Here is a 54090-nt window from a genome sequence, read left to right as displayed (position 1 = left end):
CTGGACGGCCGGCGCCCTGCTCGTCCTCAACGGCGTCCAGGTGGTGCTCACCCAGAGCGCCGTCGCCCGCCGGCTCGAACGCTTCCGCCCCACCCGGGTCGTCGCCGCCGGCGCCCTGCTCAACGCACTCGCCTTCGCCCTGTTCGCCCTCGTCGCCGCCGCCCCCGGCTGGGCCGTCCTCGGCGGCCTGTTCACCGCCATGGCCGTCTACAACCTCGCCGAGACCGTCGCCACCCCCTTCCGCGAGGACCTCAGCGTCTCCCTCGCCGACCCGCACCGGCGCGGCCGCTACCTCGCCCTCTACCAACTCTCCTGGAACGTCGGCCAGGCTGTCGCCCCCGGACTGCTCACCCTGCTGCTCACCCGGGCCGCCGTCCTGCCCTGGCTGTTCCTGCTGCTCCTGAGCATCGCCGCGGTGCCAGCCCTGGTACGGCTGGAACGCACCGCCTGACGGGCCGTTGTCCGCGGGCGAAGGCTCACGCCCGGGCGAGCTCCGGGACGGCGATCCCGCCGAGGACGGTGAGCGCGGCCGTCAGCCGCAGCCGTCCGAGGCGCTCGCGGAACACCACGGTGGCGATCAGCGCGGCGATCACGATGCTGGTCTCGCGAAGCGCCGCCACCGCCGCCAGGTTGCCCCGGGACTGCGCCCAGACCACCAGGCCGTACGCCGTCAGCGACAGCACCCCGCCGAGGATCCCGACCGGCAGCACCTTGCGCACCCCGGTGAGCAGGGTGCGGCCGCGCCGGGCCCAGACGACCGCGACGAGCGTCGGCCCCTGGAGCAGGAACAGCCAGGCCACGTAACCGCCGACGGTGCCGGCGTGCCGGACGCCGCTGCCGTCCAGCACCGTGTAGCCGGCGATCATCGTCCCGGTACCGGCGGCGGCCGCGAGAGCGGGCAGCTGCGCCCGCCCGGGTATGCCCTGGGCGAAGGCCAGCCCGATCAGCCCGCAGGAGATCACCACCACACCCACCAGCTCACCCGCCCCCAGGTGCTGGCCGAGCACGGTCACCGACAGCAGCGCGACCAGCAGCGGCGCCGAGCCGCGGGCGATCGGGTACATCTGCCCGAAGTCGCCCAGCTGGTACGCCCGCAGCAGCAGGACCGTCGAGATCGTCTGGACCACCGTGGAGGCCAGCAGGTACGGCCAAGCCGCGGCGGCCGGCAGCGGGTTGACCGCGACCAGCACCAGGGCGCAGGCGGTGTAGGTCAGGTTGATCAGCGCGAAGCCGACCATCTTGTCCGGGATCCGGTGCGCCAGCCCGTTCCACACGGCGTGCAGCACGGCGGCCGTGAGCACGACCAGCGGCACGGCCGGCCCGATTTCTGACATGGCGAAGCTCCCCTCCCGTCAGCCTGCCGGATTCCGGCGGGCCTGGAATCGAATTCCACGCTACCCTAGATCCATGGAAGAACGTTCCGAATTTTTCACGCCCCTGGAATCCCAGCTGGCCGCGCAGATCCGGGCCCGGCTCGGCGAGCTGCGCGGCACGGAGGCGAGGGTCGCCCAGGTGGTGCTGGACCGGGGCACCGCCCTGGTGCACCTGAGCGTCAGCGACGTCGCGGCGCTGGCCGGGACGGCCCCCTCCTCGGTGGTCCGGGCCTGCCAGCGGCTCGGCTTCCGCGGCTTCCAGGAGCTCAAGATCGCCGCCGCCCTGCACGCCCCCGCCGCCCCCGCCCCGGGGCCGGCCGCGGACCCCGACGACCCGGCCGCCCGGGCGCTCGCCGACACCCTGCGCGCCGCCCGGGAGGCCCTGGAGGGCATCACCGCCACGCTCGGCCCGGACGACCTGCGCGCAGCCGCCGAACTGCTGAACGGCGCCCCCCGGGTGCTCCTGGTCGGCGCCGGGCTGTCCGGCGCGGTGGTGCTCGACCTCGCCTACCGACTGCGCGCGCTCAGCCTGCTGGTGGACGCCCCGGCCGACTCGATGACCGCCCAGCTGGTGGCCGCCGGACTCCCACCGGGCGCCGTCTGCCTGGCCGTCAGCCACACCGGTGCCACCCACAGCGTGGTGGCCGCCGCCCGCAGCGCCCGGGCGGCCGGGGCCGAGGTGCTGGCGCTCACCAGCTACGCCCGCTCGCCGCTCACCGAGACGGCGACCTGCACCCTGATCGCGGGCGGCCAGGACCTGGTCTTCGGTCTGGAGACCACGGCCAGCCGGCTCGCCCACCTGGCCGCCGTGGACGCGCTCGCCCAGACCCTGCTGGCGCTGCGCGGACCGAGCGCGGAGCAGGCCCTGCGACTCGCCGCGGACGTCTGCGCGGACTACGTGTACTAGGGCATCCCTGACAAGTGAGACGAATTTCCGCCCAACGAGGCGTTGGTGGATTGCGTTCTGACGCAAGGTCGGAACGTGTCATCGGCGAGGTCCTCATTCGGCCGAACCAGCCGAATATCACCCATGCAGGGCGCGCCGGAACGGAGGACAGGCCGGGTCCAGCCCGGATGCCGGCAACCCCTCCGTACCCCAGTCGTGTACGACAGGTGGCGACATCCGAGGCAGGTCACGCGGGTGTGGTTGGCTTCGCACGGGTGAGTTCCACCCACCGGCTCACCTCGTCGGCGTGGCTGCCTGCGGCTGTTGCCTCCGCGACAGCCGCGACGGCCTCGGGCGTCGGCCCACCGCTGCGGAAGAGCAGGGCAAGCGGCCAGGACGGAGTGCTCGGCTGCCCGCCATCGAACGCGTTCCAGCACCAGGGAGCGTCGAACCTCCACGCCCGCCCGTCGCGGTCGACGACCTCGTCGCCGGTCTCCAGGAACGCGTAAGGGCGGAAGAGCAGTTCGAGCTGGAACGGCACACCGCCGGCCGGGTCGATCTCGTAACCCTGCTCCTCGAGCCTGGCGTCATAGGACTCGCCCTGCCGCAGGACGTCGAGGTAGGTCGCAGGTCGTGGCAGCCAACCTGTCTCCAGAGGCGGATCGAAACGGTGGACCGCCAGGACGTGCACCACGGTCGGGGGGATCCCCACCAGGCACCTGTCGCCGGCCTTCAGCGTGTCCTCCGCCGGCCTCGTCCGGAAGTACTCGCTCTTCCAGTCGTCGTCCGCGGGCGTCGGAAGCGCCACCTCGCCGTTCCACTCGATCCAGTCCGCCGCAGTGTCGATCTCCCACCACGGCCAGCGCACCGAGACGTGGTACCGGGAGACCCCGGTGACCGTGACCTCGGTGAACGGGCATCCCATTCTCAACACGTCGCCCGAACGGTACCGAGTGCCGTCAACGCTGCGAGCGCCGGCTCCGGCTGATGCCGCCTGACTGTCCACGATGCCTCCCCCTGAGTTCGCGAAGCGATCATCACAGAGGTGGGAAGCGATCTCAAAGGGCTGGGACGTCGTCGGCCGGCCCCTCTCGTGAACACCCGCTGTCGCCGCCGGTGCGCCGCAGTGCGCGGGGACGGGACGGTGTTCGCGGAAGCGGGGGGGCCATAGCTTTGAGCAATTTGGCCGGCAAGTGCCGCTGACCGCCTCGCTAGACTTCGCGCACGCCATGCCGCAAGCATGGCCGTGACGCCGGGGAGGGCCCGTGACGCAAAGCGCCGTCCGACAGATATCGAAGCGCGGACGACGGAATCGCCTGACCGCCGTGGCTGCTGTAGCCGTTCTCGGTGGCGGCTTCGCGATCAACGCATGGATGAACCGGGGCCCGGAAACCAAGGTCCACGAAGGCCCCGTGGCCGGCTACCCGCTGCTGGTCAGCTCGGACGGCCAGACCCTGACACTCAGCATCGGCTGGGCTGCGAGAAGCAACCCGAGCTCGTGGCCCGCGAGTCCGCCAACGCGGTGAAGATCTCCCTACGGCACACAGTCCCCCCGGGGTTCTGCGACGATGGCGGCTACGGACAGATCACCACCCATCTGAACAAACCGCTCGGAACCAAGACGCTGAACGACGCCACCGGCAAGCCCGCCGTCCACTTCGAGGAGCGCAACCTCCTCCGGCCCGCGTTCCTGCCGGAGAACTACTACCCCTACCCTGCGGGCGAGATGGTCCAGTTGCCCGGCCTGGCCTCCCTTCCGACCGACACCCCCGCCTGGGCCGTCGGGTACACGCTGGGCACAGGGGCCGACGTGCAGGGGAGCCTGATCATCAGCCAGATCCTCCGGAACAGCACGCCGCCGGACGGCCGGGCCGCCACAGTCAAGGGCCACCCCGCGACCATCACGCCACCGAACCCTCAGAACGGTCCCCGTTCGCTGACATGGTCGGACGGGACCTATACCTTCGTCGTCACCACCGGCGCCCCACCGCGGCTCTCGGACGCGGAACTCATCCGCGTTGCCGAGAGCCTCGGCAGCTGACACCACACGGACGAGGTCTGGTGGGGCCGTTCACCGGACCGGCCCCACCAGCCTGCCGCGTTCGGTCCCTGGCCGACCGTCTACGGCAGGTCCCGGGGGCGGGCTGACCGGCAAGGTCCGCCTCGCCGTCGAACCTGCCATCGGCGGGCCGACGATCGCGTGGGTGGGGCGGCGGTCCGGCGCGAGGCCGGGTCGTCGAGGTCGCCGGCTGTCCTGGCGGCGATGGAAGACGATGGAATCGGCCGTGAACAGTGGCTCACCTGGCCTGTCGACGGGTTGATGCGGAAGCGGTCCGCCCATGCCCTGGGCGGACCGCTTCGGCGTCATCGCGGTGAGGTCGTCACAGGCCGACCTCCGACGAGCACCGCCGGAACGGGATCGGGGGGAACCAGCCGACGGTGTCGTTGCCGCAGACGTGGACGCTCGTGATCCGCTCGTGGTACTTGACCGCGCCCGCCTCGTTCTTCCCCAGTTGCAGCTCCCGTACCTGACCGGAGGCGGTCTTCGCGTAGGCGGTCGCTCCGTTGAAGCGGGTGCCGGTGGACATCCAGATCCAGCCGTCCGAGCAGTTGTCCACCTGGACCTGGACGTCGTAGAAGCGCAGGGCGCGGGTGCAGCCCGCGGTGGCGGCGGTGCCCGCCGAGGCCGGGGTGGCCGACACGGCGGTCAGCGCGGCCACGGCGAGGCCGAGGGTGGCGGCCGTCTTCGGTAGCTTGCCCGACAGGAAGTTCATGTGTGACTCCAAGATTGCATTCCGAGGTGTCTGCTCGCGCAGTGGTCCAAGTGTTCTCCAGGCGGCACACGTGTGGCATCAGTCATTTGACTGCTGGGTGTGTATACGTATGTCCGCTTCGAGGATCGGAGGTGACGGCTCGGAGCAACTCGGAGTGAACCCGGCACGTGAGACACCCGTACTGCGCATGACCTCGGGCTCGCCGCCGCCGGCTACTGCCCACCCCTGCCACGCCTCGTCGTCGCGCCGCCGCCCGGGGAACCCGTCGGAACTCCACTGGCCAGGGAGCCCGGTGCCTGCGGTCGGCTGATCGCGCGGCTCGGCTGGGGCCCTTCGGCATCGAGCAAGTCCCAGGGTAGGTTCACTCCCGCCGGCGGTGGCCGGCGGTAACAACGGTGCGAGGGAGTGGAATGCCGCACGAGTCGGATGTTCAGGAAGGTGATGACGTGCGGGTTACCGGGGGCCCGTTTACGGACTTCACGGGTCCCGTGTTGGCCGTCGACCATGCTCGGGGCCGCATTCAGTTGACGGTGGACATCCTCGGCGATGTGACCAGGATCGACATTCCCCTGTCGGATGTTGTGAGAGTCGTCTGAGCCTGTCGCTTCACCGCATTTCGAACGGTCGGCCTGCCGGTCACTCGTCCGGGTGTCCCGCGGCCGACCGACCGCGCGTTCGTCCGCTGCCCGCGCGCCCGTCCGCCGCCCGTCAGGCCGTCAGGCAGTCAGGCGGAGAAGGCGGCGATGAGCTTGTCGGTGAGGCGGTCGAGGTAGTCGGGGGCGGTCGGGGTGTGGGTGACGGCGAGGCGCCAGTAGAGCGGGCCGGCGAGGAGGTCGAGTGCGAGTTCGCGGTCCACGTCGGCGGGGAGTTCGCCGCGCTCGATCGCCCGTTCCAGGATCCGCGTGGCCTTGGTGCGGCGGGTGTCGCGGACGGTGGTGAAGAGCGCCTCGGCCAGTTCGGGGCTGCGTCCGCCCTCGGCGATCAGGTCGGGGATGATCCTCGCGGGAAGTCGCTGGTTCAGCGCGTCGGCGACGTCCGTGAGGAAGGCGAGGACGTCGCCGCGCAGGGTTCCGGTGTCGGTGGTCCCGGAGGCGTCGACGGCGACGGCGGAGACCAGGTCGACGGTCATGTCCAGCTTGGACGTCCAGCGGCGGTAGATGGCGGCCTTGCCCGCGCCGGCGCGCTTGGCGACGGCCTCCAGGGACAGCCGCGCGTAGCCGGCCGACGCCAGTTCCTCGAAGAAGGCGGCGGCGATCGCCTCGGTGACCGAGTCCTGGAGTACGGGTCCGCCGGGTAGCCGGCGCCCGGGGGCAGGGGCAGGGGCAGGGGCAAGGGCAGGGGCAGGCGTCGCGGAGGGCGGCTGTGGTGCGGGAGAGCTGGACATGTCCCGAATCTACACGAGACGGAACGGTTGCGTCTCGACTCGGTGCGGCCTATCGTCGATTCCGAAGCCGAGACGGAACCGTTCCGTCTCGATAAGCGGTCTGGGGTGCACCATGCGATTCCTGTACGAGGACGAGTCGTTCTCCTTCGAGGCCCTGCGTGCGGCCGGCTTCGCCAACGACGGCGGCGCCGACCTGGGCGAGGTCCTGACCACCCTGCGCAACGTCGCCGAGGGCGACGAGGAGGCCTGGCTGCGTGAGTGGACGAACACCGCGCGGCGCGTCCACGCCATCGGCACCCGCGCCCTGACGGCCGGCCACAAGGTCAGCGCCCGCGAAGCCCTGCTGCGCGCGTCGAACTACTACCGCACCGCCGAGTTCTACCGCCGCGACGACCCCGCCCACGACCCCGAGGTCAAGACCCTCTCCGCACTGTCCCGCGAGACCTTCGCGACCGCCGCGTCGCTGATGGACACTCCCGTCGAGGCCCTCCGCATCCCCTACGAGGACACCACCCTGCCCGGCTACCTCTTCCTCGTCGACGACTCCGGCGCCCCCCGCCCGACCGTCATCTTCACCAGCGGCTTCGACTCCACCCTGGAAGAGGCCTACTTCGTCATCGGCGCCGCCGCGCTGCGCCGCGGCTACAACGTGCTGGCCTACGACGGGCCCGGCCAGGGCGCGGCGCTGCGCGAGCAAGGGCTCGTCTTCCGTCCGGACTGGGAGGCCGTGGTCACCCCGGTGGTCGACCACGCGCTCACCAGGCCCGAGATCGCCCCCGACCGGCTCGCGCTGCTGGGCTACAGCCTCGGCGGCTACCTCACCGCCCGCGCCGCCGCCCACGAACACCGCCTGGCCGCCCTGGTCCTGGACGACGGGCTCTACGACTACCACGACGCCCACACCCGGCTCATGCCCCCGTTCCTGCGGGAATGGATCGAGGCCGGCCGCGACGACCTCGCCGACCCCGTCGCGAGCCTGCTCATGCAGGGCAGCACCCAGCTCCGCTGGGCCCTGCGCAACGGCGTGTGGGCGTTCGGCGCCGACTCCGTCGCGGACTACATCCGCCGCACCGCCGACTACACCCTCGACGGCGTCGCCCACCTCATCGACTGCCCGACCCTCATCCTGGACGCCGAGGACGACCAGTTCTTCCACGGCCAGCCCCAGCGCGTCCGGGCCGCACTGACCTGCCCCCACACGCTGGTCACCCTCCCCGAGGCCGAAGGCGCGGGCGAGCACTGCCACATGGGGGCGATGTCCCGCTTCCAGCAGGTCACCTTCGACTGGCTCGACACCACCCTGGCCCCGACCGTCAGGCCCGCCGCCTGACGACAGCAGGTGGGGCCAGGCGGCGCGGGTCATGGTGCGGGTCAGGCGCTGCGGGCCCGGAGGTGGGCGCGCTCGCCCTGGTGCCCGAAGAGGACGAGGAGTTCGACGCTCCGGTCGCCGTCCGGGCCGAGCCGGTGCGGTACGTGGGTGTCGAGCTCGGCGGCCTCGCCCGCCGTGAGGACCACGCTCCGGTCACCCAGCAGCAGGCGCAGGCGGCCGGAGAGCACGTAGACCCACTCGAACCCCTCATGGGTCTCCAGCCGGGAGAGGGTGCTCTCGTCGATCCCGGTCAGCTCGGCGAGTTCCGCCGGCGTCATCCTGCGCCGGCGGCGCATCTCCGCGGGTTGCGTCATGCGTGGCGACCGCCATCAGAACAGCCGCCGGACAGCCGCGGCGCGCACAATCGGTCGTCACACAGGCGGCCACCCAACCGCGAGCGGCGCCGGTGAGCCGGTACCCCACAGCGGTGGCGGCGGACGGTTCGGGGCGCGGGGACGGGGGGCCGAGCGGGCCGCTCCCTGCGGCCGGCACCCGGCCGCGGTGGGACCTCGGCCCTGGACGCGGCGGCGACGCGGCGTGCCGATACGATCCCCCTCGCCGCGCACGCAGGTGCGAGGGCGGGGGGCTGGAGGCGCGGCGCGCCCGCGCGGTGCCCTCGTCCGCGCCCGGTGCCCGCCGAGGACCGCTCGGATCCGGGCAGGCGGCCCAACCCCTCCCGCTAGGAAAGCAGTTCATGGTTTTCGTGCTCATCGCCGTGCTCGTGGTCGTCGCGGGCAAGGTCATCGTCTCGCGGGTCTCCCGGGAACGCCGCAGCCGCAGGGAGGCCGAGCTGCGGCAGGGGCTGGTCCCGCGCGAGCAGCTGGTGCTGCAGGGCGACGAGCCGTCCGCCGAGCTGGCGGCCGTGCTCGACGCGGCCCGGGCCGGTGACTGGCGCCCGGTAGCCGCGTACCTGGGCGAGGCCGAGGGCAGCGGTGACGCGTACCGGCGCTGGATGCGGATGGCGCCGCTGAGTGCGGCGGCGGCGCAGGACGACCACTGGCTGCGGCTGTGGCGCGAGGAGGAGCCGCGCAACGCGGCGGCCGCCCTGCTGCAGACCGATGCGCTGGTCCGGCTCGCCTGGGAGATCCGCACCGCCAAGTACGCCTCCGAGGTGACCCGGGAGCAGGCCGGCGGGTTCCTCCGGGTCCTGCGCGAGGCGGAGCAGGCCGCACGGGAGGCCGTCGCGCTGGCGCCGGCCGGGGACCCCAACCCCTGGGTGGCGCAGATCGCCATTGCCATGGGACTGGGCTGGTCGCACGAGGACTTCCGTGAGCTCTGGGCCGCGGTGGTGGCCCGTGATCCGCACCACCTGCGGGCGCACGAGGGCGCGTTGCAGTACTGGTGCGCCAAGTGGCACGGCAGCCACGAGCTGATGCACGCCTTCGTCGACGCCGCGCTCGCGGACGCGCCGGCCGGCGGCCTGCTGACCAACCTGAGGGTGCAGGCGCTGTTCGAACAGAACACCCGTGACAAGGCACCGGCGGCCGCCTACCGGACGCCGGAGTTCACCGCCGCCGTGGACGCCCTGCTGGCCGACCTGGCGCAGGCCGATCCGGCGCATCCGCAGCTCCAGGGCGCCCGGGGCTGGGCCGCCTGGTCACTGGTCATGAACGCCCGGGTGGCGCCGGCACTGGAGCTGTTCCGGGTGATGGGTCGCGAGGTGGCCGGCCCCTGGCTCTCCTACGACGACCCGCAGACGGCCTTCGACCGGATGCGCGAGATCGCCGTCCGGGCGATCGCCCGGGCGAAGGCCTGACACACGCCCCGGCGCGGTCCGGTGGCCGATGCACCGGCCCGGTACGTCGAGCGGGCCGCCGCGGGTGCCGGCCCGCTTTCGGAGCGCCGGTGGCAGGCCATCGACGTCCTGACCGCCCGGGGCCACGACACCACCGCGCCGCGAAGGGTGCACCGGTCACCACCGCGCTATCCGGCGACCACTGCGCTATCCGGCGACCGCTGCGCTATCCGGCGACCACCGCGCTATCCCGCGCCGCGTGGCGACAGCCGCCGGGTGATCCGGTCGAAAAGCTCCGTCAGCGGCTCCCCGACGTCCCGTCCGAACTCGGTCAGCCCGTAGGTGACCTGAGGCGGCGTCGTCGGCTCGACCTTCCGCCAGACCAGGCCGTCCTGGACCAGCGCGCGCAGGGTCTGGGCGAGCATCTTCTCGCTGATGCCCTGGATGCTCTCGCGCAGCTCGAAGAACCGAAGGTCGTTGCTCCGCAAGGAGATCAGCACCCAGACGCCCCACCTGCTGGTGACGTGGTCGACCACATCCCGCGCGAGGCAGTCGGTGTGAAACACGTCATACCGCTTCCCCGCCTCGACCTGTCCGGGCTGCACGCCTTCTGCCATGTCATGAGCTTACGTCAAGGTACGTCCTTACCAGGAGTTAGCCCGGGCTCCTAGCGTGCAGGCCACGGAAGACATCCGACAAGGAGCTGATCATGATCGTGGTGACCGGGGCTACTGGAAACATCGGCCGGCCGTTGACGCAGGCCCTGGCCGAGGCGGGCCGGCCGGTGACGGCAGTGTCACGGCGCGCGGCGGCGGTGCCCAACGGCGTCCGCCACGTGGCAGCCGACCTGGCCGAGCCGGCCGGCCTCAAGCCCGCCCTGGCCGGGGCGGAGGCGCTGTTCCTGCTGCTGTCCGGCGACCTGCACGCCGCCGGAGCCGACCCCGCCGGCATCATCGGCGCGGCTGCGGCCGGCGGCGTCCGCCGGGTCGTCCTACTCTCCACACAGGGCGTGGCGACCAGGCCCTTCGGCCCGACACGGATCGCGATGCGCGCGCTGGAGGACACGCTGCGGCAGTCCGGCCTGGAGTGGGCCGTCCTGCGGCCGGGCGGCTTCGCCTCCAACGCCCTGTGGTGGGCCGAATCCGTGCGCGCGCACCAGGTCGTCGCCGCGCCCTTCGGCGACATCGGCGTGCCGATCATCGACCCGGCGGACATCGCCGCCGTCGCGGCGGCCTGCCTGCTGGACGACCGGCACACCGGCGCCGTGTACGAGCTGACCGGCCCGGAGATGATCACCCCGCGTCGGCAGACGGAGGCCATCGCCGCCGCGCTGGGCTCGCCGGTGAGGTTCCACGAGCTCACCCGCGACGAGGCCAAGGCCGCCATGACCCGCAGCATGCCGGCGGAGCTCGCCGACGACACCCTGGACATCCTCGGCTCCCCGAACCCGGCCGAGCTGCGTGTCAGCCCGGACGTCCAGCGAGTCCTCGGCCGTGCCCCGCGCCCCTTCGCGCACTGGGCCGCCCGCAACGTGGCCGCGTTCCGCTGAGACCCCTCAGCGCCGCCGGAACCGCGTCCAGCTCAACCCGCCCTGCCCGGTGGTGAGTTCGATCACGGCCGGGTCGGCGCCGTCGCCGTCCGGGGGGCCGCGAGGTGGGCGGCGTCGCCGAACAGGGTCACCTCCGGTACCCGGTCCCACCGGTGCTCGGCCGGCAGGGCGTCGACGGTCGGCCGCCCCAGGGTGCGGACGGCGGTGGCCGAGGCCGCGCCGCTGTTCTCGGGACCCGCAGGACCGGGCGAGTGCGGCCGGACGCGGCGGACTGTCAGTCCCGGTCGGCAGGATGGGTGGTGACGCAGCAGCCCGTACCGAGGAGCACCGTGACCACCGCCACCGAACCGACCCACCGCCCCGCCTTCCAGGCACTCTGGTGCGCCACCGACCTCGGTCCGCACCGCCCGTGCGGCGGTACGTACGAGTGGTACGACCCCGAGGCGCTGCCGCCGCTGGACCCGGCCCGCTTCGACGGCGGGTTCGGGTGGCTCGGCGGCACGGGCCCGGTGGTCCCGGAGATCGCCGGGCACCTCGACGCCGTTGCCGCCGAGCTGGCGGGCGCCGGGATGGTGCTGCCCGCGGACTTCACGGCTTTCCAGACCGGCGCCGACAGCCACCGGGCCCTGGACGCGGTGTCGGCCACGGCCTGCTGGACGGACGTCTCCTCGCCGATACCGAGCCCGGTGGAGCCAGGAGCCTTCCTGGTCCGCTTCCTGCGCGACCAGCAGGACTGCGTGCACTGGTACCTCTACCTCCGCGCCAGCGGGGAGGCCTTCGTGGTGGCCTCCCCGCTGGACCTCGCGGAAGCGCCCGGCCGGGACGAACCGGGCGTGCCGGTGGACTGGTTCGGGGCCATCGCCCGGTGCGCTTCCTCGTTCGAGGAGTTCGCGTACCGGTTCTGGGTGGAGAACCGCCTGTGGTGCGCGCTGCACGGGTACGGAGAGGAGAGCATGGACGACGAACTCGCCGGGTACCTCGCGCACTACGAGCGGGCCTGACACCCCTGCCCGGGGCGGGCAGCGGGCCGCCCCACGAGGGCGACACGTGGTGCTTCGCGCGAGCCGTCGACCCTCCCGCCGCTGCCGGAGTCGCCGACCGCCGCCCTCCTGCGCCAACTCGCGGTACCACGTGTTCGACGCACGCGGGTCGCGCTGGTCCTGGCGGTCGTTCGTCCTCGCCATGGCCTCGTCGTTCGGCGCCCTGCGAGTCGACGCCGCCGAGCAGGGCGCCGCCCTGCGGCCACTCGTGCTGTGCGCCACCGGCCCGAAGGCCGGACCCGCGCGGCACCCTGCGTCCCTTATCCGAGCGTGAGCATCGCCTCGGTGACCTCGCCGACCGCCGCATCGGGGATCGCGGTGGCGGCCTCCTCGAGGACGAGTAGCCGTGCCCCGGGGATCTCGCGCGCGATCGCCTCGCCGTTGCCGACGGGGAAGAACCGGTTGCGGCGGCCGTGGACGACGAGCGTGGGGATCCCGATCCCGGGCAGGCGTTCGCGCCAGCGGGGTTCGCAGTCGAGCCTGGAGAACACCAGGCCCAGCTGGTTGGCCATCCGGACCGGGGGTGCGGTGCCGGGCGTGCGGTCCCAGATGCGCGCGGCGGTTGCGCGCGCGGTGGCGGGGTCGTCGCCGAGGATCCGTGCGCCGGCGGCGGCGAACTCCGCAACCGCCTCGCGGTCGTTCCAGTCGGGCATCGGGCGGGTGAACAGGCGGCTCATCGTCGCCTGGTCGTGGTCGGGGAGGTCGTCGTCGGGCGGGCCGGGGGCGACCGCGCGGGTGCCGACCAGGGTGAGCGCGGAGAACGCGCCCGGGTGGTCGAGCACGGCCACCTGGGCGACCATCCCGCTGACGCCGATCCCCGCGAGGTGCGCGGGCGCCCCGCCGAGCGCCCCGCCGAGCGCCGCGGCGTCGGTGGCGAGGTCGCGCAGGGTGTAGGCGGGTGCCTGCGGATCCGTCGTCGTCGACTCCCCGCTGTCGCGCAGGTCGTAGCGCACCACACGGCGGCCGCCGGCGGCGAGGCGCTCGCAGAGCGCGCCGGGCCAGGAGAGCATCGTCGGCCCGCCCGCGAGCAGGACGAGTGGCGCGTCGTCGTCACCGAACGACTCGATGCCCAAGGCGATCCCGTTGGCATGGACGGTGGTCATCGGATCACCGGGATTCGTCGTGCCCGAGGCCGCGGTCGGGCGCGCTCATGTCGCCCGTGGCGGGTGTGCCGTCGGCGAGCCCGTAGCGCATGAAGACGGTGCCCTGCGGACCGGCCACCGGCGGTTCGAGGAGCGTGACGTTCGTGGGCACCGCGCCGCCGTCGAACACCTTCTTCCCGACGCCGAGCACGACCGGGTGCACCCAGAGGTCGAGGCGGTCGAAGAGCTTGTCGCGCAGGAGGGTCTGGACGAGGTCCAGGCTCCCGACGACCTTCACGTGTTCGTGCCGGTCGCGGAGCTCGCGCACCGCGGCGGGCAGGTCCGGGCCGAGCTGCGTGGACCCGGCCCACGGGAGCTCGGGCGTGCCCCGGGAGGCCACGTACTTCGGGACGCGGTTGAAGAGCTCGGCGATCTCGCCGTCCTTCTGGTGCGGCCAGTAGGCGGCGAAGATGTCGTACGTGCGCCTGCCGAGCAGGAGGGCGTCCGTATCCTCGTACGCGGCGAGGATCTGAGCCCCGGTGACCTCGTTCAGCAGGGGCGCCTGCCAGCCGCCGAACGGGAACCCGACCGGGTCCTCGTCGGGGCCGCCGGGCGCCTGCCCGACGAGGTCGAGGGTCGCGAACAGCTCGATGTGGATGAGTCCCATGTCTGTACTCCGATGAGTCGGTCGTTCCGGGCCGTCCCGGTCAAGATGTAGACCGGTCGGCGCCCGAAAACTCATCGCCGCGCCGCCAACCGATTTCCGCCGCCGCCCGTCCGTCTCCACCTGCGGCCGCCGCTGCCGCTGCCGGTCCCCCCTCGCCGGCGGTCACACCCGCACGGAGCGTCCTGGCCGGATCGGCATCGACGCACCGGTTCGGCGGCCGCCGGACGGACAATCGGCTTGCGGCGGGCAGCGGCGTTCGGACATGATCCTCCCCATGCGTGACCTCGACAGGAAGGGCGGCCCCCGCCCGAGCAGGTGAGCCCCACCCGCCGCCGACGAACGGCGGCCGGCCCCGTGCCACCCCTCGCCGGACGCCCGCACCCGGCCCCGCCGCCACGGTCAGGCCGCCCCCTCGGTTCCGCTCCGCCACGTTCACCGCCACGGCCACCACCGCGACCGCGCGCGAGCGCACACCCGCCGTCGGCGCACCCGCCGTCGACGCACCGGTGCCGCGCTCCCCGCCGCCCGCACACCCGCGGCCCACGCCGCCCGCCGCCTTCGTTCCCCGACGACAACGACCCCCCGGAGGAAACCCTGTGACGACGACCTCGCTGGACACCGCCTGGAGCCTCATGGAGTCCGGCGACCCGGGCGCCGCCATGCGCGAACTGCGCTCGGTCGCACGTGACCTGCCGGCCGCGCAGGTGGCCCCGCTGGTCGAGCGGCTGGCCGCCGACGGCGGCTTCGACGACCTCGTCGATGCCGCCCGCGCCCTGGCCGCCAAACCCACCCACCCCGACGCGCTCTACCGGTACGGCTACGCCTGCGTCGGGCGCGGCGCCTCCTTCCTCGCCGTCCCCGCACTCACCGAGGCCCTGCGCGCCGCCGAAGCCCCGCGGCGCGGCCTGCTCGCCAAGGTCCGCAGCCGCGCCGACCAGCGACTTCCGATCATCGCCGAACTCGCCACCGCCCTCGAGGACGAGGAGCACCACGCCGAGGCCGTCACCCTGCTGCGCGACCACGACGCGCTGCTCCGCGACTGGCCCGAGCGCTACCTGCTCGCCTACAACACCCTGATGGCCGGCGACGCCGCCGCGGCCCGCACCGCCTTCGACCGCCTGCCGGCCGAGGCCGGCCGGTGGCAGCCCGCCGCCGACCGGCTGCGCCGCTCCCTCGACCGCGCCGCGGCTGTCGCTGCCGCGCAGCCCGACGGCCCCGACCCGCTCCACCACCAGGCCCTGCGCGCCTGGCACTTCACCCTCACCGGCGGCCTGCTCGCCACCCTGTCCCCGTACGGGTGGGACGCGGGCATGACCGGCCGCTACGCCCTCCTACAGGACAGCTACGCGCTGTGCCGCGAAGGCCTGGAACGGCTGCGGTTGATCCTGGAGACGACCGGGACGCGCCCGCACTCGGTCTCCCTGCTGCCGGGCCGCGCGGACCGCGCGCTCGGCCTGGCCGCCGCGGGCCTGCTCGGTCTGCCCGCCCAGCCCTACCGGCCGGGCACGGCGAACACCGTGGTGGTGGCCTACGACCTGAGCGAGGCGGACGCCGACCTGGTCTCGCGCCTGAACGAGCGCGCACCGGGCGAGGTGCTGTACGAGCACGCGACCTGCTGGACCGAGCCGCCCGGCGTCGCAGCCGACGTCTGCGGCCTGCTCGGCCAGACGATCCTCGCGCCCTGGGAGCCGCTCGGCGGCGAGCCGGACGAGCGGACCGCCGAGGAACTGGCGGTCGACATCCGCTCCGCCGACCCGACCCCTGACCCCGGCGACGGTGAGACCCCGGCCGACCCGGACGAGGCACTGGCCGTCCTCGCCCGTGCGGTCGCCCCGCACTGGCTGACCGGTCCGCGCGACCGCTGCCGCTCCGCCGGCCCGGTGCGCAGCTCCCGCTTCGCCTGAGCCACGGGACGGAACATCACGCCGCCGGGCTGACACGCCGCTTCACGACGTCGAGGCCGGACCCGCATCAGGCGGTCGGCGGAGGGCAGGTCCTCGTCCAGGGCGCCTGTCCCCCCTGGACCCCCTGCTCCTGCGTGGGAAGTCGGGCCCGCCGACTTCCCACGCGGCGCATCGCGCCTCCAACCCGGCCCGGAACGCCTCCAGCCGCTCGGCCGGCCCCTGCGGGTGGCCCAGCATCGGGAGGTGGTCGCCGGGCATCTCGTCCGGCCGGAAGCCGAGCCGCTCGTCGACGTGGCGCCGCAGGAACGCGGGCGGGAGGAACCGGCCGGGCCGGTGGCCGGCAGCTACCTGGTCGGGTACCTCCGTCCCGGCCACTCAACGGCCACGGCGTCCCGAGCGGGCTCTCGGACCGTTCCTCCTGCTCAGCGCAGCTGCTCGGCCAGTCCGACGATGGTGCCCGCCGGGCCCGCCCGGTACCCGCGCTCCCCGGCGGCCATGGCCCCTACCTGCACCGGGGTGCGTGAGCCGGCCCGGGCCCCGCGCCACCGGGAGCCCGCCGGGCAACGGCCACCGGCGGCCACCGGCGGCCACCGGCGGCCCACCGGCGGCCACGGAAGGCCCGGCGAAAATCGGGTGCGGGGCCGATGCCCGGGCGGCAGAATCGGCGGCGATGCTTCAGATCACCGCCGATCGGCTGCTGGCCGATGTCGAGTCCCTGCCCCACGCCCTGCGCCTGCGCGAGATCGCCCGCGCCGCCCACCGCCTCGCGGAAGGGGGCCGACTTGCCGCCCTTCTCGACGAGTTGGCCACCGGTGGCCCGTACGAGCAGCGGGTCGCCGCGCTCGCTGCCCTGGCCGGTAAACAACTCCCGTACCTGTCGGGAAGGTTGACCGACCCCGATCCGGTGGTGCGCCGCTACGCCCACCGGGCGGTGCGTGAACTCCCGATGCCGGACGAGGTGGTGGAGCAGGCCATCCGCACCGCCCCGACCGCGGTCCGGGACGAGCTGATCCGCGCCGTCCTGAAGGCCGGCCGGACGGCGGTGGCCGAGCACCTGGTGCCCGTCGCCCGGCAGCGGTGGGGATGCGCCGAGGCGGGGCGGCTGCTGCCGGTCTGCTCACCGGCGTTCGTGGCCCGCGAACTGTCCGATCCGGCCCACGCCGTCACCTTCACCCGGTCGCTCGGCGAGCGTCACCCGGCAGCGGTGCTGGACGAGGCGGACCGTCGGCTCACCGAACTGCCCCGCGCGGAGCGGGCGTGGTTCTGGCGGCAGAACGCCGTCGGGCTGGGCGCCGCCGCCGGCCGGCTGCCCGGGAAGGCACTGGACCTGCTGGAGCGTCACCCCGCCGCCCAGTACCGGCCGACCTTTCCCGCGCCGTTGCGCGACACGTTCGCGGCCCTGGCCGCTCACGACCCGGAGCGGACCGCCCGGATGCTGGTGGCCGCCGGTCGGCACCGGCACGATCCGGTGCTGCGTCCCGCGCTCGCCCGCCGGCTGGTGGCGGCTCCGCTGCCGCTCCTCACCGAACTGGCCCACCGCAGCGCCGCCGACCACGCGGCGCTGTCGCGCCGACTGCCGCCGGCCGCCCGGCCGGCCCTGCACGACGCGGTGGTGGCCGTGTCGAAGGTCCACCCCCGTGGGTACTCCGGAGAGGTGCTGGCCACCCTGCCCGCGCCGGAGCGGATCGCCCGGGCCCGGGCCCGGCTGGCCGAGGAGCCCGAGGCGCTGGACCTGCTCGTCCACCTCCCGGCCGCCGAGGCGCTGCCCCGGCTGCTGGCGGAGACCAGGACGGCGGAGTCCTGGGACCGGGGCTACGCCTGGGGCCAGGTGGTGGTGCACGCCGGACTGTCCGGTGCGGCGAGCGCGGTCCGGGAAGCCCTGGTCCTGCTCCAGCGCCTGCGCAACGAACAGGACCCGGTGCGGGCCGAAGCCCTGGCAGAGGTCGCCGCCGTACCGCCGAAGCTCTTCGAGGCCGACGCGGCCGCACTCCTGGCGCGCCTCACCGAGGACGCGCTGACCGCGCGCGACTGCTCGCCGTACACCCGGACCCAACTCACCCGGCTGGCCTGCTCCGTGCTGGCCGAGCACGCCGGCGGCACCGCCCGGGACCTGGTCGACTGGGCCGTCCGCACGATCGAAAGGGTCGTGCCGGTCGTGCCGGCCGCGCCGGCCGCGCCGACCGCGCCGACCGCTCCAGCGCCGGCCGCGCCGGCTGTCCCACGGGAGCGGCAGGCCGCGGTGGCGGCCGAGCTGCGGCCGGCGCTGGAGCGGTCGACCTCACTGCTGCTCGCGTTCGTCGACGGACTGCACCCTGCCTCCCGTCGGCTTCCCTCGGTAGTCGGTCTGTTGGAGCGCGTGCCGGCCGATGACCGGGAGTACGGACGGGCGGTGACCCACCTGCTCGCAGACCCCGCCACCCGCGGGCAACGGGTGGCCCGCCTGATCGAGGCCGAGCCCGCCGCCGCCGCGCTCCCGGCAGTGCGGACGGTGCTTACCAGGGACCGCACCGATCTGCTCGCACCGCTGCTCGCCCCCATGCTCGCCACCGGGAGCAGTACGCCGGGCGGGCCCGCCCCGGTGCCGCTCACGCCGGTGCCGTCCGCCCCGATGCCGCTCACCCCGGTGCCGCGCGACCTCGCCGCCGCCGACCGCTGGACGGACCGGCAGGTACGGGCCGCCGCCGCATGGGTGGCCCGGACGGTGGACGACACCACGGCGACGCCCGAGCAGCGGACCACCGCCCTGCGGGCCGCCGCGTACCTGCCCGGCCACGGCCGGGAACTGCTGCTCCGGTACGTCGACTCGACCGACGTGGTGCTCTCCGAGGCCGCCCTCGCCGCGCTGCCGTGGACGGCCCGGCCCGCCGAGGCGCTGCCCGTGCTGCTCGGGTTCGCCGGCGACGAGCGCGCCCGGGTCGCGGTGTACGCGGCCGGCCGCGCCGCCCGGTTCACCCCGGCGGACGAGCTCGGCCCGGCCCTGACCCGGATCGTGACCGACCCGACGACCAAGGTGACCAGCCGCAAGCAGGCCGTCCGGCTCGCGGCCGCCCACCTGCCACTGCCCGAGGCGACCGCGCTGCTGGAAGCGGCCTACCGGGCCCCGGAGCAGCACCAGGACGTGCGGCGGGTGGTGGTGGAGCAGGTGGCGGCCCGGCCCGCCGACCTCCCGCTCTGGGACGTGCTGACGGAGATCGCCGAGGGCACCTCCGAGCTGCGGACGGTGCTCGCCGGGGACCTCCGCCCGTACGGACTGCCGGTGGACGACCGCCGCCGCTACGCGGAACTGGTCGGCCGGCTGGCCCTCGCCGAGGACACACTGGTCTCGGCCATGGGCGCGGGGAAGCTCGCGGTGTGGGGGCGGTACGCCCCGGAGGCGGTGGCCGCGATGGTCCCCGTGGTCACGGACCTGGCCGAACGGGAGCGGTGGCGGCCGGCCGCACGGGCGGTGGGCGCGATCGCCTGGTCGGACGCGCCGCACCCGTTCGGCGGCGTCGCCCCGGGGAGCCTGCTGGAGCAGACCCTGAGCCGCCTGATCGAGGCCGTCCGCGCCGGCGGGCCGGCGGACGACGAGGGCCGGGACGAGGCGGCCCGGCAGCGGATCGAGCAGTTCAGCAGCCGGCACTTCTACCGCGTGGAAGCGACGGCCGGCGGCCGCGCGAGGGACCGCGCCGTGGCCGCCCTGCTGATGACCGAGCCGTCCCTGGTCCCGCAGGCCGCCCCCCGCCTGTGCCGCGCCATCGACCTGGACTCCGCGACCCTCGGCGACGACCTCATCGAGCTGGCAGCCGTGTTGACGGATCGCCCGCTCCTCGCCGGCACGGTGGCCGAGGAACTGCGTCCGGACGACCACCGGACACCGCCGGGGGAGCACACGGCGGCGGCCGTCCGTCGGTTGACGGAGGACGGCGGCCTGGCCGCCGGGCTGTTCGCGGCCAGACTGGTGGCCCTGTACGGCCCCGGCCGGCAGTGGTCGGCGCCGTGGCGGGCGGCCCTGCTCGCCCTGCGCCGGCATCCGCAGCCCGATGTCCGCGACCGCGCCTTGAGCACCTGGACCGCGCAGGAGTGATGGTCCGCCAGGCCCGCCACGTCCGACTGCGCCGCCAGGAAGGCCCGTGTCGAGCACCCTGATGCGATCGCCGACGGCGAGGTCATACCCGAAGACGGCGGGCCCGAAGTCGTCCTGCGCCCGGACGAGTTCGGCCCGCCCGACCTCCAGCCCCACCCGGGGCGGCAGTGGCCCGAACGCGGCGGCCCGGCGGCGCACCGACCCCCAAGGCCGGCGACTGCGTCGCCCGCTGGTGCGGTGATCGGGATGGTGGATTCGCCTCGACGGCGCACGATGCTGATGAATGCGCCGGGATGTGCAGCACCACCAGGCTGTCCCCGTCTCACACGCTTCCCGGCATCGAACTCGTCCCGCCGACCTGCGACGGGCCGGCTGCGGGGCAACCCGGGCGGGACGGGACGCCACCGCGCCGGGCCGCGCGCACGGCGTTCGGCCGGACCAGTCGCGGGCCGATGCCGCGAACGCCGCACCGGCGCCCGGGGCCCGGTCAGGAGAGCCGGGTCGACCAGGTCCGGCGCGGCCTGCGCGCCGGCCGGCCCTCCGCCCGTCCCGGAACGTGCCGTCCGCTGCCCGCCTGACGGGGCCGGCATGGGGACAAGCGTTACATTGGGGCAGAAAGGGGCCCGATTGCCGACGGGGTGTGGCCGATGCACTCGATCATCGACTGGTTGCGCGGCCTGTCCGGCCCGGTCGTGTACGCGGTCGTCGGCGGCATGGTCTTCACCGAGGACGCCCTGTTCTTCAGCTTCTTCATCCCCGGCGAGACCGCCGCCGTCCTCGGCGGCTTCCTCGCCCACCAGGGCAGGGCATCCCTGGGCTGGATGGTCCTGGTCGTGGTCTGCGCGGCGATCCTCGGCGACTCCGCCGGCTATGAGATCGGCCGGCACCTCGGTCCGGCGATCCTTCGCACCGGCCCGCTGCGACGCCATGCCAAGCAGGTCGGTACGGCTAAGGACCTGATCCGCCGGCGCGGGCCGGCCGCCGTCTTCGTCGGCCGTTTCATCGCCTTCTTCCGCCCGCTGGTGCCCTCGCTGGCCGGGATGTCCCGCATGCCGTACCGCCGGTTCCTGTTCTACAACGCCCTCGGCGGGCTCGCCTGGGGTGTCGGCTTCACCCTCCTCGGCTACTTCGCCGGAGCCGCCTACACCAGGGTGGAGGGCACCGTCGGCCGGGTCGCCGCCATCGCGATCGCCGTGATCATCGCCATCGCCCTGCTGGTCTGGCACCTGCGGCGGCACCGCTCCCGGAGGCATGAGCAGTCGGACGACAGCGACGGACAGGATCCCTGAACCGGGCGGCCCCGACCTGCCGCCCGCTTCTCCGCTCCGGCCGCCGACGTCTTCGGCCGGGTGCGGGCCGGCGGCGACCGGTGAGCGACCGGCCCGAACAGCCGGGCCAGGGCGGTCCCGCTTGCCCGGCCCGCTTGCCCGGCCCGTCGGCCGGTCCGTCGGCCGGTCCCCGTCCTACCCACCGGGCCCGCTGGGCCGTAGGTTGGGCCGATGACGGCCGAGTTCGAGACCTTCGCGCGCACCGCCACCGGATTCACCCCCCACCCCTACCAGTCGGCGCTGGCCGCCGAGGGCCTGCCCACGCTGCTCGAGGCGCCCACCGGGGCCGGCAAGACCGTTGCCGCCGTGCTGCCGTGGCTGTACCGGCGGCTGGTCGCCGCGCCGGGGGCCACGCCGCGTCGGCTGGTGTTCGTGCTGCCCCGGCACAGCCTCGCCGGCCAGGCCTTCGGCCGGATCGGGGCGTGGCTGGAGCGCCTGGGCCTCACGGGCGAGGTGGGGCTGCACCTGCTCGCGGGCGCCGCGGCGCAGGAGGGCGGCTGGCGGCGGCGCCCCGAGCGCAGCGCGATCCTGGTCGGCACCCACGACATGGTGCTCAGCCGGGCGTTGATGCGCGGCTACGCGGACGCGCGGACGATGGCGCCGGTCTCGTACGCGCTGCTGCACACCGACGCCCAGTGGGTGTTCGACGAGGCGCACCTGCTCGGGCCGGGCCTGTCCACCGGCAGGCAACTCCAGCTCCTGCGGGATGAGTTGGGAACGGCTGCGGCGACCGGGACGATGTGGATGTCGTCGGTGCGGGGGCCGGGCGGTCTCGGCGGGAGAACGGTGCGCGCGCCGGACACGACCGGGACGGTGCGGCGCATCGGCCGTCTCGACCTCCCGCCCGGGCGTTACGTCGCCGCCCTCGCCGAGGCCGTCACCGCCGCGCACGTGCCGGGCACCCGGACCGTCGTGGTGCTCAACTCCCCGGAACGGGCGCGGGCCGTGCATGCCGGCCTGGCCGCCCGGGGGAGCGAGGCACTGCTGCTGCACCCGCACTTCCGCGCCGCCGACCTCGCCCGTGTCCTGGCCGCCGCCGAGGGCGGGCACGGCCTCGTCCTCGTCGCCACCCCCGCCCTGGAGGCCGGGCTGGACATCTCCGGCCGCACCCTGGTCACCGAACTCGCGCCCTGGGCCTCGCTCGTGCAGCGCGCCGGACGCTGCAACCGCCACGGCGAGCACCCGGACGGCGGCGACCTGCTGTGGTGCACGCCCCCCGAGGGCGGCGACGCGGCCACCGCGCGCTGGCTGACCGCCCACGAGGGCCGGGCCGTCACCCCCGGCGAACTGCTGACGGCCCGCGTCGACACGCCGTCGGCACCGGCCGGGCCGGGGCGCGAGGACGTCCTGGCCCTCTTCGACTCACCCGCCGCCGACTCACCCGCCGACGACACCGCCGCCGACGACACCGTCGGTGTGGACCACTGGATCTGCGACCCGGCGGAGGCCGCCTCGCTCCCGGCGCTGGTTGCCTGGCGCGCCTGGGAGTGTGCCGGGCAGGGCGAGGATGAGTCGGGTGAGGACGGACCGGGCGAGGACGGGCCCGGCGAGGACGAGCCGGATCCGGTCGGCGCCGAACTCTGCCCGGTGCCGCTCGGCGAGCTCCGGCGGCTGCCCGCCGGGCGGGCCTGGCTGCGCGACGCCCTGGACCGCCGGTGGCGCCCCGCGCGGCCGGAGGACCTGCGGCCCGGCGTCCGGCTGCTCCTGGGCGCCCGCACCGGCGGCTACCTCCCGGACCGGGGCTGGACCCCGGACAGTCCGGCCCCCGTCGCGTGCGAGGCCGTCGCCCCCGGGCGCCCGGCCTACGGCTGCACCGCCTGGGTCGGCCTCGACCAGCACCTCCAGGAGACCGCGCAGGAGGCGCAGGCGCTGCTCGCCGCGCTGCCCGCCCTGCCCACCGGCCTGTGGGAGGCGGTCGTCGAGGCGGCCCGCTTCCACGACCTCGGCAAGTGCCACGACGCCTTCCAGGAGAAACTGCGGGCCGGCTGCACCGACCCGCCCGGCGGGCTGCTCGCCAAGTCCAGGAACGGCGTCGGCGCCGACCCCCTGCCGCCCTACCGCTCGCCGCGCCCCCACCTGCGGCACGAGCTCGTCAGCGCCCTCCTGCTCTGGCAGGGCGGCCACCACCCGCTCGTGACCTACCTCGTCGCCGCCCACCACGGCCACGTCCGGCTCACCGTGCGCCCGCGCGGCGACGAGGCCCCGCTGCTGCTCGGCGTCGCGGACGGGGACCGCACCCCGCCCATCCGGCTGTCCACCGGCGAGCACTTCCCCGCCCGGACCCTGCACACCGCCGCCTTCCCGGCGGCCTGGACCGAACGTGCCCTGTCCCTGCGCGACACTCCCGGCCTCGGCCCGTTCCGCCTGGCCTTCCTCGAAACCCTGGTCCGCGTCGCCGACTGGCGTGCCAGCGCCCGCCACGACGGGCCCCTGGCCCCGACGACGGCCCCGGCAGGCTAGGAGGAACGGGCGGCGAAGCCGGCCGAGTCGCGGTCAGCTCCGCCGGCGCCCTGGCGTCCCTGGCGCCCTGGCCACCCTGGTCGCCGGGTGGGTCCGGGACGCCCTGGCGGCAAGGATCGGCCCGTCCCGACGACCCGCGCACGGGCCGAGCCACGCGAGGCGGTGCTCAGGGCTTACCCCCGTTGTCCACCACGCCGCCTTCTTGCCAAGGGGGTTCGCCCCCGCCCCCCTTCGTGCTCCCGCGAACTCTTGACCGCAATGTACTTTGCGTTGCAAAGTTGATGCACCGACAAAGCCATTCAGGGGGGATCAGTGGGAACACCGAACCAAGGCAGCCCGGCCGAGCTGCTGGCCGCCACCGACGGGTTACGGGCAGGGGCCCGGAGCCGACTGCGCGGGGCAGGGGTCCCGCTACTCGGCTTCGGCCTGCTCGCCCTGGCAGCCGTACCGATCGCCGGACAGGCCTTCAACTTCGGCGCCAACGGGCGGGACGTCACCTCGTACCCCGCCTTCGCCTACGCCCAGCTGACCGGCCTGTGCGTGCCGCACGCACCCGACGCCGCCTGCGAGCGGGGCGAGTTCGACGGGGCGGTGCTCCGCTTCCTGGCCTGGGGGATCTGGTACGTGCTGCTCCCGCTGGCCTGGTTCGCCCTGGCCCGCTGGTACCGGCGCCGCGGCGAGGCCCGCGGGATCGTGCCGCGCCGCGCCGTCTGGCTCACCACCACGGCCGTCGTCGGCGCCGTCGCCACCGCCGTCGTCATCGCCCTGGTCCTCGACACCGGCCGACACTTCGACCTCCAACTGCTGGCCAACCGCTACGCCTCGCCCTGGTACGTCCTGGGTGCCGGGCTGCTCGTCCTCGGCCTGGTCGAACGCAGCCCGCTGGTGGCCGGCGCCGGTCTCGCCCACGCGGTGCTGCTCACCGCCTACCTCTCGGCGCCCTGGGAGAGCGGCTGGCTGCCGTGGTCCGACCGGTCCGGCGGCTGGACCGACGGCCCCGCCGTGAAGGCCCTCCTGCTGGCGGCGATCCCCCTGGCCGCCGGTCTGGCGCGGTGGACCGCCGAGCGTCACCCGCCGACGGCATCCCGTACGGTCACCCCATGAGCGAGCGCAGTGAGCGGATCATCGGCAGGTGCCCGTGGGCGAACGCCCGCGCCGAGCAGGACGAGGCCGACGCATGAGCGCTGCCGACGGAGCCGACGGAGCTGACGGAGCCGGCGAGCAGCACCCGACCCTGGCCCTGGACGACACCGTCCACCAGCGGGTCCGGCTCGGGATCCTGACCATCGCCCGCGAGGCAGACCGGGTCGAGTTCGGCTTCCTCAAGGAACAACTCGGCGCCACCGACGGCAATCTGTCCCGCCACCTCAAGGTCCTCGAGGACTCCGGCCTGATCGCCGTCACCAAGGGCTACGCCGGCCGCCGCCCCCGCACCTGGCTCTCCCTCACCCCGCTCGGTGCCGAAGCGCTCGACCGTGAACTGCGCGCCCTCCGCGAACTCGTCCGCCGCCTCGACGCGGCGGCCGCGGGCGGACGACAGGAGTAGGGAGCAGGAAGTCGGCCCGGCCGACTTCCTGCTCCGGCCACAAGGTCGCCGAGCAGTCGAAGCACTATCGCTACTCGACGAGCCACCAGGCGGTCGTCGACGCCGAAACCCGCCTGGTTGTGGTGGTCGGCCGGCCCTGCCCGGCAACCGCAACGACTGCAGGGCATGGGAGGAATCCGGAGCCAAGGCCGCCGTCGGCCGGACAACCACGATCGCCGACGGCGGCTACCCCGGAACCGGCCTCGTCATCCCTGCACCGCCGACCCCGAGACGGCGAACTGACCGACTGGCAGGCCGAACACAACCACGACCACAAACGGGTTCGCGCCCGCGTCGAGCACGCCTTCGCCCGGATGAAGACCTGGAAGATCCTGCGCGACTGCCGCCTGAGAGGCGACGGTGTGCGCCACGCGATGCACGGCGTTGCCCGCCTACACAACCTCGCTCTCACGGAATGAGTCCCGCCGTATGCGGGACCTGAGAGCCCCCCGGGAGACTGCCCCCCACCTCGCAGTCTCGGAGGAGAATCAGGCGAGGCAGAACTCGTTGCCCTCGATGTCCTGCATCGTGATGCACGACTCGTTGACGCCATCGGCGCGCTGCGTCAGCACGTGTTTCGCGCCGAGCGCCATCAGCCGTGCGCATTCGGCCTCGAGTGTGGCCAGGCGCTCATCACCCACGAGCCCTGTGCCGACCCGCACATCAAGATGCACCCGGTTCTTGACGACCTTGCCCTCGGGAACTCGCTGGAAGAGCAGGCGCGGGGCCACACCCGAGGGATCGGTACACGCGAAGTAGATCTCGTCCTCGGGCGGCAGCGAGCGGTGATACTCCTCCCACGTGGCAAAGCCCTCCGGGACCGGCGGCACGACGTACCCCAGTACCTCGCACCAGAAGGCGGCGAGGCGCGCAGGTTCCGCGCAGTCGAAGGTCACTTGGAACTGTCTGATCGTTGACATCGGCGCACAATAACAGGGGCCCTGCTCATATCCCCAGGTCGGGAGGTCCGCAGTCATCGGGAGGAGGCACCTGCCACCCGCTGCCGTGTCGTGCGGTCGCAAGGGTGCACCGAGGTCAGCGTCTCCCCAAAGGGAACCTGGGATGCGATCCCGGCCAGCCACTCTCGTGCTGCCAAAGATCAGTTACGGGACAACCCTTGGTGCTGTGACCGATAAGGTTCACCGGGTTGGCGCTGGCGGAGCCTCAGCCGAACCACACGGTCCGGACCCGCGCGCTGCACGCCTACCTGCGGTGGCGCACCGTGAACGCCCGCCACTCCGACGTCCTCGCGGCCCAGCGCAAGGAGCGGGCCGGCATCCGCAGCGAGAAGGGCGTCCGATGGGGAGGGCACCCCAGAACCCAAGCAGCGTAACCGGGTTCGCACCCACATCTCAGTCGCACAGCACGAACCTCGCGAGGAGCTCCGCATGGACTATCAGGACGTCGACACGGCCGTGGCGGAGATGCTGAGGGTGCTCGATCCCCACACCGCCGAGGACTGGACGGTGCCGGCAGGGTCGCTGGAGTGGAGTTGCCGGGAGACAGCGGCGCACGTCGGGCACGACCTCCTGGCCTACGCAGGGCAAGTGGCATCGGGTGCCGCCGGCGCTTACCTCCCCTTCGACCTGAACGTCCGACGCACCGCCTCACCGACCGAGGTACTCCAGACGGTCAACGCCTGCGGCCGGCTCCTCAGCATCGCGTTGGCCACAGCCAGCCCCACCTTGCGGGCCTGGCACTGGGGTCCGTGCGACCCCGAGGGCTTCGCGGCAATGGGCGTGGCCGAAACCTTGCTCCACACCCACGACATCACGCAGGGACTGGCCGTGGACTGGCTGCCCCCGGCACTGCTGTGCGCGGCTGTGCTCGACCGTCTGTTCCCCGACGCCCCGCTCGGAGACCCTGTCGAGGTGCTTCTCTGGTGCACCGGCCGCCGGGAACTGGACGGCCTTCCCCGCCGGACATCGTGGACGTGGAAAGCGGCACTATCCGACTGAGAGCACTCAACGGGTGAACGTTCTCGGGCAGAGCAGTAGCGAGGGGTTATGGAGGCCCCACCATCGCATCAGGCCCCCCTGGACAGGAGAGGGGCGCCCAGCTGGCGAAGCATGTGCAGATCGTCGCGGATGGCCCAGCGCTCGGCGATGCGTCCGTCGATGAGGCGGTAGACGAAGGCCACGTCTGTCGCGTAGTCACCGCTGGGCGTGGGGAAGCCGAGGAAGGGAACTGACCGCTGACAAGGGCTCCCCCTGGGACGACGTTCCCACGGCTGAGCAGTCCCCTCCACCGCTGCGGACCGCCTCGGTCAGCGGCCCGGTCACCGGGGCCGGGTGAGTGTCGGTGGGGGGCTGACCGGATGATGCCCCGCGCAGTCCGGCGCGCCGGACCGCGCGGGATGCCCGGCGGGAGTCAGGCTTGCCGACATGACCGCGGAAGACAACAAGCGCCTGGTCCGACGCTTCTACGAGGAGATCGACGCGGGCAACCTCGACGCCATGGACGAGCTCGTCGCCGAGGACTACATCGACCACCATCCGCCGCCCTTTCCGGTCGCCCCCGGCCGCCAGGGACTCAAGGACGCGTTCCGGGTCTTCTGGGACGCCACCCCGGGCGCGCACCTCATCGAGGACCAGATCGCCGAGGGCGACAAGGTGGTGACCCGGCTTACCGCCACCGGCACCCACCGTGGCGACCTGCCCGGTGCCCCCGCTACCGGGAACCCGATGCGGATGACGGCGGTGGTCATCCACCGGATCGAGAACGGAAAACTGGCCGAGAAGTGGTCCGGCAAGGACGAACTCGGCCTGCTCCAGCAGATCGGCATCCTCCCGCCCCTCGGCGGCCCGACCCAATGACCGAGCCGGGTTGTCCTTAGGGGCCTGTGGCTGCCCGACACACCGCGCGCACCCCGGCCGCGGCCCCGGGCCCGGGTGGGAAACTGTGGGCCTGAGGAGAGGACGACCCGAACCCGCCACGGTTATCGGCTGCCGGTGAGCGAGCCCTGAGCAGCCCGAGCGGCCGGGAACGGCCATCGCGCCGGCCCCGAGCCCGCTCAGCGCCAGTCGTCCAGGAGGTACGAGCCAGGGTGGCTGTAGCCGGGCTGGTTGGGCCGGTGCATGGCGACCCCCTGCAGCCAGGTACGTAAGCCGCGCTCCACCAGCCGGCCGTAGGCCTCCGGGCGGCCGAGGTTGACGCCGGTGTCGAGGCCGGCTGCTCCGCGGTCAAGAGCCAACTGCTCGCAGGCGTCCAACAGTCGGTCGAACCGCGCGGCGCCCCCCGTCCCCGGCCGGACAGCACCGAACTTGACGAAGCAGACGTCGGGGCGGGCCTCCGAACCGGCGCCGCAGTGGCAGACGGCGAAGCCGTCGAGGCCACCGTCGCCGGGCAGCAGCACTGTGTCGCCCAGCTGGTTGGCGTGCAGTGTGGCGATCTCGTGCGTCAGATCGAGCCCCTCGTACACGGCCTCAGCAAGGTCGCGGCACTCGCCCGTGGGGTCGAGCGCACGCGAAACGGCTGGTATTACTGGGGCATGCAGGAAGAGACCGCACGCTCCGCGATCGACACGTTCATCTCCGCGTTCAACGCCACGGAGGACAGCTATGTGACTGCCCTGCTCTCCCAGGCCCTGACCTCAGACGTGGTCTTCTGGGGACCGTTGGGCCGCAGCGAAGGAATCGCGGCGGTCGAGCGGTTCGTGCTGGACATCCGGCGCCACCCGGCGGGGCCCGGCACGATGGTGCGCTGCTCAGCGGTGGACATGCCTGACGAATGGGCCCGGTACCAGTGGGTCTTCACCACGCCTGATGGAGGCCCCCGCCTGGCGGGAACGGACGTCGTCCATCTGCGACGGAGCCTCATCGACCAGTTCATCGTCTTCGCGGGGGAGATCGGGCCGTCCGCCTCCTGAGTCATCCTTCTGTCGCTGTCCTACTCCTGAACTTGCCCTGCGGTGTTGAGGGGGCGCCGGCCCCAGCGGATGCCCGCGGGTCAGCGCGGAGAAGACGAGTTCGACCTGGTTGAGCCAGGAGGCATGTGGCGGGGTCCAGCGGACGTGCCAGCGCGGGTGGGCGGCGAGCCAGGCGTTGGTGTGCTTGGCGGTGGTGGTGGGGGGCGTTGTCGAGGATCACGTGGATGTCCTTGTCGCGGGGCATGAGCCGGTCGAGCCGGCCAAGGAAGGCGGTGAAGGTCGCGGCGTCGTTGCGCTGGATGGTGTCGGTCAGGGTCTGCCCGGTGGAGACGTCGAGCGCGGCGATGATCGAGGCGGTGCCGTGGCGGGTGAGCCAGTCGCGGACCTTGTGCGGTTTCAGGTCCAAGTCAGCCAGGATCCGGCCGACTTGGGAGGAGGAGATCGGCGCGAACACCGTGTCCGCGACCTGGTCGGCGATCGCCGCGTGGGTTCAGGTCGCGGCGGGGCCGATCGGGATGCCGGTGGCCGCGGCGACCACCGCGACGCGTACCAGGTCGTCGTAGCGGCGCGGCCGCCCGAGCGTGCGGCGTCTTTCAAGCCCTCGAGCCCACGCTCGGCGAACCGGCCAGGCCACTTGCGGACCGTGTTCACGCTCACCGCCAGTCGGCGGGCGATCCCCGCGTTGCCCGCCCCGTCGGCCGCAGCCAGCACGATCCGGGCCCGGAGTACCTGTCTGACCTGCGCCTTCGCTGACGACGCGATCCGCTGCAGCACGCCGCGCGTCTCTTCGTCCACGACCACGGCCGCCGCCGCGTCCCGCCCCGACCCCTCCGCCATGAACAGTGATCATGGCGGAGGGGTGGGCCGGGACGGCAGGATGGCGCCGTGCCGAAGAACCCGCCAGAGTCCATGCAGCACCACCTGCGCCAGCGGCTGAACACCCGCGCCGCCGAGCGCTGGCCGCAGCTGGCCCGGGTCCACGTCCGCTTTCGCGCAGGATTCGCCTACGTGGAAGGTGAGTTGAGGAACGGCGAACGCCTGCCGCTATGTCGCCTCCGCTTCGCCGGAGTCCTGCACACCTGGGGCTTCGCGCTCTACCCCGCCAGCCGAGGCGGCTACGAGGACAACGTGCTCCCCAGCGGCCTACCCGTCGGCGCCCCCGAAGAATGCCTGAACTGCGCCTGCGGCCTCTACCTCGACAGCCCGGCGGCCTGACCGCTCCACGAACTTGCACGGAGCAGCACTAGATCAACAAGCAGAGGGGCAGGGCGGCTGGGCCGCAGCCGGAGTCGCCGGATCAGGAGACGCGCTTCAGCTGCCAGGCGTTGTCGTTGAAGCTCGGGTTCGACCAGGCGACGCAGCTGCTGCTGTAGTACGAGCCGGTCTGGACCCAGCCCGCGGGCGGGTAGGTGGTGCCGCAGGCCTGGACCACGGTGCCGACGGGAAGTCCGGTGAGCTGCTTTATCTGCTTGATGTTCGGGCTGAAGCTCTGCGTACCGCAACTGCTGCTGTAACCCCAACTCACGTCGACGTAGCCGGTCGGAGTGAGCGTGCTTCCGCACACGGTCGTGACGTCGCCCGGGGCGGCCTGGGCGGGCGCCGCGGTCAGGGCGAACATGGCAGCGGTGCCGGCGATGGCCATACAGGTGGTGCGGAGGCGAATCATGGGTGATGGCTCCTTCGATCGGGGGTGGCCCGTCAGGCCGTGGAGCCATTCCTATGGTCTGATCACCGGTTTCGGATAGCGACTTTCAGGCCTAAAGATCCACCGTGCAGATCTCCTCTTCCGCCGACACGGCACCGCCTCGATCGTCGCCGCCCTCGACGTGCGGGCCGGCGAGGTGCTCACCGACCCCATCGCCCGCAACAACGCGGCCACCTTCACCGCCTTCCTCGACCGACTCAACGCGGTGATCGCCTCTGACAAGGAGATCCACGTGGTGCTCGACAACGGCTCCTCACACACCGCCAAACACGCCAAGGCATGGTTCGCCTCCCATCCGCGCTGGCACGTCCCCTGGGCGCCGCCGCACGCCTCCTGGCTCAACCAAGTCGAGCTGTTCTTCTCCGCGCTGACCCGCCGCGTGCTCCGCCACGGAGACTTCGCCAACCGCGACGACCTGATCGACACGATGGACACCTACGTCCGCGGGCACAACAAGGCCGCTCGTCGTAGGCCAGGACGAAGGTGGCGCTCGACGAGGTCGGCGAAGGGAACCCCGCGCCGCACGACATACTCCCGGCGGATTACTCCGGTACCTCGCGGGGGCTACGAACGACATCAGAGTGTTTGCATCCACCGGCCGACGCGACAGAGGAGCTGCGGAACCTAGCGTCGATCCCATGAAACGCAATCGCCGTATCAGCGCTGTCGCGGTGCTGGCGCTCGCCGCCCTCGTCACCGGAACCGGCACCGGGTTCGCCGCCACGACCATACCGTCGGCCACACCGGTGGCCACGCACGCGTTCGACACCGCACCGGCCACGGCCACGGCCACCGCGCCCACGCGGTCCTTCCAAGGCACGCTCCCCGCGCCGACCGGCCCCTACGCCGCCGGCGAGGACGTCATCCACCTCACCGACGCGAGCCGTCCCGACCCGTGGGTGCCGTCATCCGGCCCCCGCCAACTGACCGTCACGATGGTCTACCCGGCCGTCCCCGGGACCGGGACGCCGGCCCCTTACATGACCCTCGCCGAGGCAGCCGGACACATCCAGCGCGCGAAGATACCGGCGAGCTCCGGCATCACCCCGCAGACCCTTTCCAGCGTCACCACCCACGCCTTCGACGGCGCGCGGCCGCAGAGGGGCAAGTATCCGCTGGTGGTCCTCTCACCCGGGTTCGGGGACCCGCGCATGGTGCTCACCGCGCTCGCGACCGACCTGGCCAGTCACGGCTACGTCGTCGCGCTCGTCGGCCACACCCACGAGGACAGCGGCGAGACGCTGGCGAACGGCCAGACGCCGCCGTGCGCGATCTGCGATGACCCGAACCTCGACATGGACACGGTCACCGCCAGCCGCGCGCTGGACGTGTCCTTCGTGATCGAGCAGTTGACGCATGGCAATACCGCGTGGCGCCTGGCACACCTCATCGACAAGCACGAGATCGGCATGGCCGGACACTCCATCGGCGGAGCGTCGGCCGCCGCCACGATGATCGCCGACCCGCGAGTACGGGCCGGGGTGAACATGGACGGCACCTTTTTCCCGGCCCCGTTGCCCGGCCGGATCAACCGGCCGTTCCTCATGCTGGGTGCGGCCGCCTACCACTCGGCCGGCGGTGGCGACAACTGGGGGCAGGCCTGGGCCGCCCTAGGCGGCTACAAGAAGTGGCTGGCGGTCACCGGCGCCAACCACCCCAGCTTCACCGACGCGGACCTGCTCGAGGAGCAGGCCGGGTTCCCGACGCCGCCCCTCGACCCCGAACGTGGAATCGTGATCACGCGTGAGTACGTGACGGCGTTCTTCGACCAGACGCTGAAGGGGATCCGCAGTCCGCTGCTGGACGGCCCCTCGCCGAACAATCCGGAAGTACTCTTCCAGCACTAGTGCAGCGCCGCGTTGATCCTTCGGGGGTTCAAGCGGCTTTGAGTGGGCTGCCATCGTAGGTCCAGCGGTAGGGCTTGGCGTCGTGTTCGTCGTAGGCCAAGACGAAGGTGGCGATGGCCGCGGCCAGTTCGTCGCGGGAGGCGAACTGGCCGCGGCGTAGTAGACGTCGGGTCAGGGTGGAGAAGAACAGCTCGACTTGGTCGAGCCGGCTGGCGTGTTCGGGGGACGGTGTCCACATGCCGCCCGGCCGCGCGGGCCGTGGCGGCGTTCGACCTTCCCTCGGCCAGTGCCAGGACCACCGAAGCCCGCTGCACCTGCCCGAACGGCGCGGTGCGCGAGTCTGCCAGGCGTTCAAGCACCTCACGCTCGGCCTGGGTCAGTTCGATCGTGAACGCTGCAACTGTGCAGGCTCAAGGACACCGGCCACCCCGAGATGTGGGGCTTCGCTCTGTTCACCTACGGCAACGAACGCTACGAGGACAACATCCTGCCCACGGGCCTGTCCTTCGGGAGCCCCGAAGACGCCCTCGACTGCGCCGTCGGCCTCTACCCCGGCGACCCCGCCAGCTGACCGGCAGCCCCCGAAGGATCAACGCGGCGCTGCACTAGGCTGGCCGGGGTCAAGTCGATGATCAAGGGGGCAGGACCGTGCGGATCGAACGTCACCAGGTGGACGGGGCGCGGGTGACGAAGGCCCGCGAGGACTTCGTGAACCGGATCGGGAGGCAGGTCCACTCCTACTCCCGCGCCGGCCTGATGACCACCACCGAGTGGCAGCTGATCGCCGACTCCTTCCTCGACTACCTCGGCGCCCTCTCCACCACTCGGCCCGACCTCGACACCCCCGAGGCCGAGGCCGTCCTCAAGGACGCCACCGAGGCCGCGGTCGGCGCCGTCTCCTTCGCCGCCTACTACCCGCACGACGGCTTCCACGTCTTCCTCGACTACCCCAACTTCGGGATGCGCTACGACCGCGAGGACGGGCAGGACCGCGACCCCCGCCACCGGGTCACCGCCCGGGAGTGGCTCGACGCCTTCTGCCTCGCGATCGTCTCCGACAAGGTCTCCGCCCACGGCGAGGCCTTCTGCTGGGCCCGGCAGTTGATGCCCGACGAGCCGGTCACGCCCACCCTGGAGCTGGTCGACGGCTTCTCGGCCCACTTCTTCGAGGAGGTCGACCTCCCCACCCCCGCCGAGCCGCAGCCCGGCCTGCGCGCTCTGCGCGCCCTCGCCGACGGGGACCGCGAGGCCTTCGACGCCGCTCTGCTCGCCCTCCTCCAGGACGGCCCGCACGGCACCGGACCGGCCGGCCTCCTGCCGCTGGTCCCGATCGCCCTCGCCGCCCTCGCGTACCGCACCTACGGCTGGACGCCGGCGGTCGACACCGACTACCTCCCCCACGCCCTGGTCACCGGCTTCGAGACCCCAGGCCCGCGCGTCCACGGCCTCGGCCGCGACCCACGTCCCGACGCCGTCGCCCACCTCGCCGCCGGACCCGTCGACCTCGACCGGCCGAGCCCGGCCCGCCCCCTCAGCCCGGACAGCGAGGCCCGGTTCGAGCGGCGCACCCTGGAGGCCGTCACGCCCAAGGACGGCGAGCCGCTGGACGCGTGGGAGCTCACGCGCGCCCTGCGCTACCAGAGCTACCTCCTCGCGGCGCGCGCCTCGCAGTCCTGCGACGCCACCGACGCCCAGCTCGACAACCTGCGGCTCGCCTCCCGGCTGGGGGCCGCCGTGTTCCGGGTCGCCCTCGCCGAGCCGGGTACCGAGGCCGAGGTGACGATCGACGGCCGGAGCCTGCGCTTCCCCGCCTGCCGGGACACGGACTTCGGCCCGGCCTTCTGGGAGACGGCCCTCTCCTACGCCCTGATCACCGGCGACTCGGAGGACCTCGAGCCGCTCGTCCTGGCCGGCCCCACGATCGCCGCCGAGGACCGCTCCCCGTTCGCCTCCTACCGCACCGCCCTGCACGACCACCTCCGCGGCGCCGACCCGCGGCCGGCCACCGAGCGGGCCCTGAAGGAGGTGGAACGCACCAGGGACCAGGGCTTCCTCCCGCCCCCGGTCGTCTTCTTCTCCCAGCTCGTCGAGGGCGACGAGACCACCTTCAACCTGGCCCTGCTGGACGCCCTGGAAGCCCACCGCGACCACTACTGCGTCGCCGACCGCGCCACCGACACCGACGCCGCACTCAGCCTCGACATCCTCGCCCTCGCCTGCCACGCCCGCCGCAGCCGCGGCTGGACCGTCCACGTCCGCTCGCCCTACCTCCCGCCCCGCCTGCTCGAAGCGGCCGGGCGCGCCTGACGCGCAGGCCGGTCCCGGCAAGCGCACCGCCGCCGTCGCCGGCGTCGCCGCTGGCACCGCGAAGGCCCCCCGCGCCACCACCGGGGGACCCGCCTGCCTGGAGCTACCGGGTCTTCGGCTTCTCGTAGTACGTGGCGGTGAGGGTCCAGGCGATGAGGGGACCGTGTGCCTCTCGCACCTGTTCCAGGGTCAGGCCGTCCGGGTCGGCCGAGACTTGCCGGCGCAGCATGTGCCGGTCCTTCCGGGGCAGTACCCACGCGGTCATCAGACGGTCGCCCGGAATGTCCCAGTCCACCGTGACGTGGTCCCGCCCGTCGAGGGTGGAGTGCGGGCCGGGGCTGTCGGGCTCCGGCTTGGGAGCGAGGCAGTCCGCGTACTGCAGCCGGGGCGGCAGGCGCTCGATCAGCTCGGGAATCGCCCGTTCCACGGGTGCCGACGGCGCGAAGTAGGCGACGATCTGCAGGTGCCCCGTCATTGCGGGCCCGACCAGGGAGTGGCCGGGGAGGAGGTCGACCCGTGAGGCCCGCCAGCAGTCGTCGATCGTCTGACTGAAGACGGGCCGCAGCCCGTACGTCCGCGCGATCGCCGCCAGCCGCGCCCGCAGCTGCTCCTCGGCGTCCTCGCAGGCCTGCCGGACAGGCTTGGAGCGGGCGAGCCGCCGCAGCCGCCAGGTGGCGGGCACGCCGGAGCGGAACGTTTGCAGAGCGACGATCGCGATGACGCCGACGCCGCCCAGGAACTGCTTCACCTTCGCCGTCCTGCGGCGCCCCTGGCTCATCCGCCCATGCTCGCCCAACTGTCCGGCCCCGCACCTGAGTACGCGTACTCAGGTGCGGGGCCGTCCGTCCGCCGTCAGGGGGCGCCGGCACCGCTGCGCCCGCTTTCGGCCTCCACCCGGCCGGTCCCGTCCGCTCGCTTGGCCGGAGGCCGCATGCCTCGACTCAGGTGAAGGCGAGGACGAGCACGACGGCCGCCAGCAGGAGGACAACCGTCAACACCGGCGCACCGGGGCGCCCGCCGGGTTCGGAGGTGACGGCGATCCACGAGAGGAGGGGGACCGCCAGCGAGAGGACGACCGCCAACCACCCCACGGTGCCCATGGGAACCCCGGCGACCTCGGCCCCCCAGACGGTCGTGAACATCACCGCCAGCCAGGCCGTCGCGGTCAACACCGCCCACGCCGCGCGCGCGGTCCACCGCTCGACCCGGTCGGCCGCGCGGAAGTTGGTGCGGGTCATCGTCAGGATCCGGGTCAAGTTCGCCATCGGAGCATCCTGTCGAACAACACCGCCGGGTACCAGGGCCGGACGCGCATCGCCCGACGCGCGTCGCCGAAGGCGGTTGCCGTTGCCCGACTCCCGATGCCCGACTCCTGCTTCCCGACTCCCGCTTCCCGGTCCGACCACCGATCCCCGCCGCCGTCCGCGCGAGCTCACTTCCCGTCGAGGGCCGCCTCCGGCCTCAACGCCTTTGTCAGTGGCCGAAGGTGGTCGGCGAGCAGCCCGGGCGGGTCCACTCGGCGTCAGACCGGCGGAATCACCCAGTCCGGCGCCCAGCTCCCGGCGTCGTGGCCGGCCGCTGTGGCGGCGAGGTGGGTGCGGAGGGTGGTCAGCGCCGGGTGGGGGTTGTCGCGGTGCCACAGGAGCGAGTGCGGGTAGACGGGTGTCGGGTCGGTCACCGGGATGCGGCGCAGGCCGTGGCCGGCGGGCCAGACGAGGCGGGTGTGCTCGCTCATGAAGGTGGCCAGGGCCGGGGTGTCGGCGATGGTGTCGAGGAGCGCGTCGGAGCCGAAGTTGGGGCCGGTCGCCTCGATGGTGAGGCCGAACGCGGCGACGAGGTCGTCGTAGTAGGCGGCCCACTCGCTGCCGGGGAGGATGCCGGGCATCCAGATCCGGTGTCCGGCGAGCTGGGCGAGTGTCACGGACTGGGCGGCGGCCAGCGCGTGGGCGGGGCCGGTGAGGAGCTGGAGCGGTTCGTCGAGCACCCGGACGGACTCGATGTCCTCGGGAAGGGGCCGGCCGGGCGCGGCGACGGCGCGGAAGGACGCGTCGATCGCACCGGACCGGATGGAGGAGACAGCCGTCTCGATGTCGAGCAGCATCAGCACGTCGAGGTCGATCTCGGGGTGCGCGTGGTGGAAGCCGCGCATCAGGCCCGAGGCTGCGCCGCGCGAGTTGATCACGTCGACGCGCAGTGGGCGGCGGCCGGCGCGCACGGACGCGACCGCGCGCTCGGCGGCGCGCAGCAGCTCGCGCGCGTGGGGCAGGAACGCTTGCCCGTCGATGGTGAGCTCGGCGCCGCGCGGCGTGCGGGTGAAGAGCCGCACGCCGAGCTCGCGCTCCAGCGCCGCGATGCGCTTGGAGACGGCCTGCTGGGTGATCGACAGGTCGGCGGCGGCTTTCTGGAACTGGCCGGCTTCTGCGATGGCGGCGAAGGTGCGTACGGCTTCGAGGTCCATGCCGACCCACCTTAGTGAACAACCAATGGTTGTGGAGAGACGCCAGGGCAGTTGTTTGACCTGTGCTTGTGTGGCTCGCTTAGCTCTCACCGGTCAACGTCGGTTTGTTCGAGTGGGTCGTCGAGGGGTGCGCTGGGCATGATGGGCAGGAGAGCGTTGGGCCGGCAGTTCGGCTGGCTGTGGGCGGCGTACGCGGTGAGCGCGTACGGGTCCGGGCTGGGGTTCGGGGCACTGCCACTGGTCGCCGTGCTGGTGTTGCACGCCGGCCCCGCCGAGGTGTCCGCGCTGTCCGCGGTGGGGCCTGCGGTGGGCGCGCTGATCGCGGTGCCGCTCGCGCCGTGGGTGGAGTTCCGGCGCAAGCGCCCGGTCATGATCGCGATGGACCTGACCCGGTTCGCGGCCATGGCGACGATCCCGGTCGCCTACGCCTTCGACCGGCTCGGTTTCGTCCAACTGCTCGTGGTGTCGGCCGTGGTCGCCGCAGCCAAGATCGCGTTCAACGCGGCCAGTGGCGCCTACCTCAAGGCCCTGGTCCGGCCGGAGGACCTGCTCGTGGCCAACGCGCGGTTCGAGTCCACGAACTGGAGTTCCATCGCGGTCGGGCCACCGCTGGGCGGGGCGGCGATCGGCCTGTTCGGGCCGGTCACCACCGTGGTGGCCGACGCGCTCAGCTACCTGCTCTCGGCGCTGGGCATCACCGCGATCCGCGGCCGGGAGGAAGCGCCGCAGGCAAGCGGCAAGAGCCCGGTCCGGGCGGGCGCACTGCTCGACGGCTGGCGGCACATCATGGGCGATCCCGGTCTGCGGGCGCTCTACCTGAACAACATGCTCGTCTCCGGCCTGATCATGGCCACCGAGCCGTTGCTCGCGGTGCTCCTCCTGGGCCGGCTCGGCTTCCCGCCCTGGCAGTACGCCCTCGCCTTCGCCGCCCCCTGCCTCGGCGGACTCGTCGGCTCCCGGCTGGCGCAGCGGGTCGTGGCCCGCTACGGACGGCACCGGGTCTTCCGGGTCATCGGGACCCTGCGCGCCGTCTGGCTGATCGGCCTGGTCTTCGTCCGTCCCGGCGTCGTCGGCCTCGTCACCGTGATGGCCGTCGAGCTGGCGATCATCATCAACATGAGCCTGTACACCCCGGTGCTCGCCACCTACCGGCTCGAACGCACGCCCGGACACCTCGTCGCCCGCACCCTGACGGCCTGGTCGATCGGCCAGCAGGCGTCCATCGCCGTCTGCACAGCGCTCGGCGGGCTGCTCGCCGACGTCACCGGCCCACGCACCGCCCTCGCGGCCGCGGGACTGCTCATCCTGGCCACCCCGCTCCTGCTACCCCGCCGCGACCAGACGCCGCAGCACGAGCCGGAAGCGTCCCTCAGCCGCACATGACACACCGCGACAACCCGACACCCAGGCCCGCGGCCGCATCAGGCCACATCCGGTACGCCAGGCCGCAGCTGGACCGCCAGTGCGTGTCCGAGCGGACCGGGCCGACCGCGCCGACCGGGCACACCGCCAGCCAGGAGGACACCCGCATGAGCACCGCCCCCGCCGCGCCCGCACTCGATCCCGCGCACACCGCTCTCCTCGTCCTGGACTGCCAGCCCGCGGTCCTGGCCGCCCTCCCCGAAGACCGGGACCGCGAGGCCCTGCTCGGCCGCCTGGCAGGGGCCATCGCCGACGTCCGGGCGATGGGCGGCACCATCGCCTACGTACGCGTCGGCTTCACCGAGGCCGACTGGGACGCGATCCCGGCCGTCAACAAGTCCTTCGGCCCGCTGGCCCGGCACCGTGCCCTGCACCACGAGGACCCCGCCACCGCCGTCCACCAGCGCCTGGCTCCCCAGGACGGCGACATCAGCGTGCGCAAGACCCGCTACGGCGGCATGTCCACCACCGACCTCGACCGGCAGCTGCGCGAACGCGGCATCACCACTCTGGTCGTCTCCGGCATCAGCACCAGCGGCGCCGTCCTGTCCACCGTCATCGACGCGGCCGACCGTGACTACCAGCTCTACGTCCTGTCCGACGGCGTCGCCGACCCGGACCCCGCGGCGCACCACGCCCTGCTCCGTCACGTCCTCCCCGCACGGGCCCGCCTCATCGACACCGCCGAACTGCCCACCCTGCGCCGGGCCGACTGACCCGAACCACGCACCGGGCCCACCCACGGCCGCCGCACGCGCACCCGGTGCGGCGGCCGCGGCGCCGGCCCGGCAGCAGCCCGGAGCTCTCACCCGCTGCCACGCTCGCCGCCCGGGTCACGGCACGCCCGGCCGGTACGTCCGGCACGGCACTGCCGGTAAGGATCGCCGGCGCCGCTTCCGCGTTCGGCCCCGGGCGTCTGCCGGGGTTGCCCGTCGCAGGGCGTGCTACCGGTCAGCCGCTTCCAGCACCTGCGTGACCAGGGAGACGTCGGCCTTGGGTATCACGATCACGTGCTGCTCGTCGCTCGCCGCCAGGTCGAAGCGGGCCATCTTCGGGTGCGGGGTCTTCTGCTCTGACGGCGACAGACGGAACGGACCCCGGAGGACGACGTTCTCGCGGGTGCGCTGGTTGCGCCAGGTCACCGTGCCGGCCGCGAGGTGGAGGTGGCCGGACGACGCGTGCGGGATGGTGCGTCCCTTGCCGACCGACAGCATCTTGACCGTGCCCAGCGTCGGGCTCGAGCAGAACACCTGCAAGGTGGTGCCCGCTCGAAGGTCGGCAAGGTCCTTCTCCGTGCTCAGCCGCCGGATGCCGAACATCGAAAGCAGGGTGTCGGAGAGCGTTCTGGTTCCCGCTGAGCGGCGGATGTCGGTCGTCACGGCGCAGATCATCCCAGGAACAGCCGGAAGGCTCGTGACCAGGGGGTCTCCGAGGAGAGCGGTGCACCTGGATGTACGGCAACCGCGGGTGGAACCGCCGACCTGTCCACCGGCCAGGACGCGCGGCGCCCGGCGACGCGGACCCTGCCCGGCGGCTCGGTGCCCGGCGCCCCGGCGAGGCACGCGGTTGGTTCCGCCGCCTGGTCTTCGTGGCCCCGCGTCGGTCGCTCAGGTGCCCGGCGAGCGCGTGGTCGTGCCGGCGGTCAGCCGCCAGAGCCCGGCCACTTCGTAGTAGATGCCGTTCACCACCTGCAACAGCACCAGGGTGACCGGCCAGAGCAGCGCGCCGAGGCCGGGCACCAGGTCCACCGGCAGGGTGTAGGCCATCACGACCCGTGCGGCGGCGTCGAGCAGCATCGCCACGCCCCAGATCGCGGTCGAGACCCGCCAGATCCGCCGGAAGGCCGGCTCGCGGTCCCACAGCACGTCCCAGGAGGTGCCGTCGGAGCGGAACCGCCCCTCCAGCAGGGGTCGGCCGCCGTGGAAGAGCAGCGGGCGCCTGGCCCTGATCGAGATCAGGAACCAGAGCCCGGCGACGCCGGTCAGCCAACCGTCCTTGGCCAGCAGGAACCGGGGGCTGCCGCTGACCAGTGCGGCTGCGACGCCCAGCAGCATGGTCCCGGCGATGAATCCCGCCATGCCCTCCAGGCTGCGGGTGCGCAGCCACTGCACCGCTGTGGTGAGCGCCGGCAGGAAGGCGCCCGCCAGCAGCGCGACGAAGACGCTGACGCCGGCGGCGCGCAGGCCGTAGTACACCGCGATCGGGACCGCGATGTCCCACACGAGACCGAGCAGCAGGCGTCGCCCGCTCGGCCGCGGCGGCGGCGCCTCGGGGGTCGTCACCGCCGGCACACCGGGCGTGGTCATGGTGTCCTTCGGGTCGCGAGAAGGGCCGGGGTGGTGATCTCACGGACGCGGTCGTCCACGCTCAGGTGGGGCGGCTGCGTCATCCGCACGATGGCGGCGTCGATCGCGGACTTCAGGGGGAGTGCCGTCAGGGTGGTGTCGAACTCCCGGAATTCCTCGAAGGCAGTCCGTCCGTACCCGCTCTCGGCCAGGACCCGGACGGTGGCCGCGATGGTCTGGCCGCGCCGCCCGGTCGAGCTGGGCGATCGCCGCCCGCCTCGTGTTACCTGCACGGGTGACTTCTTCCTTGGCGGGACAACGGCCAAACCCGAGGCCGTTTCCGGCTGTTCACGGGCCCTGCGCCGGCCCCGCACCGCGACGGTCCCGCTGCCCGCGCCCGCCGTCTCCTGCTCACCGACGGCACGCGGGGGCGTCGCGGGCAGGGTCTCGTCGCGGGCAGGGCTCCGTCGCGGTGTCGGGTCGTCAGCTCTTCAGGCGGTCGCCTTGAGGGCGTCGTCGAGCCAGTCGTAGATGCGGGCCTGGGTCAGGCGCATGGCGCCGGGGTGGCAGTGGGCGCCGGCGCCTTCCTCGGCGGTGAAGACCATCAGGGTCTTGGGGCAGGTGAGGTGGTCGTAGAGCTGTTCGGGCTGGCCCTTGAAGAACATGTCGTCTTCGGCGTCGCAGACGAGGGTGGGGCACTGGATCCGTTCGGCGATGCCGCCGGCAAGGGTGTAGTCGAGGTAGGAGGCGTTGAAGGCCCGGGGGGTGTCGACACCCATGACGTACATGCCGTGGTTGAACGCCCAGCGGGCGATCGGGTCCTTGGTCATGATCTGCTCGAGGGCGGCGTCGAGTTCGGGAGCGGACTGTGCACGCAGGAGCCGCTCGGCCTCCTCGCGGGTGCCGGGGATGTTGCGGACGGAGGTCTGGCCGAGGTCGTAGAGGCCGTCGACGGCTATCAGCGCGGCCAGGCGGTGCTCGAACGCCGCGGCCCTGGGGGCGAGGACGCCGCCCATGCTGAGGCCGAGGAGCGCGATACGGCTGTTGTCGACGTCCGGGAGGGTCTCGGCGAAATCCACGACGGGGGTGATGACGTTCTCCCAGTCGGGGCGGAAGACCAGACCCTCGTGGTGGCGCGGCCCGGGCATGCCGGGGCCGTCGAAGACCAGCACGGTGTAGCCGCGCTCGACACCGGCCATCGCCCCGAAGAAGTGCATCTCCTCGGCGGTGCCGTCGAAGCCGTTGTGCATGATCAGCGTCGGCCGCGGTGTCCCGGAGTCGTCGACCCGGTACAGGTAGCCCGGCAGGGTGGTGTCCTCGTACGGGATGGCGACCGGCTCGATGACCGGGGTGAACAGCGGCGCCGCCGCCCGGAAGCAGGCCACGCTGCGGTCGTAGGCGTGGTCGTGGCGGGGGTCGCAGGGGTGGCCGTGCAGGAAGAACTCGGCCGACCGGTAGTAGTTCGACGCCCGCAGGAACCCGTCCCGGGCACTCACCCGGTGACCGGCCGCCAGCGCCTTCTCGGCCTCGCCGGCCACCCGGTCGGCGGTGGCCAGCCACTCGGTGTACCAGCTGGTGTAGTCGCCCTCGGTGATCCGCTCACCGGTCGAGACGACCTCGCCGAAGTCCGCGCCGCCGTAGGCGATGTGGCTCATCGACCGCAGGGTCTCGTACCAGAACTGGATGTTGTTCGGGAACAGCAGCTGCTTCATCGCGCACTCTCCTTCATCGGCAAGCACAGATGTGTGCTTGCGAGTGAGACTGTAGACCCTTCGGGTCCTCAGAAGCAAATATTTGTGCTTACGATGGGGGTATGACCCAGAAAGAAGCGTCCGCCCGAGTCCGCAGGAGCCCCGAACAGGTCCGCGCGGCCGTCCACCAGGCGGTCGTCGACCTGCTCTCCGACCCGGAGGGCGAGGAGATCAACATCCCCGCGATCGCGCAACGCGCCGGCGTCAACCACACCAGCGTCTACCGGCGCTGGGGCAGCCTCGACGCACTCCTGGCCGACATGGTCACCACCCGCCTCGAACGCGACTCACCGCTGAACGACACCGGCACCCTGCGCGGCGACCTCCTCGCCTGGGCCGAAGCCACCGTCGCGAGCATGCGCACACCCGAAGGCCGCGCCCTCGTGCGCGCCGTCGTCCTGTCCATGCCGAACAGCGCCCACGCCAAGGCCGAGCGTGCGCAGCACTTCCAGCGCCGGATGCACTCCATCGAGCAGATCCGCCGACGGGCCACGGCCCGAGGCGAGAACCCACCGACCCTGGAACAGATCCTCGACCAGCTCATCGCGCCGTTCTACATCCGGGTGATCTTCGGCATCGACCCGCCGGCCGGCGGCTACCCCGAGCTCCTCGTCGACAGACTGCTCGGTAACGGAAGTGCGCCCTGCTCAGGCAGTGCGTCCACGGCGAACCAGGGCCGTATCGGGTGGCGAGGCCCCGCCGTTCCTTGATCTTGTTGATGCAGCGTTCCACGGTGTTGCGGTCGAGGTCCGCGTCGTGGGAGAGGGGGCGGCCGCCCTTGCTGCCCTTCCTCCTGCGGTTCGCGGCCCGGTCGGTCTTCTCCGGGATCACGGCCGTGATCCGACGTCGGCGCAGGTGGGTCGCGGACCTCAGTCGATGCGGGAGACCTGGTAGTGGCTGATGTACCAGTCGTCGTGCGCGCGCTGTACCAGCACGCTGAGATTGACGCCCAGTGTCGGCCGGTCGGTGAACGAGAAGTCGACACTCAGGTAACCGAGCACGAGGTCGTCGGCGAGCTGCCTGGTTTCGAGAATGCGATATGCGGCCGTCATCCCGAGGGGCTGGGAATCGTAGTAGTCGGCGACGCCCTGCCGGCCGACGCTGTACGGGTGCAGTCCCTGGAAGATCGCGTCCTGGGTGAAGCGGGAGGCGACCAGCTGCGGTTCGTGCGCGTCGACGGCCGCCTTCCACTGGTCGAGGACGCCGCGCAGGATCGCTTCGGCTTCTGTCGTGCCGTTCATCGGGATTCTCCTCGGGTGCGATCGGGGATCAGAGCTGCCAGGGCCCGCAGATGTGCACGCTCGAGGCTCCCGAACGTCTGGGTGCGACACCGCCCGGCTGCCCACCACCGATCCGCGCAACCGGGACCGCTACTCCTGGAGCCCGGGGTCACTCGGGTGCGGGGACAGCGCAGTTACCGTGTCGTGCCGCCACGCTCGCAGCGGCATCGACGCAAGCACCTGCTCCAAGTGCTCCGCGTCGTCCGCGCTGAACAGGCCCCAGGTGCGCCATTCGCCGGGGGCGAGCGGCGGACGCCACAGCCGCAGCAGGCTTCCCTGAGCGGCCAGTTCCCGCGCCCGTGCCGCCTCTCTGGCTCGGATCTCCGCCACGGCCTCCTCGGAAGTGCCCTCCGGCACACTGGTCACCATGTCGACCAGGAACTCCATGGGTGGCTCTCCTTATGACGTCGTGCCCGACACTGGACGACACTAACGTCGGCCCGGCGTGGCGGTGATCATGTGCGGGCGCGGCGCGCCGAGAGGCACCGGACGTCCGGCCGGCCGCGAGGCCGCCTCGGCCCGGACGCCGTCTAGAATCTGGCCCCACGGCCGAAGAGGGGCGCGACCACGGGGGGCGGCGTGACGGAGTCCGCAGGTTTCGGGTGTGCGGCGTGCTGTGCCGAGGACGCCTCGGTGGCGCGGGCGCACCACCAGAGTTACACCGGGGTCCGGGTCGAGAAGATGATCCAGGACGACTCGCACTTCATCGTCTCCGTCCAGCGCTGTGGCCTCTGTGCGCAGGCCTTCGTGAGCGTCTTCACCGAGTACGTCGACTGGGTCGCCTCGCGGGACGCGCAGTACCGGACCGTGCTGCCGATCACGGACGCCGAGGCGGGCGATCTGACGGCTGGGCGGTTGAGCCCGTACCGGGTCGGGGCCCTCGGGCGCGGTCGCCGCCACCTGCAGAGCGACTGGCCGAGCGAGGCCGACGAGCCGTCCGTGTACTGGGACAGCGGCGTGTTCGAGGTGCGGGAGGGGTACTGACCCGGCCGGCTCCGCGCGCCGCCCCCGCCCCCACCGAGGACGGAGCGGCGGTCCGGCCGTCGGACTATCGTGTCGGTCCAGGCGGCGGTCGTCTCGCGCGGTGCGAGGAGCAGTCGCCGGCGAGGGGGATCGCGCATGCCGAAGGGGCTGGCCCAGTTGGGCCCAGCGCTCTACGTGACGAGGGCTGGGGACCAGCGCCTGGGCCCGGCTCCGCCGAGCAGCGGCGACCGGGGCCTGCTGCGCAGCGGGTCCGTTCCCTGCCTGCTGACGGTCCTGCGGGTGGCGGCGCACCAGGAAGCGGACAGGGGCGCCGGCATGGGCCTGGCGGTGGCGCTGGTGCGTGCCGGTCATCTCGCCCGGGCGGTCGAGCTGGTTCGGACGGGCGCGGGCCGGTCCGGTCCGGAGAAGGACCTCGTCCGTCTGGTGCGGACGGCGGGCGAGGCCGGAGACCTGGACGGTGCGCGGGCGCTCGCCGAGTCGTTGACCGACCGCTCGCTGCGGGACTGCGCCCTGGTCGCCCACATCCCGGCGGTGGCGCGCGCCGGTGAACGCGGGCGCGCCGTCGGCCTGGTGGAGACGGTCCGCTATCCGCACAACTGGCCGCGGGCGTGGGCCGGGTTGGCGAAGGCGGTGGCCGACAGCGGCGACTTCCCCGCGGCGCTCGGGTACGCCGCCAGAGCCGCCGAGTGCGCGGGCGGCGCGGAGATGGGGCGGGTGCTCGTCACGGGCATGGAGATCGCACTCGCCGCCGGGGACCGCGTCCTGGCCGGCACGTTCGCCGACCGCGTGGAGGACCTCGTGCGGTGCGAGAGCCGCAATGGTGTCGGACAGCGCTCGTTCCTCGTCGCGGTGCTGGCTTTGGAGGCCTGTAGCGGTGACCTGGACCGGCTCGACGCCGTGCTGCGCAGCCTGGTCCGTGCCGCCGCCGCGAAGGCTGCCGAGGCGGCGGCTGCCGAGGCAGCGGCGGCAGGGTCGCCGGAGAGCGACGCCGACTCGGATGCCCTGTGTCTCACGATCCTCGCCCGGCCCCGCCCGCCCTTCGACGCCCGGATCGTGCCCGAGCTGCTGGAGGCGGTCGCCGAGACCGCCGACCGGGAGGTGGCCCTCGCCTTGGCGGGCCGGGCCGAGGCACTGCTCCGCTCCGACGCGGGCCTCGACAGCCTCGGGCTGCGGGAGGCCGTGACCTTGCTGCTGGCCCGGCACGGGCAGGTCGAGCGGGCCATGGCGATCGCCGACCGGATCGTCGAGCCCGATCTGCGCGCGGCGCGCAAGGCCGAGATCGTCGAGGTGCTGGCCTGGTCCGGGGACACGGACCAGGCCGAGGACCTCGCCCGCGCCTTCGCGGACCGCTGGGCGCGGAGCCGGGCCTTGATGGCCGTCGTCGGCGAGCTGGCCCGGCGCGGCGAGACGGCCCGGGCCGAGGCCCTCGTCCCCGCGATCCCCGACCGCTGGGGGCGGGACGAGGCGCTCATCGACGTCGTCGGCGCGTTGGCCCGCCAGGGCGAGCCGGAGCGGGCCGAGGACGTCGCCCACACGATCCGCCACGGCCGGACGCGGGCCCGTGCACTGGCCGCTCTGGTGGAGGTGTCGGAGCCCGCCCGCGCCCGCAGGCTGGCCGCCCGGGCCGTGTTCCTCGGCGGCTGGGCGATGGTCCTCGAAGACCTGGAGGAGATCGCCCCCGGCGGGGCACTGGCCATTGCCGCCGAGCTGATGGCCCGGCAGGAGGCCCGCACCCCCACCACGCACGAGGCGCGACGACGAGGACGGCTCCCGGCCCGGCGGCCGTGACGCGAGGCTGAGAACGGCGCGGGAGCGCACGAGCCGGACCGACTCCCGTGAGGGAGCGGGCCTGCTTCGCTGCCCTCGGACGCGACCCGGCGGCGATGCCGTGGGCGTCGATGCGGATTCTCGACCGCGTGTTCCGTGGTGTCAGCGACCGGTGCGATGCCGCAGGGAGAAGGGGGAGCTCGTGAACGGTGGGGGAGACCGGGTCCGTGCTGGGGGTCTCCCCGGGTCTGTTGCCCCCGCCGGCTGTCCTGCTGCTCGCTGCTCCCGTGGGTGGCCGGCCTGCCGGCTTCGCGTCCGGGCCGGGGCGGCGTCAGGTGTGTATGCCGGCAACAGGATTGACCGGGGGGCCGCCACACCATATTTTGAACGCGTTCAATCTTATGGAGGGGGGCATGGACATGCTTCAGCACGTCGGGCCTGGGGCGGCTGCGGAAGGCGCAGGACCGGTCGGGGGAGCATCCGCCGCGTCCCCGGCGACGATGCGCGCCGGTGGCGGCAGCGGCGGCAGCGGGCGGCGTCGGCCGCAGCCGGGCGTGAGGAGCCAGCCGGACAGGAGGAGGCGGCGCGGTCTCTGCTACGCCACCGTCCACTCCTTCACCGTCGCCCTGCTCGTCCTGCTGCCCGCGGCCTACCTGACCGTGTTCGAGCTGTCCGACGGCTACCCCGGCGCAGACCCGGCGATGTACCTCCTGCTCGTGCTGCCGCTCCTACTCCTCCCGTTCGCCATCGGTACCCGTACCTCGGCCGGCCACCGGCGGGCAGCCCTGCGCTGGTTCGGGCGCGCCGTGGCGTACTACGTCGCCTGCTTCCTGGCCCCGCTCGTCCTGCTCCTCGCACTGGCCTCGCTGGCCTTCACCGCGGCCCTCGGCGGCACCTGGACGTCGGAGTCACTGCTGCTGGAGGGGCTCGAATACATCAGCCTGGCCGCCCTGCTGTTCGGCGGCTCCGTCGTCGTCGCGCTGTTCATGGTGGCGCCATGGGCGGCGCGAGGCCTGGACGCCCGCCCCGTCCTCGCCGTCCTCGCCAACGTCATGCCGACTCTCGTGGTCATGATCGGCGCCATTCCCGCCGTGATCGTCATCGCCGTCCACCTGGTCTTCACCTACCGGGTGATGCCTGCCGCCACCCTGTGGCGGCGCTCCCACCCGGGCGCGAGAGCCGCAGGGCAGCGGCAGGCAGACTCCGCCCCCCACCAGCGGCGGTACCGGTGACCGGCCCTGACGGGCCGTCCTGACCGACCGTCCTGACGGACCGCCCCGCGGGTGGTGAGGGGTCGGAGCATGCGAGCGTCGGCGGACGTCGGCGCGTGGTCCTCCGCGCTGATCCTGGAGGAATCGGCCGAGCCGTTCACGTTCGTCGTCGATGCCGGCGGTGTGAGGAGCCGTTGTCGTACCGACCACGCTGAGCACGAGTTCGAGTGTGACGGTGGGGTCGGGCCGAACTACTCGGTCGTGGCACCGGGTTGGGCTGCGGCCCACGCGGCCCGCAGCTCCGAGAGGCGCGACCGGATTTCCGGGTCGTCGGCGCTCGATGCGACCAGGCCTGGCAGGACGACCGGCCGCCCCTTGTGCCGGCGCACCTCGAGGAGGCAGTGATCGATGCCCCGGTTGACCTCCGGTGAGAACCCGAACGACCGCACCTGCGGCCAGGGGACCACACGTGTCCTCAGCAGGGTCCGCGTGGTGAGGCCCGTGGTACTCACCGTGGTACTGCCGCAGAAGGGGCCCACGAAGGAGGCGGCGATGACGTAGGCGACGATCAGGCCGGCCGTGAAGAGTGCGATCATCGTAGGATCCCGGCCCTTGGCCGCTGCGGCGAGGACGAAGGCAAGGGCGCAGGCCAGAGCGGTCGGGAAGAGGACCAAGGTCCTCCGGCCCGTCCGCCGGAACCGGATCGGCGCCTTGAAGTAGCGCTGCCCGTCGCGCCGATCGCTCATGGATCCCCCGCTCGCTGTGCCGCCGACCGTCATTGTCCTGGAGGTCCTGGGCGCAAGCCAAACTTCTGACACGGCCGACTTCCCCGGTTGCCCCTGCGGGCATGACCGGTTCGGACGAAGAGCGGGATGGGGTTGAGGTCCGCGCAACCCTCGCCAGGTGCGCGCCCTGGAGCGCCAGCACCTCCCGCTCGGAGAGCAGGTAGGTGGCCTCGCCCGCGACCACCCCGGCGTGCAGGTGGCGCTTGAATCCGATGAACCGTGTCACGCCGCGACGACTCCGGTGTCGGCGGGCCGGTCGAGGTTCTCGACGACGAGGACCGGCTGCTCGGCGGCGGCGGACGGCTCCTCGGCGGGCGGGTGCTACCAGTTGGCCCAGAGGAGGTTCCAGCCGCCGAGGCCGTTGTCGGGGGCGACGGTCTTCTCCTTGGTGTTCACGACCGTGACGACGTCGCCGATCAGCGAGCTGTTGAAGAACGACCCCGCGGGGGAGGTGTCGCTGCCGCCCTCCACGTCCTTGAGCGCGACGCAGCCGTGGCTGGTGTTGGCCGTGCCGAACGGATCGCCCTTGTACCAGTAGTTCCCGTGGAGGTAGGTGCCGCTCCTCGTCAGCCGCATCGCGTGCGGGACGTCAGGGATGTTGTACTCATTGCCCAGGCCGACGGTCTGGGAGTTCATGTGGGTGACGTTCTCCTTGGACATGATGACCATGGTTCCGCCCCAGGAGGGGTACTGCTCGTCGCCGAGGGTGGCGGGCACGGTGGTGGACTTGCCGTCCCGCTTGATCGTCATCAGGTGCGTGGCGGCGTCCGCGGTGGAGACCTGGGAGCGGCCGATGGTGAACGGTTCGTCCTTGTCGATGTCGCCCCAGACGCCGGGGGCGACTTCGACGTTCTTCAGCCGGTAGTGGATGGTGACCTTGGTGTTCGGCTTCCAGTACTCCGCCGGGCGGAAGTCGATCCGGTTGTCGCCGAACCAGTGGCCCTTCACCTCGGTGCCGTTGTCCGTCTCGAAGGTGATGCCCTTGGCGACGGCGTCCTTGTTCACGATCTTGCTGCTGAAGTCCACCTTGACGATCATGCCCACGCCGTAGGTCTGGCCGTCGGCGATGTTGTCGTTGGTGGACACCTGCTTGCCGGGCGAGACGGTGGTGAAGGCACTGGTGGCCGCGGAGACCAGACCGTCGGCGTCCTTCGCCTGGGCGTTGACCGTGTACGTCGTGCCGGGGGCGAGCGCGGCGGCGGGCTTCCAGCCGGTGCCGTCCGGGGTGATCGAGCCCTGGACGGGCTTGCCGTCCTTGTCGGTCACGTCGACGGCGGTGAGCTTGCCGTGGGAGACGGACACCTGGAGCGCGGTCGGTGCCACTCCCTGGGCCCCGTCCTTCGGCTCCATGTCCAGCACCGCGGTCGACGTCCTCGGCGTCGTCGGGGCAGCCGCCGCGGCCGCCCCGCCGGGGGTGCCGGAGGCGGCGGCGTCAGTGCCCTTGCCCTGGCCGTCGCCGCAGGCCGCGGACATCAGCAGGACCCCGCCCATCGCCAGTGCCACCGCACCGCGGTGGAATCGGTCGTTGGTGCGTATCGCGGCCCGGGCCGCTCGAACAGTGCTCACAGTTGCTCCCTCTCGGTGTTCGACGTCAGCTTGTGCGCCCGTTCGTCCCAGCCGCAACGGTGGGCCGGCGATCAGGGACGCGGGGACGCCTTTACCCGGTTTGAGCTGGGAGGACGTAACCTTCCTGGGACGCGCTCGCGGGGCGCTGGGACGGCACGGCCGGTGCCGGCGGCGGTCTCGGGGGAACCGTGGGACGGTCTGCGGCGTGCTTGTCTGCCGGAGCTCACGTCGGCCCGCGTCCCGGTGATCCGGCTGTCGGCGACGACCGGAGCCGGGGGCGCGATCACCGGGAGGTTCACGCGCGGGTGGAGGATCAGTGTCAGAGGGGATCGGGGAGTTGAGGGAGTCGGACGAGGTTGCGCGGCTGCTTCAGGAGCTGAAGAGCCGGTCGGGGCTCAGTTACGGCGCGCTGGCGAAGCGGCTGCACGTGAGCACGTCGGCCCTGCACCGCTACTGCAACGGCGATGTGATGCCGGTGGAGTTCGCCCCGCTGGAGCGCCTCGCGCGGCTGTGCCGGGCGACACCGGAGGAGCGCACCGAGCTCTATCGGCTGTGGGTCACCGCCCACGCGGCACGGGGGAACCGGCAGGCGTCCGCACCCGCCCCCGCGGCGAAGGCTCCGTCAGCGGCTGCGCTGACTGCGACGGCTGCGGTGGCTGCGACGGCTGAGGGGGGTTCTGCGGCTCCCGGGCCTGCGGCACCGGAGACCCCTGCGGAACCGGAACCGGAGGCGGAAGCGGCGCCGGAACCGGAGGCGGTACCGGAACCGCGACCGGCCGCGGGAGGCGCCGCGGAGGACGGGACGGCCGCCCCGACGCGCACCCCCGCCGTTCCGCCGCAGCGGCGAGTGCGCCGGGGTGTACTCGCCGCCGTGACGGCTGCCGCGGTGCTCGCCACCATCGGGGCCGTCGCCACCGGTCTCAAGAGCCACACGGGCGGTGACCCCGCCTCGGCTCCCGCCCCGGCGGCGCACGCCGGGCCGTCCGCCGGGCCGTCCGCCGGATCGTCGGCCCCGCTCCCGACCCCCGGCGCCACGCCGGTCGCCGCCGGCGCGACCCCGTCGGGGCCGACCGGCGCCGCCGACCAGAGTGCGAGTGCCCCGATCACCGTCGCGGTCCGCCCGTCCCGCTGGGACGCCGAGTGCAACCGGTACCTCGTCGACCGCCCGCCGTCGCAAGTCCCCCGGCCGCCTGCGGTGGTGGACGTCCCCGCCTGGGTCTCCAAGGTCGGGGCGGTCCCCGGCCACTACCAGTCCATCGAGCTCACGGTGCAGGGCACCGGCAGCGAGACCGTGGTGCTGACCGCGCTCAACGTCCGCATCGCCCGGATCGCGGCCCCGCTGGCCTGGAACGCCTACTCCATGGCCGACGGCTGCGGCGGCGGAGTCGGCGTCCACTCGTTCGACCTCGACCTGGACGCGGCCCGCCCCCGTCCGGTCGTGAGCGAGGGCAGAACCGGCCTGCCGGTCAAGGTGAGCGAGCGGGACCCGGAGGTCATCGAGGTCAGTGCCGAGACCACCTCCCACGACGTCAGCTGGTACCTGGAACTGGAGTGGTCCAGCGGCAACCGCAAGGGCACGCTGCCCATCGGCCTCGGCGACGGCACGCCGTTCCGCACCAGCGCGGTCAAGGGTCGGCCGCTGTACAGCTACCCGATCGGCGGGAAGGCCTGGGAGCCGAGCCCCTTCCAGAAGTGACGACCGCGCGGGGACCGATGCTTTTCGACGTGCGCCGGTCGATATCGCGGACAGGCGCAGTCGGGCGCCGACGCCGCAACTGCCCGCCCGGGTCGCTTCAGTCGCTCGGTCCCTCCCGGCTGCCCTGCGTTCCCAGGGCCCGGGTGCGGGCGCAGCCGGTCAGCGGCGGCTGCTCAGCGGTTCACCGCCCGCATCCCGTTCTCGTCGTAGCGTTCGCCCGCCGCCCGGGGCAGCTCGGCGTCGATGCGGGCCAGGTCCTCGTCGGTCAGCTCGACGTCGACGGCGCCCGCGTTCTGCTCCAGGTAGGTGCGGCGCTTGGTGCCCGGGATCGGGACGAGGTCCTCGCCGCGGGCCAGGACCCAGGCGATGGCCAGCTGGGCGGGGGTGATGTCCTTCTCCGCGGCGATCTCCGCCACCTTGTCGGCGAGCCGGAGGTTGGCCGCCAGGTTGGCCTCGGTGAAGCGCGGGTTGCTGCGGCGGAAGTCGTCCCGGTCGAGCTCGTCGGGGGAGCTGAAGCGGCCCGCGAGGAAACCGCGGCCGAGCGGGGAGTACGGCACGAAGCCGATTCCGAGTTCCCGGCAGGTGGGAAGTACCTCGGCTTCCACGTCCCGGGTCCAGAGCGAGTACTCGGTCTGGACGGCGGTGACCGGGTGGACGGCGTGGGCGCGGCGGATGGTCTCCGCGCTCGCTTCGCTCAGCCCGATGTGGCGCACCTTGCCCTCGGCGACCAGTTCGCCGAGCGCGCCGACGGTCTCCTCGATGGGCACGGCCGGGTCGACCCGGTGCTGGTAGTACAGGTCGATGCGGTCGGTCCCGAGCCGCGCGAGCGAACCGTGGACGGAACTGCGGACGTGCTCGGCGGAGCCGTCCTGGCGGCCCACCGTCGACATGTCGCCCGGAACGGCGCCGTCCATCCGGTAGTTGAACTTCGTGGCGATCACGTACTCGTCACGGTGTCCCCGGATGGCCTCGCCGACCAGGGACTCGTTGGTGAGCGGTCCGTAGACCTGCGCCGTGTCGAGGAAGGTGATGCCGAGATCCAGGGCGCGCCGGATGGTCGCGGTGGCCTCGTCCTGGTCGGCCGTGCCGTAGAAGGCGGACATCCCCATGCAGCCGAGGCCGATGGCCGACACCTGGAGGTCCCGCAGACTGCGCTGTTGCATGTGACGTGCCAGCCCTTCGTCTCGTCTTCCCGTAGCCCGGCGCCCCTCCGGCGCCCCTCCGGCGCCCCGGTCCGACCGGGCGGGCGGGCCTCGTGTCCTCGGAGAGGACCTTACGGTGCCGGTGCCGTCCGGTGACGGACCGGCACCCCCTGACGCAGTCGCAGTCGCCGTCGCCGCCGGTCGGGTCGCGGAACGGGGGGAGGTCGGAGTGTGGCCCACTGTCGGCGGCGGCTGGAATGCTGTGTGCGTACGTACACTCCCGTGGAGATCGGAGCCCGAGAATGCTGCCCGCCATTGCCGACCGCGACGAGTTCGCCGCACTGGTCATCAGAACCGACTTCGGTGACGACGAGGCCTGGCAGGCCGTGCTGGTGGAGCTCTCGAAGCCGTGGGAGTTCGACGGTAGTGACGATGTCGATCCCTACCTCCACATCCTGGACGATCCGGCCTGGTCGGGAGCGACGCCCGATGACGTGGTCGCCGCACTCTCCGGCGACCGGGAACTGAGCATCGTGTACCTGGCAGACCGCGTCACGATGAAGGACCACGAGCACACCTTGCTGGCGGTGTCCGTGCCGACCCGGGAGGAGTACGCGAGCGACGAGGAGTTCGAGGCACACGGCGGAGCCGTTCGGACCGTACCCGCTGGTATCGGCGACATCCACGCGAACCTGTCGATCGCCAATCTGGATTTCGCGGACGTCGTCGAAGCCGCGCGGATCGACCCCGCCGGTATCTTCCGGTCCTTTTGAGAACTCGCCACGTGAGCCGGTCGAACGCGCTGGGCGCGGAC

56 protein-coding genes and 4 pseudogenes (1 of these 60 cut by a window edge) are annotated in these 54090 nt (G+C 72.8%); 34 read left to right on the top strand and 26 right to left on the bottom strand.

Going from position 1 to position 54090, the window contains the following annotated elements; all coding sequences use genetic code 11:
- A protein-coding gene (locus tag ACZ52R_RS31210; protein ID WP_465754534.1) for an MFS transporter crosses the window boundary here: on the top strand, positions 1-451 show its 3' end. Its footprint begins 803 nt before the window's first position; only the last 451 of its 1254 coding nucleotides appear in the window; its start codon lies beyond the left edge, outside the window; its stop codon occupies positions 449-451.
- Positions 452-476: 25 nt separating this feature from the next.
- On the opposite strand, the gene ACZ52R_RS31205 is transcribed toward ACZ52R_RS31210, so the two are convergent.
- Positions 477-1334 (bottom strand): EamA family transporter, encoded by an 858-nt coding sequence (locus ACZ52R_RS31205; RefSeq protein ID WP_465754533.1) that lies wholly within the window; start codon positions 1332-1334, stop codon positions 477-479.
- Between the two features lie 73 nt (positions 1335-1407).
- On the opposite strand from ACZ52R_RS31205, the gene ACZ52R_RS31200 reads away from it, so the two are divergent.
- Positions 1408-2280, top strand: coding sequence for a MurR/RpiR family transcriptional regulator (locus ACZ52R_RS31200; protein ID WP_465754532.1), 873 nt, complete (start codon positions 1408-1410; stop codon positions 2278-2280).
- A gap of 226 nt (positions 2281-2506) precedes the next feature.
- Here the strand turns inward: ACZ52R_RS31200 and ACZ52R_RS31195 are convergent, their stop codons facing one another.
- Positions 2507-3184, bottom strand: a complete 678-nt coding sequence (locus tag ACZ52R_RS31195; protein ID WP_465754547.1) for a hypothetical protein — start codon at positions 3182-3184, stop codon at positions 2507-2509.
- 573 nt (positions 3185-3757) lie between these two features.
- Between ACZ52R_RS31195 and ACZ52R_RS31190 the strand changes: the two genes are divergently transcribed.
- Positions 3758-4300 carry a hypothetical protein gene (locus ACZ52R_RS31190; protein ID WP_465754531.1) on the top strand — a complete coding sequence of 181 codons (543 nt, stop codon included), beginning with the start codon at positions 3758-3760 and terminating at the stop codon, positions 4298-4300.
- A gap of 340 nt (positions 4301-4640) precedes the next feature.
- On the opposite strand, the gene ACZ52R_RS31185 is transcribed toward ACZ52R_RS31190, so the two are convergent.
- A complete protein-coding gene (locus ACZ52R_RS31185; RefSeq protein WP_465754530.1) occupies positions 4641-5033 on the bottom strand; it encodes a hypothetical protein in 393 nt (130 codons plus the stop codon).
- Between the two features lie 410 nt (positions 5034-5443).
- On the opposite strand from ACZ52R_RS31185, the gene ACZ52R_RS31180 reads away from it, so the two are divergent.
- A complete protein-coding gene (locus tag ACZ52R_RS31180) occupies positions 5444-5629 on the top strand; it encodes a KOW motif-containing protein (protein WP_465664335.1) in 186 nt (61 codons plus the stop codon).
- A 128-nt stretch (positions 5630-5757) separates the two neighbouring features.
- Here the strand turns inward: ACZ52R_RS31180 and ACZ52R_RS31175 are convergent, their stop codons facing one another.
- Positions 5758-6417: a TetR-like C-terminal domain-containing protein gene (locus ACZ52R_RS31175; protein WP_465622425.1), complete on the bottom strand. Its 660-nt coding sequence runs from the start codon at positions 6415-6417 to the stop codon at positions 5758-5760.
- A 112-nt stretch (positions 6418-6529) separates the two neighbouring features.
- Between ACZ52R_RS31175 and ACZ52R_RS31170 the strand changes: the two genes are divergently transcribed.
- Positions 6530-7747: an alpha/beta hydrolase family protein gene (locus tag ACZ52R_RS31170; protein WP_465622423.1), complete on the top strand. Its 1218-nt coding sequence runs from the start codon at positions 6530-6532 to the stop codon at positions 7745-7747.
- Positions 7748-7788: 41 nt separating this feature from the next.
- Here ACZ52R_RS31170 and ACZ52R_RS31165 read toward each other — a convergent pair whose 3' ends face one another.
- Positions 7789-8100 (bottom strand): cupin domain-containing protein, encoded by a 312-nt coding sequence (locus ACZ52R_RS31165; RefSeq protein ID WP_465754529.1) that lies wholly within the window; start codon positions 8098-8100, stop codon positions 7789-7791.
- A 380-nt stretch (positions 8101-8480) separates the two neighbouring features.
- On the opposite strand from ACZ52R_RS31165, the gene ACZ52R_RS31160 reads away from it, so the two are divergent.
- Positions 8481-9542: a hypothetical protein gene (locus ACZ52R_RS31160; protein ID WP_465754528.1), complete on the top strand. Its 1062-nt coding sequence runs from the start codon at positions 8481-8483 to the stop codon at positions 9540-9542.
- 224 nt (positions 9543-9766) lie between these two features.
- On the opposite strand, the gene ACZ52R_RS31155 is transcribed toward ACZ52R_RS31160, so the two are convergent.
- Positions 9767-10138, bottom strand: coding sequence for a winged helix-turn-helix transcriptional regulator (locus ACZ52R_RS31155; RefSeq protein WP_360508949.1), 372 nt, complete (start codon positions 10136-10138; stop codon positions 9767-9769).
- Between the two features lie 92 nt (positions 10139-10230).
- Here ACZ52R_RS31155 and ACZ52R_RS31150 point away from each other — a divergent pair, with 92 nt between their 5' ends.
- Together ACZ52R_RS31150 and ACZ52R_RS31145 are read left to right on the top strand one after the other, a co-directional pair.
- Positions 10231-11070 (top strand): SDR family oxidoreductase, encoded by an 840-nt coding sequence (locus ACZ52R_RS31150; protein ID WP_465754527.1) that lies wholly within the window; start codon positions 10231-10233, stop codon positions 11068-11070.
- A 329-nt stretch (positions 11071-11399) separates the two neighbouring features.
- Positions 11400-12071, top strand: a complete 672-nt coding sequence (locus tag ACZ52R_RS31145; protein ID WP_465754526.1) for a hypothetical protein — start codon at positions 11400-11402, stop codon at positions 12069-12071.
- A 299-nt stretch (positions 12072-12370) separates the two neighbouring features.
- On the opposite strand, the gene ACZ52R_RS31140 is transcribed toward ACZ52R_RS31145, so the two are convergent.
- Complete coding sequence (locus tag ACZ52R_RS31140) at positions 12371-13213, bottom strand: alpha/beta fold hydrolase (RefSeq protein ID WP_465754525.1); 843 nt, start codon at positions 13211-13213, stop codon at positions 12371-12373.
- 4 nt (positions 13214-13217) lie between these two features.
- Complete coding sequence (locus tag ACZ52R_RS31135; protein WP_465754524.1) at positions 13218-13859, bottom strand: dihydrofolate reductase family protein; 642 nt, start codon at positions 13857-13859, stop codon at positions 13218-13220.
- Positions 13860-14455: 596 nt separating this feature from the next.
- On the opposite strand from ACZ52R_RS31135, the gene ACZ52R_RS31130 reads away from it, so the two are divergent.
- The 8 genes and pseudogenes from ACZ52R_RS31130 to ACZ52R_RS31095 all read left to right on the top strand — a co-directional run.
- Positions 14456-15763 (top strand): hypothetical protein, encoded by a 1308-nt coding sequence (locus tag ACZ52R_RS31130; RefSeq protein ID WP_465754523.1) that lies wholly within the window; start codon positions 14456-14458, stop codon positions 15761-15763.
- 670 nt (positions 15764-16433) lie between these two features.
- Positions 16434-19829, top strand: a complete 3396-nt coding sequence (locus ACZ52R_RS31125; RefSeq protein ID WP_465754522.1) for a hypothetical protein — start codon at positions 16434-16436, stop codon at positions 19827-19829.
- 24 nt (positions 19830-19853) lie between these two features.
- Positions 19854-20036 (top strand): annotated as a pseudogene (locus tag ACZ52R_RS31120) (IS630 family transposase); the annotation flags it as partial.
- A gap of 440 nt (positions 20037-20476) precedes the next feature.
- Entirely contained in the window at positions 20477-21118 is a 642-nt protein-coding gene (locus ACZ52R_RS31115; protein WP_465622411.1) for a DedA family protein, read from the top strand.
- 210 nt (positions 21119-21328) lie between these two features.
- Positions 21329-23617 (top strand): CRISPR-associated endonuclease Cas3'', encoded by a 2289-nt coding sequence (locus tag ACZ52R_RS31110; RefSeq protein ID WP_465754521.1) that lies wholly within the window; start codon positions 21329-21331, stop codon positions 23615-23617.
- A 312-nt stretch (positions 23618-23929) separates the two neighbouring features.
- A complete protein-coding gene (locus tag ACZ52R_RS31105; RefSeq protein ID WP_465622408.1) occupies positions 23930-24721 on the top strand; it encodes a hypothetical protein in 792 nt (263 codons plus the stop codon).
- A gap of 73 nt (positions 24722-24794) precedes the next feature.
- Positions 24795-25163 (top strand): winged helix-turn-helix domain-containing protein, encoded by a 369-nt coding sequence (locus ACZ52R_RS31100; protein ID WP_465622407.1) that lies wholly within the window; start codon positions 24795-24797, stop codon positions 25161-25163.
- A 38-nt stretch (positions 25164-25201) separates the two neighbouring features.
- Positions 25202-25621: pseudogene (locus ACZ52R_RS31095) on the top strand (transposase); the annotation flags it as partial.
- A 69-nt stretch (positions 25622-25690) separates the two neighbouring features.
- Here the strand turns inward: ACZ52R_RS31095 and ACZ52R_RS31090 are convergent.
- Positions 25691-26122: a VOC family protein gene (locus ACZ52R_RS31090; protein WP_465622405.1), complete on the bottom strand. Its 432-nt coding sequence runs from the start codon at positions 26120-26122 to the stop codon at positions 25691-25693.
- A gap of 248 nt (positions 26123-26370) precedes the next feature.
- Between ACZ52R_RS31090 and ACZ52R_RS31085 the strand changes: the two are divergent.
- From ACZ52R_RS31085 to ACZ52R_RS31075, 3 genes and pseudogenes are all read left to right on the top strand, one after another.
- A pseudogene (locus ACZ52R_RS31085) lies at positions 26371-26535 on the top strand (IS630 family transposase); the annotation flags it as partial.
- A gap of 55 nt (positions 26536-26590) precedes the next feature.
- Positions 26591-27160, top strand: coding sequence for a maleylpyruvate isomerase N-terminal domain-containing protein (locus tag ACZ52R_RS31080; protein ID WP_465622404.1), 570 nt, complete (start codon positions 26591-26593; stop codon positions 27158-27160).
- A 426-nt stretch (positions 27161-27586) separates the two neighbouring features.
- Complete coding sequence (locus tag ACZ52R_RS31075) at positions 27587-28018, top strand: ester cyclase (RefSeq protein ID WP_465622402.1); 432 nt, start codon at positions 27587-27589, stop codon at positions 28016-28018.
- A gap of 197 nt (positions 28019-28215) precedes the next feature.
- On the opposite strand, the gene ACZ52R_RS31070 is transcribed toward ACZ52R_RS31075, so the two are convergent.
- Positions 28216-28623 carry a hypothetical protein gene (locus tag ACZ52R_RS31070; protein WP_465754520.1) on the bottom strand — a complete coding sequence of 136 codons (408 nt, stop codon included), beginning with the start codon at positions 28621-28623 and terminating at the stop codon, positions 28216-28218.
- 69 nt (positions 28624-28692) lie between these two features.
- Between ACZ52R_RS31070 and ACZ52R_RS31065 the strand changes: the two genes are divergently transcribed.
- The gene (locus ACZ52R_RS31065; protein WP_360506611.1) at positions 28693-29070 is read left to right on the top strand and encodes a nuclear transport factor 2 family protein; all 378 of its coding nucleotides are present in this window, start codon (positions 28693-28695) and stop codon (positions 29068-29070) included.
- Between the two features lies 1 nt (position 29071).
- Here ACZ52R_RS31065 and ACZ52R_RS31060 read toward each other — a convergent pair whose 3' ends face one another.
- Together ACZ52R_RS31060 and ACZ52R_RS31055 are read right to left on the bottom strand one after the other, a co-directional pair.
- The gene (locus ACZ52R_RS31060) at positions 29072-29524 is read right to left on the bottom strand and encodes a transposase (protein ID WP_465754519.1); all 453 of its coding nucleotides are present in this window, start codon (positions 29522-29524) and stop codon (positions 29072-29074) included.
- Positions 29467-29907 carry a helix-turn-helix domain-containing protein gene (locus tag ACZ52R_RS31055; RefSeq protein ID WP_465754518.1) on the bottom strand — a complete coding sequence of 147 codons (441 nt, stop codon included), beginning with the start codon at positions 29905-29907 and terminating at the stop codon, positions 29467-29469. The genes ACZ52R_RS31060 and ACZ52R_RS31055 overlap by 58 nt, the downstream gene beginning before the upstream one ends.
- A gap of 48 nt (positions 29908-29955) precedes the next feature.
- Between ACZ52R_RS31055 and ACZ52R_RS31050 the strand changes: the two genes are divergently transcribed.
- Entirely contained in the window at positions 29956-30285 is a 330-nt protein-coding gene (locus ACZ52R_RS31050) for a hypothetical protein (RefSeq protein ID WP_465664346.1), read from the top strand.
- 82 nt (positions 30286-30367) lie between these two features.
- Here the strand turns inward: ACZ52R_RS31050 and ACZ52R_RS31045 are convergent, their stop codons facing one another.
- On the bottom strand, positions 30368-30736 hold the full coding sequence (locus tag ACZ52R_RS31045) for a hypothetical protein (RefSeq protein WP_360506616.1): 369 nt from the start codon (positions 30734-30736) through the stop codon (positions 30368-30370).
- A 97-nt stretch (positions 30737-30833) separates the two neighbouring features.
- On the opposite strand from ACZ52R_RS31045, the gene ACZ52R_RS31040 reads away from it, so the two are divergent.
- Positions 30834-31403: a transposase gene (locus ACZ52R_RS31040; protein ID WP_465754546.1), complete on the top strand. Its 570-nt coding sequence runs from the start codon at positions 30834-30836 to the stop codon at positions 31401-31403.
- Positions 31404-31413: 10 nt separating this feature from the next.
- The gene (locus ACZ52R_RS31035; RefSeq protein WP_465754517.1) at positions 31414-32622 is read left to right on the top strand and encodes an alpha/beta hydrolase family protein; all 1209 of its coding nucleotides are present in this window, start codon (positions 31414-31416) and stop codon (positions 32620-32622) included.
- A 28-nt stretch (positions 32623-32650) separates the two neighbouring features.
- Here the strand turns inward: ACZ52R_RS31035 and ACZ52R_RS31030 are convergent, their stop codons facing one another.
- A complete protein-coding gene (locus tag ACZ52R_RS31030) occupies positions 32651-32860 on the bottom strand; it encodes a hypothetical protein (RefSeq protein WP_465664348.1) in 210 nt (69 codons plus the stop codon).
- A gap of 195 nt (positions 32861-33055) precedes the next feature.
- Here ACZ52R_RS31030 and ACZ52R_RS31025 point away from each other — a divergent pair, with 195 nt between their 5' ends.
- Entirely contained in the window at positions 33056-33193 is a 138-nt protein-coding gene (locus ACZ52R_RS31025) for a hypothetical protein (RefSeq protein ID WP_465754516.1), read from the top strand.
- A gap of 77 nt (positions 33194-33270) precedes the next feature.
- A complete protein-coding gene (locus ACZ52R_RS31020; protein ID WP_465754515.1) occupies positions 33271-34929 on the top strand; it encodes an immunity 49 family protein in 1659 nt (552 codons plus the stop codon).
- Between the two features lie 103 nt (positions 34930-35032).
- Here the strand turns inward: ACZ52R_RS31020 and ACZ52R_RS31015 are convergent, their stop codons facing one another.
- The 3 genes from ACZ52R_RS31015 to ACZ52R_RS31005 all read right to left on the bottom strand — a co-directional run bounded on the left by ACZ52R_RS31015 (position 35033) and on the right by ACZ52R_RS31005 (position 37387).
- On the bottom strand, positions 35033-35707 hold the full coding sequence (locus ACZ52R_RS31015; RefSeq protein WP_465754514.1) for a hypothetical protein: 675 nt from the start codon (positions 35705-35707) through the stop codon (positions 35033-35035).
- A 163-nt stretch (positions 35708-35870) separates the two neighbouring features.
- A complete protein-coding gene (locus ACZ52R_RS31010) occupies positions 35871-36194 on the bottom strand; it encodes a hypothetical protein (protein WP_465754513.1) in 324 nt (107 codons plus the stop codon).
- 257 nt (positions 36195-36451) lie between these two features.
- The gene (locus ACZ52R_RS31005) at positions 36452-37387 is read right to left on the bottom strand and encodes a LysR family transcriptional regulator (protein ID WP_465624595.1); all 936 of its coding nucleotides are present in this window, start codon (positions 37385-37387) and stop codon (positions 36452-36454) included.
- A 138-nt stretch (positions 37388-37525) separates the two neighbouring features.
- Between ACZ52R_RS31005 and ACZ52R_RS31000 the strand changes: the two genes are divergently transcribed.
- Entirely contained in the window at positions 37526-38770 is a 1245-nt protein-coding gene (locus ACZ52R_RS31000; protein WP_465624597.1) for an MFS transporter, read from the top strand.
- 146 nt (positions 38771-38916) lie between these two features.
- Positions 38917-39525 carry a cysteine hydrolase family protein gene (locus tag ACZ52R_RS30995; protein WP_465754512.1) on the top strand — a complete coding sequence of 203 codons (609 nt, stop codon included), beginning with the start codon at positions 38917-38919 and terminating at the stop codon, positions 39523-39525.
- A 228-nt stretch (positions 39526-39753) separates the two neighbouring features.
- Here the strand turns inward: ACZ52R_RS30995 and ACZ52R_RS30990 are convergent, their stop codons facing one another.
- The 4 genes from ACZ52R_RS30990 to ACZ52R_RS30975 all read right to left on the bottom strand — a co-directional run bounded on the left by ACZ52R_RS30990 (position 39754) and on the right by ACZ52R_RS30975 (position 42806).
- Positions 39754-40188: a hypothetical protein gene (locus tag ACZ52R_RS30990; protein WP_465624601.1), complete on the bottom strand. Its 435-nt coding sequence runs from the start codon at positions 40186-40188 to the stop codon at positions 39754-39756.
- Positions 40189-40416: 228 nt separating this feature from the next.
- Complete coding sequence (locus ACZ52R_RS30985; protein WP_465624603.1) at positions 40417-41115, bottom strand: VC0807 family protein; 699 nt, start codon at positions 41113-41115, stop codon at positions 40417-40419.
- On the bottom strand, positions 41112-41387 hold the full coding sequence (locus ACZ52R_RS30980; RefSeq protein WP_465624605.1) for a hypothetical protein: 276 nt from the start codon (positions 41385-41387) through the stop codon (positions 41112-41114). The genes ACZ52R_RS30985 and ACZ52R_RS30980 overlap by 4 nt, the downstream gene beginning before the upstream one ends.
- A gap of 198 nt (positions 41388-41585) precedes the next feature.
- Complete coding sequence (locus ACZ52R_RS30975; RefSeq protein WP_465624607.1) at positions 41586-42806, bottom strand: alpha/beta hydrolase family protein; 1221 nt, start codon at positions 42804-42806, stop codon at positions 41586-41588.
- A 101-nt stretch (positions 42807-42907) separates the two neighbouring features.
- On the opposite strand from ACZ52R_RS30975, the gene ACZ52R_RS30970 reads away from it, so the two are divergent.
- Complete coding sequence (locus ACZ52R_RS30970) at positions 42908-43555, top strand: TetR/AcrR family transcriptional regulator (protein WP_465624609.1); 648 nt, start codon at positions 42908-42910, stop codon at positions 43553-43555.
- A 159-nt stretch (positions 43556-43714) separates the two neighbouring features.
- Here ACZ52R_RS30970 and ACZ52R_RS30965 read toward each other — a convergent pair whose 3' ends face one another.
- Both ACZ52R_RS30965 and ACZ52R_RS30960 read right to left on the bottom strand, forming a co-directional pair.
- Positions 43715-44086, bottom strand: coding sequence for a nuclear transport factor 2 family protein (locus tag ACZ52R_RS30965; protein WP_465624611.1), 372 nt, complete (start codon positions 44084-44086; stop codon positions 43715-43717).
- A gap of 129 nt (positions 44087-44215) precedes the next feature.
- The gene (locus tag ACZ52R_RS30960) at positions 44216-44512 is read right to left on the bottom strand and encodes a muconolactone Delta-isomerase family protein (protein ID WP_465624613.1); all 297 of its coding nucleotides are present in this window, start codon (positions 44510-44512) and stop codon (positions 44216-44218) included.
- Positions 44513-44704: 192 nt separating this feature from the next.
- Here ACZ52R_RS30960 and ACZ52R_RS30955 point away from each other — a divergent pair, with 192 nt between their 5' ends.
- The 3 genes from ACZ52R_RS30955 to ACZ52R_RS30945 all read left to right on the top strand — a co-directional run bounded on the left by ACZ52R_RS30955 (position 44705) and on the right by ACZ52R_RS30945 (position 48108).
- Positions 44705-45109, top strand: coding sequence for a hypothetical protein (locus ACZ52R_RS30955; protein WP_465624615.1), 405 nt, complete (start codon positions 44705-44707; stop codon positions 45107-45109).
- Positions 45110-45244: 135 nt separating this feature from the next.
- Complete coding sequence (locus tag ACZ52R_RS30950) at positions 45245-46897, top strand: hypothetical protein (protein WP_465624617.1); 1653 nt, start codon at positions 45245-45247, stop codon at positions 46895-46897.
- Positions 46898-47430: 533 nt separating this feature from the next.
- Complete coding sequence (locus ACZ52R_RS30945; protein WP_465754511.1) at positions 47431-48108, top strand: hypothetical protein; 678 nt, start codon at positions 47431-47433, stop codon at positions 48106-48108.
- Positions 48109-48338: 230 nt separating this feature from the next.
- Here the strand turns inward: ACZ52R_RS30945 and ACZ52R_RS30940 are convergent, their stop codons facing one another.
- Positions 48339-48866 carry a PH domain-containing protein gene (locus ACZ52R_RS30940; protein WP_465754510.1) on the bottom strand — a complete coding sequence of 176 codons (528 nt, stop codon included), beginning with the start codon at positions 48864-48866 and terminating at the stop codon, positions 48339-48341.
- Between the two features lie 327 nt (positions 48867-49193).
- Positions 49194-50438 (bottom strand): L,D-transpeptidase, encoded by a 1245-nt coding sequence (locus ACZ52R_RS30935; RefSeq protein ID WP_465624623.1) that lies wholly within the window; start codon positions 50436-50438, stop codon positions 49194-49196.
- Between the two features lie 316 nt (positions 50439-50754).
- Between ACZ52R_RS30935 and ACZ52R_RS30930 the strand changes: the two are divergent.
- Positions 50755-50970 (top strand): annotated as a pseudogene (locus ACZ52R_RS30930) (helix-turn-helix domain-containing protein); the annotation flags it as partial.
- A 339-nt stretch (positions 50971-51309) separates the two neighbouring features.
- Entirely contained in the window at positions 51310-52134 is an 825-nt protein-coding gene (locus tag ACZ52R_RS30925; RefSeq protein WP_465754551.1) for a hypothetical protein, read from the top strand.
- 173 nt (positions 52135-52307) lie between these two features.
- Here the strand turns inward: ACZ52R_RS30925 and ACZ52R_RS30920 are convergent, their stop codons facing one another.
- Positions 52308-53297 carry an aldo/keto reductase gene (locus ACZ52R_RS30920; protein ID WP_465754509.1) on the bottom strand — a complete coding sequence of 330 codons (990 nt, stop codon included), beginning with the start codon at positions 53295-53297 and terminating at the stop codon, positions 52308-52310.
- 281 nt (positions 53298-53578) lie between these two features.
- On the opposite strand from ACZ52R_RS30920, the gene ACZ52R_RS30915 reads away from it, so the two are divergent.
- Positions 53579-54049 carry a DUF6924 domain-containing protein gene (locus ACZ52R_RS30915; protein WP_465624627.1) on the top strand — a complete coding sequence of 157 codons (471 nt, stop codon included), beginning with the start codon at positions 53579-53581 and terminating at the stop codon, positions 54047-54049.
- Positions 54050-54090: the final 41 nt, after the last annotated feature.

The sequence above is a fragment of the Kitasatospora sp. NPDC034023 genome (genome assembly GCF_055575795.1).
The sequence above is the reverse complement of the archived record's forward strand: the minus strand, read 5'-3'. Positions and strand labels throughout refer to the sequence as shown.

What these genes read in the sequence shown, in the direction of transcription:
- ACZ52R_RS31035 (WP_465754517.1), top strand. Translation starts at nt 31,414, where the DNA reads ATGAAACGCAATCGCCGTATCAGCGCTGTCGCGGTGCTGGCGCTCGCC.
- ACZ52R_RS31075 (WP_465622402.1), top strand. Translation starts at nt 27,587, where the DNA reads ATGACCGCGGAAGACAACAAGCGCCTGGTCCGACGCTTCTACGAGGAG.
- ACZ52R_RS31170 (WP_465622423.1), top strand. Translation starts at nt 6,530, where the DNA reads ATGCGATTCCTGTACGAGGACGAGTCGTTCTCCTTCGAGGCCCTGCGT.
- ACZ52R_RS30965 (WP_465624611.1), bottom strand. Translation starts at nt 44,086, where the DNA reads ATGAACGGCACGACAGAAGCCGAAGCGATCCTGCGCGGCGTCCTCGAC.
- ACZ52R_RS31185 (WP_465754530.1), bottom strand. Translation starts at nt 5,033, where the DNA reads ATGAACTTCCTGTCGGGCAAGCTACCGAAGACGGCCGCCACCCTCGGC.
- ACZ52R_RS30995 (WP_465754512.1), top strand. Translation starts at nt 38,917, where the DNA reads ATGAGCACCGCCCCCGCCGCGCCCGCACTCGATCCCGCGCACACCGCT.
- ACZ52R_RS31135 (WP_465754524.1), bottom strand. Translation starts at nt 13,859, where the DNA reads ATGGGACTCATCCACATCGAGCTGTTCGCGACCCTCGACCTCGTCGGG.
- ACZ52R_RS31195 (WP_465754547.1), bottom strand. Translation starts at nt 3,184, where the DNA reads ATGGGATGCCCGTTCACCGAGGTCACGGTCACCGGGGTCTCCCGGTAC.
- ACZ52R_RS31125 (WP_465754522.1), top strand. Translation starts at nt 16,434, where the DNA reads ATGCTTCAGATCACCGCCGATCGGCTGCTGGCCGATGTCGAGTCCCTG.
- ACZ52R_RS31010 (WP_465754513.1), bottom strand. Translation starts at nt 36,194, where the DNA reads ATGGCGAACTTGACCCGGATCCTGACGATGACCCGCACCAACTTCCGC.
- ACZ52R_RS31150 (WP_465754527.1), top strand. Translation starts at nt 10,231, where the DNA reads ATGATCGTGGTGACCGGGGCTACTGGAAACATCGGCCGGCCGTTGACG.
- ACZ52R_RS31090 (WP_465622405.1), bottom strand. Translation starts at nt 26,122, where the DNA reads ATGTCAACGATCAGACAGTTCCAAGTGACCTTCGACTGCGCGGAACCT.
- ACZ52R_RS31025 (WP_465754516.1), top strand. Translation starts at nt 33,056, where the DNA reads ATGTGGGGCTTCGCTCTGTTCACCTACGGCAACGAACGCTACGAGGAC.
- ACZ52R_RS31155 (WP_360508949.1), bottom strand. Translation starts at nt 10,138, where the DNA reads ATGGCAGAAGGCGTGCAGCCCGGACAGGTCGAGGCGGGGAAGCGGTAT.
- ACZ52R_RS31000 (WP_465624597.1), top strand. Translation starts at nt 37,526, where the DNA reads ATGATGGGCAGGAGAGCGTTGGGCCGGCAGTTCGGCTGGCTGTGGGCG.
- ACZ52R_RS31080 (WP_465622404.1), top strand. Translation starts at nt 26,591, where the DNA reads ATGGACTATCAGGACGTCGACACGGCCGTGGCGGAGATGCTGAGGGTG.
- ACZ52R_RS31200 (WP_465754532.1), top strand. Translation starts at nt 1,408, where the DNA reads ATGGAAGAACGTTCCGAATTTTTCACGCCCCTGGAATCCCAGCTGGCC.
- ACZ52R_RS31045 (WP_360506616.1), bottom strand. Translation starts at nt 30,736, where the DNA reads ATGATTCGCCTCCGCACCACCTGTATGGCCATCGCCGGCACCGCTGCC.
- ACZ52R_RS31175 (WP_465622425.1), bottom strand. Translation starts at nt 6,417, where the DNA reads ATGTCCAGCTCTCCCGCACCACAGCCGCCCTCCGCGACGCCTGCCCCT.
- ACZ52R_RS31055 (WP_465754518.1), bottom strand. Translation starts at nt 29,907, where the DNA reads ATGGCGGAGGGGTCGGGGCGGGACGCGGCGGCGGCCGTGGTCGTGGAC.
- ACZ52R_RS31140 (WP_465754525.1), bottom strand. Translation starts at nt 13,213, where the DNA reads ATGACCACCGTCCATGCCAACGGGATCGCCTTGGGCATCGAGTCGTTC.
- ACZ52R_RS30920 (WP_465754509.1), bottom strand. Translation starts at nt 53,297, where the DNA reads ATGCAACAGCGCAGTCTGCGGGACCTCCAGGTGTCGGCCATCGGCCTC.
- ACZ52R_RS30975 (WP_465624607.1), bottom strand. Translation starts at nt 42,806, where the DNA reads ATGAAGCAGCTGCTGTTCCCGAACAACATCCAGTTCTGGTACGAGACC.
- ACZ52R_RS31100 (WP_465622407.1), top strand. Translation starts at nt 24,795, where the DNA reads ATGAGCGCTGCCGACGGAGCCGACGGAGCTGACGGAGCCGGCGAGCAG.
- ACZ52R_RS31005 (WP_465624595.1), bottom strand. Translation starts at nt 37,387, where the DNA reads ATGGACCTCGAAGCCGTACGCACCTTCGCCGCCATCGCAGAAGCCGGC.
- ACZ52R_RS31205 (WP_465754533.1), bottom strand. Translation starts at nt 1,334, where the DNA reads ATGTCAGAAATCGGGCCGGCCGTGCCGCTGGTCGTGCTCACGGCCGCC.
- ACZ52R_RS31165 (WP_465754529.1), bottom strand. Translation starts at nt 8,100, where the DNA reads ATGACGCAACCCGCGGAGATGCGCCGCCGGCGCAGGATGACGCCGGCG.
- ACZ52R_RS31180 (WP_465664335.1), top strand. Translation starts at nt 5,444, where the DNA reads ATGCCGCACGAGTCGGATGTTCAGGAAGGTGATGACGTGCGGGTTACC.
- ACZ52R_RS30960 (WP_465624613.1), bottom strand. Translation starts at nt 44,512, where the DNA reads ATGGAGTTCCTGGTCGACATGGTGACCAGTGTGCCGGAGGGCACTTCC.
- ACZ52R_RS31030 (WP_465664348.1), bottom strand. Translation starts at nt 32,860, where the DNA reads ATGTGGACACCGTCCCCCGAACACGCCAGCCGGCTCGACCAAGTCGAG.
- ACZ52R_RS31015 (WP_465754514.1), bottom strand. Translation starts at nt 35,707, where the DNA reads ATGAGCCAGGGGCGCCGCAGGACGGCGAAGGTGAAGCAGTTCCTGGGC.
- ACZ52R_RS30950 (WP_465624617.1), top strand. Translation starts at nt 45,245, where the DNA reads ATGCCGAAGGGGCTGGCCCAGTTGGGCCCAGCGCTCTACGTGACGAGG.
- ACZ52R_RS30985 (WP_465624603.1), bottom strand. Translation starts at nt 41,115, where the DNA reads ATGACCACGCCCGGTGTGCCGGCGGTGACGACCCCCGAGGCGCCGCCG.
- ACZ52R_RS30915 (WP_465624627.1), top strand. Translation starts at nt 53,579, where the DNA reads ATGCTGCCCGCCATTGCCGACCGCGACGAGTTCGCCGCACTGGTCATC.
- ACZ52R_RS30940 (WP_465754510.1), bottom strand. Translation starts at nt 48,866, where the DNA reads ATGACGGTCGGCGGCACAGCGAGCGGGGGATCCATGAGCGATCGGCGC.
- ACZ52R_RS31115 (WP_465622411.1), top strand. Translation starts at nt 20,477, where the DNA reads ATGCACTCGATCATCGACTGGTTGCGCGGCCTGTCCGGCCCGGTCGTG.
- ACZ52R_RS30970 (WP_465624609.1), top strand. Translation starts at nt 42,908, where the DNA reads ATGACCCAGAAAGAAGCGTCCGCCCGAGTCCGCAGGAGCCCCGAACAG.
- ACZ52R_RS31065 (WP_360506611.1), top strand. Translation starts at nt 28,693, where the DNA reads ATGCAGGAAGAGACCGCACGCTCCGCGATCGACACGTTCATCTCCGCG.
- ACZ52R_RS31110 (WP_465754521.1), top strand. Translation starts at nt 21,329, where the DNA reads ATGACGGCCGAGTTCGAGACCTTCGCGCGCACCGCCACCGGATTCACC.
- ACZ52R_RS31160 (WP_465754528.1), top strand. Translation starts at nt 8,481, where the DNA reads ATGGTTTTCGTGCTCATCGCCGTGCTCGTGGTCGTCGCGGGCAAGGTC.